Genomic DNA, 55,345 nt, shown 5'->3' on the forward strand with positions numbered 1-55,345 from the left:
AGCGCGGCCACGGTGTCACCCCTGGCGGCCACCGTCTTGAGACTGCGCACCCCGCCGGGCACGTCGAGGTCGCGCGCCTGCACCGGGGTCCAGCTCCGCCCGTCGGCCGAGGTCCAGGCGGCGGCCCGCTGGTTGCCGTCCGCGGGGACGGTGGCGCCGACCGCGACGAACCCGGAGGAGGTCCGGGCCAGATCCATGATGCGATCCCCCGCCTTGAAGGTCGACCCGCCGGGCTCCACCTCGATCCAGGTCAGGCCGTCGGTGCTGGTCCACAGGCCCGGAGGGCCCGCCAGCTCGTAGCCCACGGCCACCCAGCGGCCGTCGCCGCCGGCCACCAGGCTGACGGTGGTCGGACCGCCCTCACGCACCGGTCCGGCCAGCTCGCCCAGCCGCCACGTCGCGCCGCCGTCCGGGGACACCAGGAACAGCGGCCGGGGAAGCGGGCTGGTGGTGTCGGTGCCGACCGCGACCACGGTGGAGCCGTCCGAGGCGATGGAGTTGAGCACCTGGCTGGAGCCGTCGCCGCCGCCGGCGGGGGGCACGAAGGCCTGGTCCCCCGAGCTGAAGTCGTCGCCGACCAGGCGCAGGCCCGAGGCGAACGGGCTGCTCATCCATCCCCACAGCACCAGGCCCCCGCCGACCGCGGCGGTCAGCACGAGGACCATCAGGAAGGGGATCACCAGGCTCCGGCCGCGCCTGCTCCGTATCGGGCTGGAGCGGCGCACGGCCGAGGGGGCGGCGGCGGATCGGTGGTGCCGTCCGCCGTTGGGGCCCCGCCTGCGCGGCGGCCCCTGGGCCACCAGGAGATCCGGCCGCGCCGGACGCCCGCCGGGAGGCTTGCCGACCCGGCGCACCGGCTCGAAGTCGTCGTGGCCTTCCGGTTCGGGACGGGAGTCCTGCCGGGTCTCCCCCTGCGGCTCCCGAGCCGGAGTCACCTGCTCCGGCTCGTGGATCCGCGCTGTCCGTTCGGGCTCGGGGACCGGTCCCGTCTGTTCCGGCTCGTGGACTCGCGCTGGCTGTCCCGGCTCACGGGCCGGTACGGCCCGCTCCGATCCTCGGGCCGGTGCGGCCCGATCCGGTTCCCGGGCCCGAGCCGCCTGTTCCGGTGCCGTCCGTTCCGGTCCATGGGCCGGCGCGGCCCGATCCGGTTCCGGCGGAACAGCGGGCGCCACCGGGGCATCCCCGTCCCGGGCGGCCCGGGTGTCCCTGGGCGGTCCCGAGGCGACCAGCAGATCCGGACGGGTCACCATCCTGCGGCGCGGCCCCGCCGCAGGCGCCGGTTCCCCGGGCTCTCGTCCGGGTTCGGGCTCCGGCCGCCGCTCAGGTGCGGCCCCCTCGTGCCCGCGCTCGGATCCCGGCTCACCCGCGGGCGGGTGAGCGCTTCCCCAGCCGGGCGCGGGGCCGGGATCGTGGGGGCTCGGCTGGTCCGAGGACCCGGGCTGACCCGAGGGACCGGGCTGGCCGGAAGGGCTCGGCTGGTCCGGGGGTGAGGGCTGGTCGGAGGGGCGGGAGGCGGGGGCGTAGGGGCGGGCGTAGGGACGGCGGCGCTCGCCGGGAGGGCGGGGAGGCTCGGCGTCCTCGGGGGCGGGGGCCGAGAAGGGCGGCGACATCCACGGGGAGGACAGCGGGAGGCCGCGGGTGCGGTCGTCGGAGGGACCGGGTGGGGAGTGCTGGATCGTCGGCGGGAACCGGTTGGACTCGCGGGTCCCGGACGCGTTCGCCGTGTCGTCGGACACGCCGTCGTCCGGCGGCCGTTGTCTCGAGCGCGGGTCGTGAGAGCCCGAGGCCACGCTCAGCACCTCCTCGCAGGAAGCCTATCTGTCCGGTTTTTATCGATTACCGGACCGTTCCAGTCGTCTCCATGACACTTAACCGCAATTCCCTACAGGAAGGGCAAATCGCACGTGACCATAGTCCTACCCACCATCCCCGAAACGATCACCTCGCCCTCCGGGCCGTCTCGCGCCGCGCCGTACACCATCCAGAGCAGCATGCCGCGACGGCTATGGCGATACCTCTCTAGTGAGATTCACCATCTCTGCGCCCGTTTTGTCACTCATTAAAGAGATAAATCCGAGTTCATTAGTCCACAGAGCCCCGGAAGGGAACGCGTGAACCTTCCGCCCCGGGCAGGACGACCGGACTCCGCGGACGACTTCGGGCACCCGTCCGCGACCGCCGCCTCCGTGGGAGATCGCACATCTGCGGATTACTTCACAGACACCCTCGCCGGTGGGACCTTTTCATAGGGGCCAGGAAAACCCCAACCCCAGGGAGCGAACTATGAAACGGCTGGGGCCCGTTCTCACGCTGGCGTCCGGCGCGGTCATCGCCGTCGCGCTCGGAGCGCTCAGCGCCACCACCTCACCGACGATTCAGAACGCAAACGCGCAGGGCCAGGAGGCTCCGGCGGTCGAGGCCACCTCCGAGGCCTCCGCCGCGCCCAAGCCCGTCAAGACCGCCAAGCCGGTTCCGGCCAGGGCCGACTACGCCGGCCGGGTCAAGGGCAACGGCGGGCTCATCGCCATCTCCATCCGCAACGGCAAGGCCGTCGGCTACTTCTGCGACGGCAGGGTCGAGGCCTGGCTCAAGGGCAAGGCCGCCGACGGCAAGATCACGCTGACCGGTGCCCGCAACGCCTCCCTCGAGGCGAACCTGGGCGGCGGCCGGGCCTCGGGGACGCTGGAGTTCGGCGCCAAGTCGTGGGAGTTCACCGCGCCCACGGTCAAGAAGCCCTCCGGCCTCTACCGGGCCAGCGCCGTCGTCCGCGGCGCGCAGGTCAAAGCCGGCTGGATCTACCTGCCCGACGGCAGCCGGGTCGGTCTGCTCTCCGTCGACGACGAGCCCGTCGACGTCGCGATCCCCGAGCCCGGCGAGAACGCGACCGTCAACGGCGAAGAGGTCGACCCCAAGGACGTCGACGAGTTCATAGGGGAGTTCTGATGCACGAGAACACGCAGGTCTCTCGGCTTCCGCAGCCGCAGAGCCTCGCCCCGCTGCTCGTCCCGCTCGTCGTCGGCGGCCTCGTGGCGGTCGCGCTGGGCGTGTACGGACGCCTGCACACGCCCACCGGCTACGCGGTCGGCCCGGCCGGGTTCTCCGGCCCGCTGGCGATGAAGGCCTGGCTCACCACCGGCGCGTTCCTGCTGGTGCTGGTCCAGCTGTTCTCCGCGCTGGTGATGTGGGGCAGGATCAAGATGGACGCCCCGTGGGCCCCCGCTCTGCACCGCTGGTCGGGCCGGCTGGCGTTCGTCCTGACGATCCCGGTGGCGTTCCACTGCCTGTACGCCCTGGGCGCCCAGTTCGACGTGCCGCGCGTGATGATCCACTCACTGCTGGGCTGCTTCTTCTACGGTGTCTTCACCGCGAAGATGCTCGCCCTGCCCAAGCGCGGGCTGCCCGGTTGGACCCTCCCGGTGCTGGGCGGGCTGACGTTCACCGCGCTGACCGGGCTCTGGCTGACCTCGTCGTTCTGGTTCTTCACCACCATCGGGATCAAGTTCTAGTCTCCGGCGGGGTGAAGGCGGTGGTCCGGGGGAGCCCTGCCGCGCGCCCCTTGGCCGCCACCACCAGCGCCATCTTCCGGGACGCCTCGTCGATCATCTCGTCGCCGAGCATGACCGCGCCGCGCTTCTCCACCGTCGTGTAGTACTCGTACGCGTCGAGGATGAGCTCGGCGTGGTCGTAGTCCTCCTGCGACGGCGAGAACACCTCGTTGGCCGCCTCCACCTGCGTGGGGTGGAGCACCCACTTGCCGTCGAACCCCAGCGCCGCCGCGCGCCCGGCCACCCGGCGGTAGCCGTCCAGGTCCTTGATCGCGAGATACGGTCCGTCGACGGCCTGCAGGTCGTTGGCGCGGGCGGCCATCAGGATGCGCATCAGGATGTAGTGGTAGGCGTCGCCCTCGGTGTAACCGGGCGGCTGCTCGCCCACCACCAGGGTCCGCATGTTGATCGAGGCCATGAAGTCGGCGGGGCCGAAGACCAGCGTCTCCAGGCGGGGCGAGGCCCCGGCGATGGCGTCCACGTTGACCAGGCCGCGGGCGTTCTCGATCTGCGCCTCGATGCCGATCCGGCCGACCGGCAGCCCGTTGGCCTTCTCGATCTGGCCGAGCAGCGTGTCCAGCCAGATCACCTGGGTGGCGTCCTCGACCTTGGGCAGCATCAGGCAGTCGAGGAACTCCCCCGCGCCCTCGACGACCTCGATGACGTCGCGGTAGGTCCACTGCGTGCCGACGTCGTTGACCCGCACCACCCGGACCTTGCCCGACCAGTCGCCCTCGCGCAGAGCGGCCACGATGTTCTTGCGGGCCCCCTCCTTGGCCAGCGGCGCGACGGAGTCCTCCAGATCGAGGAAGACCTCGTCGGCGGACAGTCCCTGCGCCTTCTCCAGGAACCGGGGGTTGCTGCCGGGGACCGCGAGGCACGAACGACGGGAGCGCATGGCCACACCGTAGCGGCCGCCCGCCCGGCCGCGGCAGACCGGTCCGGCCTATGGCGGTCATACAAAGTCTCGGCCCCGTTCTTGGAGCCACCCCCGTGCAGGTCTCCAGTGCGATGTCCGAATAATGGGCACGACGCCTCGGTAAAGGGAGACATACACGATGGCAAACGCTTCCTCGGTGGCCCGGCCCGCCGTACTGTCCGACCTCATCCCCGGCACCCGGGTCCGCGACGTCGCGCTCGTCGTCGGCGGCGCCGCGCTGACCGGCCTGGCCGCGCAGCTCAGCTTCCCGATGTGGCCGGTCCCGGTCACCGGCCAGACCTTCGCCGTACTGCTGGTCGGCGCGACCCTCGGCATGGGCCGCGCGGCGCTGAGCATGGCGCTCTACATGGCCGTGGGCATCGCGGGCGTGCCGTGGTTCGCGGAGGGCGCCTCGGGCTTCGGCGGCCCCACCTTCGGCTACGTCGTCGGCTTCATCGCCGCCGCCGCCGTGGTCGGCAAGCTCGCCGAGCGCGGCGGCGACCGCACCGTCGCCCGCACGGTCGGCACGATGGTCCTGGGCAACCTGGTCATCTACGCCTTCGGCCTGCCGGTCCTCATGGCCACCCTGGGCCTGGGCCTGGGCAAGGCGCTCGCGGTGGGTGTGATCCCCTTCCTCGTCGGCGACGCGATCAAGATCGCCGTCGCGGCCGGTCTGCTCCCGGCGGCCTGGAAGCTCGCCCGCCGCTGATCTCACGATCCTGTACGGCCTGCGCCCCGGAATCCGCGGGGCGCAGGCCGTACAGTCGTTTCATGAGCGTGATCGAAGAGGGCGCCAAGAAGTCGAGCGTCCTGTGGCTCTCGCTGGACCGGCCCCGGCTGGCCTGGCACACCTGGCACGAGGGCGCGATCTACCTGGTCACCGGGGGCGGCGAGCAGGAGCTGCCCGGCCTGACCGGCTCCGGCCGGGTCGAGGTGACGCTGCGCAGCAAGGACAACGGCGGGCGGCTGGTCGTCTTCGACGCCTCCGTCGAGGTGGTCGACCAGGCCGCGCACGCCGAGGCGGTCGCGGCCCTGGCCAAGGACCGGCTCAACGCCGCCGACGGTGCGACCATGACCGACCGCTGGGCCGCCGAGTCCCAGGTCGTACGGCTCACGCCGCGGGAGGCCGCCCCCCTGAGCGCACCCGCGTGAGCCCGGGCCCGTCCCCGGGGGCGCCGGCCCGTCGCGCGGGCCCTGCCCGTCCTGTGCGCGCGGGCCCGCCGGTCACCCGACCGGCACCGGCTCCCCGGACTCCCGGACGGCGACGGGCAGGTCGGCCGTGGCCCGCTGGGCGAGATAGGCCCCGGTCAGCACGATCAGGCCACCGATGATCTGGAAGACGCCCAGCGCCTCCCCGACCAGCACCCAGGCGATCACCGCCCCGGCGATGACCTCCAGTGAGGCGACCGTGGAGCCGACCGCGGCCGACAGCCTGCGGACCGCGGTGACGCCGAGGATGTAGGCGACGACCGTGGCGATCACGATCATCCACAGCACCGCCCCCAGCACCGGGACGGCGTACCCGCCCTCGGGTGCGGCGGTCAGCGTGAGGGCCTGCCACGGGATGTCCCACGGCCGGGAGATCGGCACCAGCACGACGGCCGCGCCGGCCAGGCCCCAGGCGATCAGCCCCAGCGGGTCCACGTCGTCGCCGAAGCCGTCGCTGAGCAGGAAGTACCCGGCGCAGCACGCCGCGGCGCCGAAGGCCAGCAGCAGGCCGAACGGGTCCAGGCTCAGGCCCGACCAGGCCTCCACCACGATGCCCAGGCCGACGACCGCCACCACGGCCCCGGTGAAGGCCGCACGCGGCAGCCGTACCCGGCGCACGAAGCGCACCCACAGCACGACGAGCACCGGCGAGGTGAACTCGATCAGCAGGGTGACGCCCACCGGCAGCCGTGTGATCGCCGCGAAGTAGAGCGCCTGCACGCCGGCCACCGCGACCACCGCGTAGGCCAGGAAGAACGGCAGGCGCGAGCGCGGGATGCGCAGGGCGCGGGGCCTGACCGCCGCCAGGATGCCGAGCAGCAGCAGCCCGGCCCCGGCCATCCGCACCCAGACCGCCTCCAGCGGCGTCAGCCCGGCGGCCCCGAGGTATTTGGCCATCGGTCCGGAGAAGGCGAAGCACCAGGAGGACGCGAACGCGATCAGCAGGCCTGCACGCCTCATACAGCACCATCCATGTAACTACCGTCTTAGTCTTTTGATGCTGTCACGGTGTGACGGGTGGGGGCAAGTGGCATCCGGTATATGGGCGTGCCATGGGACTGTGTCCGGGGATACGGCCTACGCTTCAAATGTGAGGATCTTCATCGCCCGGCTCGCCGGCACCCCGATCTTCGACCCGGCCGGTGACCAGATCGGCCGGGTGCGCGACGTGGTGGTGACGGTGCCGGGGGCCGCGCCGCCGCACGTGCACGGCCTGGTGGTGGAGGTGCAGCCGCGCCGCCGGATCTTCGTGCCGATCACCCGGGTGCTCGGCATCGAGGCCGGCGCGATCGTCTTCAGCGGACGGGTCAACATGCGCAGGTTCGAGCAGCGGGCCTCGGAGACCCTGGTGATCGCCGAGATGCTCGACCGGACCGTGGAGGCCGGCGGCCGGAAGATGACCGTACTGGACCTGTCCATGGAGAAGACCAGGGCGGCGGAGTGGCTGATCACCAAGGTCGCGCTGGTCAAGAGCGGTTCCGTGCTCGGCCTTCGGCGGCGGGGCGCCAGCGTGATCGTGGACTGGGACGAGGTCACCGGCTTCGACACGGTGCAGGACGACCAGGGCGCCGCGGCGCTGCTGGCCGCCTTCGAGAGCGAGCGCGCCGCCGACCTGGCCAGCGCCCTGCACACGCTGTCCGACAAGCGGCGGGTCGAGGTCGCCGCCGCCCTGGACGACGCGCGGCTCGCCGAGGTGCTGGAGGAGCTCCCCGAGCCCGACCAGATCGGCATCCTCAGCCGGCTGGCCCCCGAGCGCGCCGCCGACGTGCTGGAGGAGATGGACCCCGACGACGCGGCCGACCTGCTCCAGGACCTGCCCCTCGACCAGGCCGAGGCGCTGATGGCGCTGATGGAGCCCGAGGAGGCCGCGCCGGTCCGGCGGCTGCTGATCTATCCGGAGAACACCGCGGGCGGCATCATGACGTCCGAGCCGATCATCCTGCCGCCCAGCGCCACCGTCGCCGAGGCGCTGGCCCACATCCGCCAGAGGGACCACATCCCGGCCGTGGCCACCCAGGTCTACGTGACCCGCCCGCCCGTCGAGACGCCGACCGGCCGGTATCTCGGCCTGGCCCACTTCCAGCGCCTGCTCCGCGAGCCCCCGTCCACCCTGATCGGCACCGTGATGGACGACTCCCTGGACCCGATCAGACCCGACTTCACCCTGAAGCAGGTGACCTCCTACCTGGCCACCTACGACCTGGTGGCCGTACCGGTGGTGGACGAGGCGGGCCTGCTGGTCGGCGCGGTCACCGTCGACGACGTGCTCGACCATCTGCTCCCCGGCGACTGGCGGGAGCACGAGGACCACGGAGGAGCGTGAGCATGACCGACCGGCTCGACCAGCCCAGGGAACTGGGCCTGCGCCTGCGCCCGCACTACGACCCGGAGACCTTCGGACGGCTGTCGGAGCGCATCGCCCGGTTCCTCGGCACCGCCAGGTTCCTCGTCTACATGACCGGCTTCGTCGCGGTCTGGATCCTGTGGAACATCTTCGCCCCCGAGGCCTGGCGGTTCGACCCCTACCCGTTCATCTTCCTCACGCTCATGCTGTCGTTGCAGGCCTCCTACGCCGCCCCGCTGATCCTGCTGGCCCAGAACCGGCAGGACGACCGGGACCGCATCCAGAACGAGCACGACCGCCGGGCCGCCGCGCGCAACCAGGCCGACGTCGAGTATCTGACCCGCGAGATCGCGGCCCTGCGCATCGCGCTCGGCGAGGTGGCCACCCGCGACTACATCCGCTCGGAGCTCCAGCGTCTCCAGGAGGATCTCCGGGAGTCCTCCGAGGCGGCCCTCCCCCGCTCCAACGTGGTCCGGTGAGCCGCCGCCCGGGCCCGGCCGCCGGCGGCCGGGCTCACCGCTCAGTGCTCGGCGGCGTCGGGGAACAGCTTGGTGAGCATGGCCGCGCACTGGCGCAGCTCGTCGGCGTCGAGCACGTCGAGGAAGCGGGTCCGGATGCCGCGCAGGTAGGTGGGGGTGGCCTCGGCCAGACGCAGGGCGCCGGCGTCGGTGAGGACCGCGAACAGGCCGCGCGCGTCACTGGCGCAGGCCTCCCGCTGGACCAGGCCGTCGCGCTGGAGCCGGTCGATGAGCCGGGTCAGCCCGCTGCGCGAGAGCAGGACCCGCTCCGCCAGGTCGTTCATCCGCAGCCGCCGCTCGGGCGCCTCCGACAGCTGGCTCAGCACGTCGTAGGAGGCCAGCGCCAGGTCGTGCTCGACCAGCAGATCCGTCTCCAGCAGCCGGGTGATGCGCACCTGGGCCCGCTGGAGCATGCGCCAGACCACCAGCTCCTCGGAACTGATCTCCCCGGGGCCGATGGCGTCTCTTGACTCGCTCGCCGTCACGGTCACGGAGTAACCTTAGAACGTTGCATGCGCATCTACATAGCGAATTGTCCGGATCGGTTCAGCGTGCCCACCCCCGGAGTTCTTCGCAGTCCCGCTGGGTTCATACCATGGACCCGGCCCCTGAACGTCTGGACGACACACGACAAGGAGGGACGGCATCCCCCGTCGCCCTCAAGGTGGCGGTCTCTTGCCTACACTTTCGATGGCACCTACCCCGGAACTCGTGACGGCCGCCCTCGCGACCGTCAACGACCCTGAGATCCGTCGGCCGATCACCGAGCTCGACATGGTCAAGAGCGTCGACATCTCCCCCGAAGGGGTGGTGCGCGTCGGCGTCTTCCTCACGGTGGCGGGCTGTCCCATGCGCGACACCATCACCCGCGACGTCACCGCCGCGGTCTCCAAGGTCGAGGGTGTGACCGGCGTCCAGGTCGAGATGGACGTGATGAGCACCGAGCAGCGCAAGACGCTGCAGACCAAGCTGCGCGGCGACCGCGGTCCCGAGAAGGAGATCCCGTTCGCCAAGCCCGGCTCGCTGACCCGCGTGTTCGCGGTCGCCTCGGGCAAGGGCGGAGTCGGCAAGTCCTCCGTCACGGTGAACCTGGCCGCCGCCATGGCCTCCAACGGCCTGAAGGTCGGCGTCGTGGACGCCGACATCTACGGCCACAGCGTGCCCCGCATGCTCGGCGTCTCCGAGCGGCCCACCAAGGTCGAGGACATGATCATGCCGCCGGTGGCGCATGACATCAAGGTCATCTCGGTCGGCATGTTCAAGCCCGAGGGCAACACCCCGGTCGTGTGGCGCGGCCCCATGCTCGACCGCGCGCTGCACCAGTTCCTGGCGGACGTCTACTGGGGCGACCTCGACGTCCTGCTGATGGACCTGCCCCCGGGCACCGGCGACATCGCGATCTCGGTGGCGCAGCGTATGCCGTCCGCGGAGATCCTGGTGGTGACCACCCCGCAGCAGGCCGCCGCCGAGGTCGCCGAGCGCGCCGGCTCCATCGCCGCGCAGACCCACCAGCAGATCGCCGGCGTCATCGAGAACATGGCGTGGCTGCCCTGCCCGCACTGCGACGAGAAGATCTCGGTCTTCGGCGAGGGCGGCGGCCAGACCGTGGCCGACGCGCTCACCCGCACGCTCGGTTCCCGCGTGCCGCTGCTGGGCCAGGTGCCCATCGACATGCGGCTGCGCGAGGGCGGCGACGAGGGCAAGCCGCTCGTGCTCACCGACCCCGACGCGCCGGCCGCGGCCGAACTGCACCGCATCGCGGCGGGCCTGAGCAAGAAGTCGAGCAGCATCAAGGGCCTGCAGCTGGGCATCTCCCCCACCCGGGGCCGTTAGCCGCAGAACGACAGGAGGCGCTCCCCGAGGGGGGCGCCTCCTGTCGTTCTGTCGTTCGTCGCGTGCCGTACCGGCGGCTCAGGTGGCCTCCGGATCGGCACGGACAGCGCGGACGGGATCTCGCCGTACCGGCGGCTCAGGTGGCCTCCGGATCATACGGCGGGATCTCGCCGTAGCCGAGCTCCGCGGCCGGCTCGGCCGCGTAGGAGGTGGCGGCGACGGGTACGGCGGCCGCGGTGCCGGAGGCGTTCCAGTCGTCCTCGAGGTCGGCGGTGAGGTGCTTGCGGACGAAGTTCTTCGGGTTGAGGTCCGCGGGGTCGAAGTCGGCGAACTCGGGCCCGAGTCCCGTCTGCAGGTCCTCCTTGGCGTTGTTGGCCATCCGGCGCAGGTTGCGCAGGGTCCTGCCGGCCTGGGCGGCGGCCTGCGGCAGCTTCTCCGGGCCGAAGACCAGCAGGGCGATGACCACCAGCGCCGCGATCTCAGGCCAGCCGAGTCCGAACACTGTGATCTCCTACGGGCTCAACGAGGTCGCTCTCCGGGACGGATCCCGGAGAGCTTCCAGACTAATGCTCCCGACCTCAAGCATGCACCCGCACGGGCCGCCGGTCAGGAGGGAGCGGGCGTGGGGGTGGCCACATCCGCCTGCACGATCACGGTGGCGGCCTTCTCCTGGCCGCCGCGCAGGTACTTGACCTCCAGCTTGTCGCCCGGCGCCTTGCCCCGCACCAGGGCGATCAGCTCGTTGCCGTCCTGCAGGACCAGGCCGTTGACCTCGAGGATGACGTCGCCCGGCTTGAGACCGGCCTTGTCGGCGGCCCCGCCCGGCGTGACCGGCGCGCTGCCCTCCACCGCCTCGCTCGCGATCCGCACGCCGGTCCCCTCGTACCGGGGGTCGATCATCACGCCGATCCGGGACTTGCTCGCCTTGCCGGTGGTGACCAGCTCCTCGGCGACCCTGCGCGCGTGGTTGACCGGGATGGCGAAGCCGAGGCCGATGCTGCCGCCCTGCTCGCCCATCTGCCGGCCCAGGGTGGCGATGGCCGAGTTGACGCCGATGACCTCGCCGTTGGCGTTGACCAGCGGGCCGCCGGAGTTGCCGGGGTTGATCGCGGCGTCGGTCTGGATGGCGCTGAACCAGGTGGTGTCGGAGCTGTTCTCCTCGCCCGCCTGGACCGGGCGGTTGAGGGAGCTGACGATGCCGGTGGTGACCGTGCCGGTCAGTCCGAGGGGGGAGCCGATCGCGATGACCGGGTCGCCCACCACCACGTTGTCGGAGTTGCCGAGGGTGATCTCCGGCATGCCGAAGGTCTCCTCGGGCTTGACCACGGCGAGGTCGGACTCGGGATCGCGGCCGATGATCCGGGCCGAGGTGGACTTGCGGTTGTTGAACTGGATCTGGATCTGCCCGCCGCCGGCGGCGGCCGCGACCACATGGTTGTTGGTGACCACGTAGCCGCCCTTGATCAGGAAGCCGGAGCCGGTGCCCGAGCTCCCCCCGCCCTCGACGGCCAGCGAGACCACGCTGGGCAGCACCTTGGTCGCCACGCCCGCCACGGACTCCGGCGGCCTCGGGTTGGAGGCGCCGGAGCCGGCCGCGGGAAGGTTGTAGGAGGGGTCCACGCCCGAGCCCGACGTGCGGGTGAGCAGGTAGGTGCCGACGCTGCCGAGCGCCGAGGCGAGCAGGGCGATGACCACGGCGAGCGCGACGAAGGTGCCGATGCCCATGCCCCGCCTGACGGGGGCTCCGACGGGCGCGACGGTCGCGCCGGAGGCGGGCGGCGGCGCCCAGCCCGGCCCCATGCCGAACGCCTGGGAGGGCGGGGGCGGCGGGTTGCCGAAGACCCCGGTGTCGTTGCGGGGCGGCGCGGGCGGCCCCGGAGCCGCGATCATGGTCGCGGTGTCCGAACGCGGGCGGCCAGAGGGGTCGCCCCAGCCGGTGTCCTGTGTGGATCCGGCCCGGCCCTGTTGCGGCGCGGGCTGGTCCCAGCGGTCCCGTGCGGGCGGCCCGCCCAGCTGGCTCCAGCCGTCACCGGGACGCTCGCCGCCGGGCTCCTCGGCGGGCGCGGCGCCCTCGGCGGGCAGGAACTCCGGCCGGGAGGGCTCCGGGGACCGGACCGGCGCGTCGGCGAGATCCGACGGCGCGCGCCCCTCGGCATCGTTCCCCTGGTGGGTGCGGGGGTCGTCGGTCATCGACTACTCACTACTCCTCGCCTCGTATGAGACCGCTCGCCGGCAGCAGGCCACGCCATTTTCCCTGGAACGGCATACGAGAGACATAAAGCACGCCTCATCCGGAGGGATCGTCCCAGGCGGGGGCGGCCCCGCCCGGATCCCGATCGTATGCCCGTGACGCCGTCGTACATGCCCGCACCGGGGCACTCGCCGGGCGCATGGGGTCCCGGAGAAACAGACATCACAGCCATACGATCTGAATTCATCAGATACCAGTATCGCGGAGAGACGTCGTGCACGGGATGACCGCCCCGTCGCACGGCACGGGACGCGCCCCTGCGCGGGGGCGCGTCACCGGGCGAGCGGCCCCGTCACGGGCTGGGAGACAGCGGCGTGGGCAGCGGGGTCGGCGTCGCCGTACGGCTGTTGGACGGCGCGATGTCCCCGTGCTGGTTGGCGAACATGTCGGCCGGCGGGCGCGGGCCGGACTCGGCCCCTCCTACGACGAACAGCGTGCCCAGCGCCACGGCCGCCGAGGCGAAGCCCACCGCGACGTAACCCGCCCGGCGCGACCGGCGGGGTCCGGCGGCGCGTCCTCGGGGCCGGTTGTCCGGCGGCGCGATGCTGTGCATGCTCGGAATCGGCGCCCCGCCGAAGGTCCTGGGCGCCGGAAAAGGCCGCTCCCGCGGCGGCAGCGGGCCACCGGGCTCGGCCATCCGCAACAGCGACACGGTCAGGTCCGCCGGCATCGACGGCCCGTCCAGGGACCGCAGGCGGCTCTTCAGCGCGCGCATGGTGTCGACCTCGGCCCGGCAGCCTGCGCAGAAGGTCAGGTGGGCCAGGGCGCGGTCGCGCTCGTGGTGGTTCAGCTCTCCGTCGACGAGGGCCGAAACCCGTTCTCCAAGATGACTCATGCCGACTCCTTGCCAAGCAACTCGTCGTGACATTCGCCCTTGACGGTGGTGCTCATTTCGGGCCTTCGCTGGTTCGTCATGCCAACTCCTCCCCGCGAGTGACACTCGGGGGGAACTGCTCGTCTCGCGGCGCACGGTGCTCCAGCGCGTCACGCAACTGGGCCCGGCCGCGGTGGATGCGGCTGCGGACGGTGCCGAGCTTCACCCCGAGCGTCGCGGCGATCTCCTCGTAGGACAGTCCCTCGATGTCGCACAGGACGACGGCCGCGCGGAACTCCGGGGCGAGCGCGTCGAGCGCCGCCTGGATGTCGGGCTCCAGATGGTTGTCGTCGTAGGCCTGGGCCGGGGACGGCTCGCGCCCGCGCAGCCGTTCGGCCGCGTCGTCGGCGAGCCCCTCGAACCTGATGCGCTGCTTGCGCCGCGCCATGTCGAGGAACAGGTTGGTCGTGATGCGGTGCAGCCAGCCCTCGAAGGTGCCCGGCGTGTAGTTCGACAGGGATCTGAAGACCCGGACGAAGACCTCCTGGGTGAGGTCCTCGGCGTCGTGGACGTTCCCGGTCAGCCGATAGGCCAGCCGGTAGACACGGGCCGAATGGGTCCGGACCACCTCCTCCCAGGTGGGAGGCGTCCAGTCAGACACGGGAGCATCCGCCTGGTGGTCGGATCCGTCCACCGGCACTCCTCTCTCCGGGACCACCGCTATCGCCATAGTGCCTGGTTTCGTCCCTTCATGCGTACTCACTACCTTCAGGACCGGCAAAGGCCGCTTAAACCGTGCAACGCACCGGGCGTGACATGAGTTCCCGATCGGGCCTGACTCCCCTAGGCTGCGACCCAGTCCTATATGACTGTGTACGGAGAAAGCGGGAGGAGAGGCCGATGGCAGAGACGCCGACAAGTCCGTTGGAGGCCACTCTGGCCTATGCCGAGGACTTCCATCCCGAGGATGAGATCCTGCGCACCGCACGCCTGCGGGGCGCGGAGGTGGGCGCGCCCCCGATCGCCCCCAGCGGCGGCGCCGCCCTGTGCTTCCTGGCCACGGCCATCAACGCCCGCGCCGTCGTGGAGATCGGCACCGGCTGCGGCGTCTCCGGCCTGTGGCTGCTCCGTGGCATGCGTCAGGACGGCACCCTCACCAGCGTGGACGTCGAGCCCGAGCACCAGCGCCTGGCCCGCCAGAGCTTCGCCCAGGCGGGGTTCTCCGGCGGCCGGGTCAGGCTGATCACCGGCCGCGCCCTCGACGTGCTGCCCCGCCTGTCCGACGGCGGCTACGACATGGTCTTCTGCGACGGCGCCAAGCAGGAGTACGGCGACTATCTGGCCGAGGCCGTCCGGCTGCTCCGGGTGGGCGGCATCGTGGTGTTCGACAACGCCCTGTGGCACCACCGGGTCGCCGACCCGACCCAGCGCGACCCGGACACCGTCGCCGTACGGGAGCTGGGCAAGCTGGTGCGCGCCGACGAACGGCTCCGCCCGCTCCTGCTCCCGCTCGGCGACGGCATCCTCGCCGCGCTCAAGCTCACCGCCTAGCGCTCAGTCTCACCGGCCGGGGCGGCCGGTCAGCCACTCCAGCAGCAGGCGGACGCCGAACCCGGTCGCGCCCTTGGTGAGCAGGCCCTCGTCGGCCGTGCTGCGGCCGACCCCGGCGATGTCCAGGTGGGCCCACGGCCGCCCGCCGGTGAACTCCCGCAGGAACAGCGCCGCGGTGATCGACCCCGCGCCGTAGGCGGACCCGGCCTCGATGTTGGCCAGGTCGGCGACCGCGGACTCCAGAGCCGGGACGTAGTCGTCGATCAGCGGCATTCGCCACAGTCGCTCGCCGCTGGCCTCCCCCGCCTCGTCCAGGCTCGCGGCCAGCCCGTCGTCGGAGGCGAACAGGGCGCCCAGGCCCTTGCCGAGCGCGATGCCGATCGCCCCGGTCAGGGTGGCGATGTCCACCATGAGGTCCGGGTCGAGCTCGGCGTCGGCGTAGGCCAGCGCGTCGGCCATCACCAGGCGGCCCTCGGCGTCGGTGTTGAGCACCTCGACGGTCCGCCCGCCGTACTGCGTGATCACGTCTCCGGGCCGCTGGGCGGAGCCGGAGAAGGAGTTCTCGGCGGCGGCGATCAGGCCCGTGACGCGGACCGGCGCCCCGAGCCCGGCCAGCGCGCCGAGCACCGCGATGACGACCGCTCCGCCCGCCATGTCGGTCTTCATGAACTTCATGTTCTCGGTGGGCTTGAGCGACAGGCCGCCGGTGTCGTAGGTGATGCCCTTGCCGACCAGGACGTAGTGCTCGATCCGCTCGCCCCGGGCGCGGCGCTCCGGCGCGTCGGCGGGCTCGTAGGACAGCTGGATCAGCCGGGGCGGGCTCACCGAGCCCTGGCCGACGGCCAGGATGCCGCCGAAGCCGCCCGACCGCAGCGCGTCCTCGTCCCACACCCGGGCGCTGGTGCGCCCCTGCGGGCCGTCCTCGGCCAGCTGCTCCAGGGCCCGCTCGGCGAGCCACTCGGGGTTCTTCTCCGACGACGGCGTGTTGGCCAGGTCCCTGGCGAGCGCGACCGCCCCGGCGATCGCCCGCCCCCTGGCCACCTCGGCCTCGGCGTCCTCGCCCGCGAACTCGATCGCGGCGACCGCGCCGGAGCCGTTCTCGCCGATCCGGAAGGTGTAGGCGGCCAGCAGCGCGCCCTCGACGAACGCGGCCCGCGCCCCGTCGGGCAGCACCACGCTGAGCGCGTCACGGCCCTTGGCCCGGCGCGCGACCGCCGCCCCCGCCTTGCGCAGCGCGGCGGCCGAGCCGTCGCCGACGCCGTACAGCAGCACGCGCCCGACGGCGTCACCGCGGACGACCGGCACCTCGACGATCTCGCCCGCCTCGCCTTTGGCCTGGTAGTGCTCCAGCAGTGGGGTGACGGGGACGGGGAGCTCGACCCGGGGGGCGAGATCCTCCCCGAAGGGGACGGCGAGCAGGGCGGCGTCCGCCGGCGCCTGCGCGACCGTGGTGATCGAGGTCTGTATGGGCACGTGACAACTCCAGATCGTGAACCGGGAAACACCACGGCCCTGGCGCGAGCCACCATGGAGGCGGTCCAGCGGCCAGGGCCGTGTCGTCGGTCGCGGTCGGACGGGCCATCGTCGGTGTCATGCTTCTCGGAGCACGTAGGTCGGCGCCCGTCACACCCCGCCGGAGATCAGGCCGGACTCAGCCGACGACCTTCTTCAGCTCCTCGCCGAGGGCCCCTGCCTCGTCAGCCGAGAGCTCGACGACGAGCCGGCCGCCGCCCTCCAGGGGAACCCGCATGACGATGCCCCTGCCTTCCTTGACGACCTCCAGCGGACCATCGCCGGTCCTCGGCTTCATCGCCGCCATGCGTGTATCCCTTCCTGCTTCGGGCTCCGGATCTCCGACTGACCCGAGGGTGGCCGACGCATTCACGTCTTCTGTGATGTCCTATTATCCCGCCTCCGCACTCGGATTGGGAACGATCAGGTTCCGCATCTCGCCATCAAGCGCTCAATACCGTTGTCCGCAGCCCCTCCGGACGACCAAACTTGTCTTCGTGAACGCCCGCGCCGCGCTGTTCGACCTGTACGGGGACCACCTGCGGTCCCGGGGCGGCCGTGCGTCCGTGGCCGCGCTGGTCCGGCTGCTCGCCCCCCTGGAGATCGCGGCTCCCGCCGTGCGCACGGCCATCTCGCGGATGGTCCGGCAGGGCTGGCTCACCCCCGTCCGCCTGCCCAGCGGTCCCGGCTACGAGGTCACCCCCAAGTGCGTGCGCCGCCTCGACGAGGCCGCACTGAGAATTTACCGGGCCGGAACGATCGCCTGGTCGGGCCGCTGGCACCTGGTCGTGCTCCCGCCGATGCGTGAGCGCCCGCGGCGCGAGCGGGTCAGGGCCGACCTGTCCTTCCTCGGATACGCGCCGCTGTCGGAGACGACCTGGATCGGCCCGCGCTCCTCCCCCGAGCTCGACTCCCTGCTCGCGGGCGAGAACGCCGTGGCCGAGCGGTTCGAGGCCGTGCTCGACGGCGACCCGCAGGCCATGGTCGCCAGGACCTGGGACCTGGAGGCCATCGGGACGGCCTACGAGGAGTGGCTGTCCCAGGCGATGGAGCTGATCGGCGCCCTGCCGGACGGCTCCCCCGACGACCGCGTCTTCGCCACCCGCAGCAGGCTGCTGCACGGGTGGCGCAACTTCCTCTTCCGCGATCCCGGGCTCCCGGCCTGCCTGCTGCCGGACGGCTGGCCCGGGGAGAAGGCCAGAGCCTACTTCGAGCAGGAGGCCGCCCGGCTGCTCCCCGCGGCCGCGGCGTTCGTCGACAGTCAGCTGACCGAACAGTGAAGGGGTCTTTCCGTTGAACGATGTCCTCTACTCCGTGGACGACGGGGTCGCCACCGTCACGCTGGACCGCCCCGAGGCGATGAACTCGCTCACCGTCCGGATGAAGACCGAGCTGCTTGAGGCGCTGACCCGGGCCTCCCAGGCCTTCGCCGTGCGCGCGGTGCTGCTGACGGGGTCGGGCCGGGCGTTCTGCGCCGGACAGGACCTCAACGAGCACGCCGCGAACCTGGAGGCCGGTCGCGGCCTGAACGACACGGTGCGCGCGCACTACAACCCGATCGTCCGCACGATCGCCGAGATGGGCAAGCCGGTGATCGCCGCGGTGAACGGCGTGGCGGCGGGTGCGGGCGCCTCCCTGGCCTTCGCCTGCGACCTGCGGATCGCCTCGGAGAAGGCCAAGTTCGCGATGGCCTTCACCGGGATCGGCCTGGCCCCCGACTCCGGCGCCTCCTGGACCCTGCAGCGCCTGGTCGGCCCGGCTCGCGCGGCCGAGCTCCTGCTGCTGGGCGAGCCGCTGGACGCCACCCGCGCGATGGAGCTCGGCGTCGTCTCCAAGGTCGTCCCGGCCGAGGAGCTGGACGCCGCGGCCCGGGCTCTCGCCGTACGGCTGGCGCAGGGCCCCACCGCCGCCTACGCCGCCACCAAGCGGGCGCTGGCCTTCGCGGCGGACAGCGGCCTGGGCGAGGCGCTGGAGCTGGAGGCCGACCTGCAGGACGCCTGCGCCAAGACCGACGACCACCTGAACGCCACCCGGGCCTTCCTCAAGAAGGAGCGACCGGTCTTCGAGGGTCACTAGGTCCTCCCCGCCCCTCCACCGGGGCCTTTCCCGGATCTTTGCCGGGATCGGGCCCGAGGGGGTGACGCGCCGGGCAGGGGACTCCGGGAAACGCGTCTCCGGCACCGGAGCGCGTCCCGGCCCGGCGGTCCCTCCTGGAGGAGCACAGGTGTCCAGCCCTCAGCCCGCCTCCGGGCGTCGCCTCACCCCCGAGGAGCGCACCGCCCTGTACGAGACGTCCCGGCGCACCAGGCTGCGGGTGCTGATCCTCGCCCCGGCGGTGATCGCGCTGTTCGTCCTGCTGATGGTGGTCGTCCCTCCCGCCGCGACGAAACCGGCGGCGTTCCTGGGCACCCTCCTCGGCATCGGGGTCGTCGTGCTCCAGGGGAGGGCGCTGCACAACCTGCACACCCGGCTGGGGATCACCGGCGAGGAGGGCAAGGCGATCGTCGCCGAGGAACAGGCCCGTCGCCGGGGGTGAGGGCCGTGCCCCGGTCAGGGGACCGAGACCGCGTCCCTGACCCAGCAGTCGGCGACGTGGTCGTTGACCAGGCCGATGGCCTGCATCAGCGCGTAGGCGGTGGTGGGGCCGACGAAGCGGAAGCCGTGCCTGCGCAGCTCCTTGGCCAGCGCCTTGGAGCCGGGGGTCTGGGCGGGCACGTCGGCGTCGGTGGCCGGCACCGGAGATCCGGGGTCGGCGTGGCGCCAGACCAGGTCGGAGAGGCCGACGTCGAGCGCGACCCGCGCGTTGGCGACGGCCGCCTCGATCTTGGCCCGGTTGCGGACGATGCCCGGGTCGGCGAGCAACCGGTCCACGTCCGACCGGTCGAACGCGGCCACGGCCGGGATGGAGAACCCGGCGAAGGCGGCGCGGAAGTTCTCCCGCTTGCGCAGGATCGTGATCCAGGACAGGCCCGACTGGAAGGCCTCCAGCGTGAGCCGCTCGAACACCCGGTCGTCGCCCTCGACCCTGCGGCCCCACTCGTCGTCGTGGTAGGCGATGTACTCGGGGGCGGAGGTCACCCACCCGCAGCGCACGGACCCGTTCTGCCGCCCGGTCACCGGGACTCCTCCGCCTCCGCCCGCCCGGCGGACGCGGTCTCGGCCCGATCGGCCGGCGCGGCCTCCGCCTGGTCGTCGGGCGCCTCCTCGGGCTGCCCGGCGTTCGCCGTACCGGTATGACCGGCCGCCTCCTCGGGTTGGCCGGCGCGCGCCGTACCGGTGCGACCGGCCGCCTCCGCGTGCTCGGCGGGCGCCCCGCCGTTCTCCGACGACGGGCCCTCCCAGCCGCCGAAGGACCCGGCGGCGTCCCCGGACACCTCGGCGGGCTCCTCGCGCGGGATCTCGGGCTTGTGCTGGGTGATCGGCCCGTACGCCGGGGCCGCGTGGACCTCCTGGCGCGCCTGGAGCCTGCTGGCGAGCAGCTCGGAGACCCGCTGCTCCAGCACCGCGATCCTGGTGTCGCGCTCGCTCAGCGCGTTGGCGACGCGCTGCAGCGCCTCGTCGACGCTCTGCGTGTGATAGCCGACCAGGCTCACCGGCAGCTGCAGCGCCATGAAGTCCACGGCGTTGAGCTGCCCGGCCTCGGGCAGGGCGAGCGGGGGGACGTCGGGGGCGAACTCGGTGAGCTCGCCGCCTTTCCCCATGGCGACCATCACCACACCGGCGAGGATGGCGAGGGCGGCGAGGGCGAGTACGACCAGCAGCACACTACGAATCGTGCCACAACTCTCCCGCCTTAGGATCGTGGCATGGCGGCGCTCATGGTGATCGGACCGGATGACGGCGGCGAGGCCGGCTGGGTCGAGGCCCGCTCGGTCGCGGAGATCGAACGGCTCGTCCGGGCCGGGCACACCGTCGTCGTCACCCCCGGGGAGCTGGCCGGGGCGCAGGACGGGAGGTCCCCGGACGACGAGGAGGCCGCCGAACTGGCCGCGGCCTCGGTCTGCGCCTGGCTGGGCGCCCGGGTCTTCCGCACCTCACGGCCCGGTCAGGTACGGCTCGCGGTCGAGATGACCGAGTCCCTGGCCGGCCGCAGGCCCCCCGCCCTGGCCCGCCGCGGCCTCGCCTGAGGCGCCGCCTGATCCGTCCGGTCTTGACAGCTCTGAGGAGCTTGCATAGGCGTGGGACGGAAGGTGGTCATGACGGAGCAGGCGACGACCGGGCGCGACGACGCAGCCGCCGCGCAGGAGAAGCGGGACCCCCTTTACCCGACATGCCGGTGGATCGCCGCGGTGATCCTGCTGCAGTACGGCCGGCGCCGCCCCGGCCGGCCATCCGAGGGGTGACCGGCCGGGTACGGCGGGCGGCGCGTCAGGCCGGGCTGGCCTCGCCCAGTTCCTCCGGGCTGGGGACCAGGTGCCGGGGCGTCTTCTCCAGGAGTTCGAAGGCCTCCTCGGCCGTGGTGGTCCAGGAGATCGCGTCGAAGACGTTCGGGCGGGTGAAACCGGCCTCGTGCATGCCCTCGACGAGCTCGCGCAGCGGTGCGTACAGACCCCAGGGGTCCAGGATCACCAGCGGCTTGTCGTGCAGCCCCAGCGTCCGCGCCGTCCAGATCTCGAACAGCTCCTCCAGCGTGCCGATGCCGCCGGGCAGCACCAGGAAGGCGTCGGAGCGGGCGTCCATGATCCCCTTGCGCTCGCGCATGTCGGCGGTGACGACGAGCTCGTCGGACTCCTCGTCGGCGATCTCGACGTCCACCAGGGCCTGCGGGATCACCCCGACCGTACGGCCGCCGGCGGCGCGGGCCGCCCGCGCCACCGCCCCCATGCACGACACCGTGGCGCCTCCGCTGACCAGAGTGTGCCCGCGTCCGGCGAGCTCCCGGCCCACCTCCTCCGCCAGGGCCAGGTACTTCCGGTCGATCTTCTGGCTCGACGCCAGGAATACGCAGATAAACACGGATCAACCCTATTGGGCGTCGCCCACCGTGTTCTCGACCGCCTGCGCCTCCTCCTCGCGCAGCCTGGACCTGTTGCGATCCGCGTCGACGATGATCCGCACCGCCTCGTCCGGATCGTCGGTCACGTGGATGAGGTCGAGGTCCTGCGGGGAGATCTTCCCCGTGGCCGCGAGGGTGGACTTGATCCAGTCGATCATCCCGCCCCAGAACTCCGTGCCCATCAGCACCACGGGGAAGGAGGTCACCTTGCGGGTCTGGACGAGCGTCAGCGCCTCGAACAGCTCGTCCAGGGTGCCGAACCCGCCGGGAAGCGTGACGAACCCGCAGGAGTACTTCACGAACATGGTCTTGCGGACGAAGAAGTAGCGGAACTCGATGCCGAGGTCCACGTACTCGTTCATCTGCTGCTCGAAGGGCAGCTCGATGCCGAGCCCGACCGAGACGCCGTCCGCCTCGACGGCCCCCCTGTTGGCCGCCTCCATGCAGCCCGGACCGCCACCGGTGATCACGGCGTAGCCCGCCTCGGAGAGCTTGCGGCCGAGCTCGACGCCCAGCGCGTACTCGGGGGAGTCCTCGGGCGTGCGGGCGGAGCCGAAGACGGTCACCGCCTGGGGCAGTTCGGCGAGCTGGCCGAAGCCCTCCACGAACTCCGCCTGGATGCGCAGGACCCGCCACGGATCCATGTGCAGCCAGTCCGCCGGCCCCCGGCGATCGAGGAGCCGCTGGTCGTAGGTGGAATCGGGGACGAAGTCGCCGCGGACCACAGCGGATCCCTGACGGCGCTCCGGACGTGTCTTCTTCATGCCGATCACGCTAGCGCCACCCCACAAAAAATCTTGAAATTCTCTCCGGAGACACGGAACCGGATTTCCAGGAGGCTGCGTCTAACTGCCGAGGGTGCTGCTCGGGACTGAAAGTGGCTTTCCCCGCCAAATGGCCGGCGAGGAAAGCCACTTTCTTTTGTATGGCCGTGCTGCGCACGGCGGCTCGGGGGCTCCTTGATCCGGCTCCTGCCCTCGCTGTGTTGACGGCGACGCTGACGCGTCGCAGGCTCGGGGGCTCCGCGATCCGGCTCCCGCCCTCGTCACGTCCTCGCTTCGCTGCGGGCGTTCCTCGGTTGCTTCACCGGCGCCTCCTCACGGGCTGCGGGCGTTCCTCGGTTGGTTCCCCGGCGCCCCCTCGCGGGAGGCCGTGACCACGGGAGGCTTCCTGGGGCCGGGGGGATGGAAGGTCCTCAGGTGAGCCAGGTGAGCATGCGGTGTTCGCAGTCGGCGATCTTGGACAGGGAGACGTGCTCGTCGCGCTGGTGGGCGAGGTTGGGGTCGCCGGGGCCGTAGTTGACGGCCGGGACGCCGAGGGTGGAGAACAGGGAGACGTCGGTCCAGCCGAGCTTGGCCCTCGGGACGCCGCCCACGGCCGTCACGAAGGCGGCCGCCACGGGGTGGGTCAGGCCGGGGCGGGCGGCGGGGGCGCCGTCGGTGAAGCGGACCTCGAAGCCGTCGAACACCTCGGTCACGTGCTCGCGCGCCGCCTCCAGGGACAGGTCGGGGGCGAAGCGGTAGTTGACCGTCACCGCGCACTCGTCGGGGATCACGTTGCCCGCGACCCCGCCGGAGACGCCCACCGCGTTCAGGCCCTCGTGGTACTCCAGCCCGTCGACGACCGGCAGCCTCGCCTCGTAGGCCTCCAGGATCTCCAGCACCGGCCGGGCGGCGTGGATCGCGTTGACCCCGAGCCAGGAGCGGGCGCTGTGGGCACGCTTGCCCCGGGTGACGACCTGGGCCCGCAGGGTCCCCTGGCAGCCGCCCTCGATGGTCCCGTCGGTGGGCTCCATGAGCACCGCGAAGTCGCCGGCCAGCCAGTCCGGGCGGTTGCGGCTGAGCCGCAGCAGCCCGTTGCGCTCGGCTTCGATCTCCTCGCAGTCGTAGAAGACGTAGGTCACGTCCCGGCTCGGCGCCTCCAGCGCGGCGGCCAGCCTCAGCGCGACCGCGACCCCGCTCTTCATGTCGGAGGTGCCGCAGCCGTACAGCAGGTCGCCCTCGACCCGGCTGGGCAGGTTGCCGGCGACCGGGACGGTGTCGATGTGCCCGGCGATCACCACCCGCTCGCCGCGGCCGAGCCGGGTGCGGGCCACGACCGCCTCCCCGTCGCGGTCCACGCTCAGGTGCGGCAGGGCCCGCAGGGACTCCTCCACCGCGTCGGCGAGCGTCTTCTCGCCGCCGCTGACCGACTCGATGTCGACGATGCGCGCGGTGAGCGCTCCGACGTCCTGTGTGAGATCCAGCCGCGTACTCATGTCCGCGACCTTATCGCCGCCCGCGGGTTCCGCCGGAGCGCGGGTTTCGCCGGAACGTGGGTTTTACTGGAAGACGTGTTGCGCATCGGGGAGCTCGCCGCCCTGGCCGGGGTCAGCGTCGGAACGGTCCGCCGCTACCACCGGATGGGCCTGCTGCCCGGCCCGCCGGACGCGAAGGGGCGGCGGCTGTACGGCACGGCCGACGTGGTCCGCCTGATCAGGATCCGGCGGCTGGTGGCCCTCGGGGTGGACCTGCCCGACATCGGCCGGGTGCTGGGCACCGGCCCCGGGCCCGACGGGGATCTGCGCAGGGCCCTGGCCGGCCTGGACGCCGACCTGGCCGTCCAGGAGGAGGCGGTACGGCGGCAGCGGGCGATGCTGGCCGAGCTGCGGCACACCGGGCCCGACCCGGCCCCGACCCCGGAGCTGGCCCAGATCGTCGGCGAGCTGGAGCGCGTCGTCCCGGCCCACCCGCTGCTGGAGCGGGCGAGGGAGACGATCACCCTGCTGGGCGCCGCGGTGCCGGGGCTGGCCGGGGCGCTCGCCGGCGCCTACCGGGCGTCGATCGGCGACGAGGGGCTCAGGCGCCGGCTGTGGGACGTCGGCCTGCGCTTCGAGGAGCTCAGGGACACCCCGCCGGAGGCCCCCGAGGTCGCGGTCCTGGCCGAGGATCTCGGCCGCCTGCTGCGGCCCTTCTTCGACACCCGTCCCAGCGGGGCCGTGCGGGGTGGCAGGATCGGCGAGCTGTCCCCCGCGCAGCGGCACGTCGTCCGGTTGCTCGGCCGGTGATCTGCCCTTACTGAGCGCAATCTCCTGTCCGACAGGGTTTGCCGGACCGCACACCAGTCGTGGGCATGTAGGTTCTTCTCCGTGCGGCGGCGGTTATCCAATGGAGTCATCGCGATCATGGTGATCGTGACCGTGCTCGCGGTGGCCATCACCGTGGGCGTCTTCATCCTGATCAACCGGTTCGACACTCTGACCGTCGCACGCGAGGGCTGCCGGGTGACCACCCCGCGGGGAAGCCTCGACCTGGACATCGAGCAGGCCCAGGTGGCGGCGGCGATCGCCGGTGTGGCCCACCGCCGCAAGCTGCCCGAGCGCGCCGTGGTGATCGCCTACGCCACCGGCATCCAGGAGTCCAAGCTGCTCAACCTGACCTTCGGCGACCGCGACTCGCTCGGGGTCTTCCAGCAGCGGCCCTCGCAGGGCTGGGGACCGCCCGACAAGCTCGTCGACCCGGTCTACGCCAGCGGCAAGTTCTTCGCCGCCCTGGTCAAGGTGAAGAACTACCGGAAGATCCCGCTGCACGAGGCCGCCCAGGAGGTGCAGCGCTCGGCCGACGGCTCGCTGTACGCCCAGCACGAGGAGAACGCCAAGATCCTGGCCGCGGCGTTCACCGGCCGGGTGCCCAAGGCGGTGCACTGCTGGTTCCCTCCCGGCGGCGAGGAGACTCCCGCGCCCTCCCCCTCACCGGACGGGGCGGAGCAGGAGCTGGCCCGCACGCTCGGCGCGGGGACCACCCTGGAGGCCGGTTCGCGCAGGCGGGGCTGGCTGATCGCCACCTGGTCGCTCGCCCACGCCCAGAAGTACGGCCTGCGCCGGATCAGCTACGACGGTCAGGCCTGGAGCGTGACAACGGGCGAGAAGGGCGACTGGAAGCCCGACGCCGGCGCCTCCCGGGAGCGGGTCCAGATCTCCTGAGGTCGGCGGGTCCCCGGATCGGGGCCCCTCAGACCTTCCTGTCGATCATGATCGAGCCCGGCGGGAGCGACTGGGCGTAGGAGGAGTTCCACGCTCCGCCCTGGACCCGCTCGAAGGAGAGCAGGCGGCCGTCGGCCGCGTGGTAGTCGGCGAAGTCCAGCAGACCCCGGTCGGGCATGCCGGTGTAGCCCTCGGCGCGGAAGGAGGCGGTGCCCCGGTCCGCCGGGAAGAACTCGGCTCCCTCGACGATGATCATCCGCTTGGCGGGGACCATCCCCTGTGTGGGCACCGGTGTCCACAGCAGCACTTCGAGGTGGGGGGCGTCGCCCGGAGTGTTCCCCGAGCGCGTCTCGACCGACAGCCACCGGTGGTGGCGGCTGCCGTCGTCGAGCATGTACTCGGTCCACTGGACGCCCTGGCACGACAGGTAGACCGCCCCGAGGACCCGGGAGCGCGCTCCCTGGCACTCGATCGTGTCGCCCACCTTGATCGTGCGGGGGTCGGGATAGTCGATGCCGACATGGCCCGTGTCCTGCACAGGCCCGCGCGGAGGCGACCGCTCGGCTTCGACCGGCGGCGGCAGGGGGGTCTCGCCGGAGAACCCGTCCCCGGGCGTCCTGCGGTCCTGGCGGGTGGTCGCGTAGAACGCGCCCAGCAGCAGGACCACAGTGATCACGCCGAGTCCGAGCATCACGGCGACCGCAGGGGTCATGCCGCGGGATCCTACTGGAGCCGGCGCACCGCCGCATCGACGCGTTCGTCACCGGCGGTCACGGCGATCCGGACATGACGGTCGCCGGCCGCCCCGTAGAAGTCACCCGGAGCGACGAGAACGCCCTTCTCCGCCAGGGTCCGCACCTGGTCCCAGCAGTTCTCGCCGTTGGACGCCCACAGGTACAGGCCCGCGGCGGAGTGCTCGATCCGCCAGCCCGCCGCCTCCAGGGCGGGGCGCAGCGCCGCCCGCCGCGCGGCGTAGCGGGCCCGCTGCTCCTCGGCGTGCGCGTCGTCGTCCAGCGCCGCGGTCATCGCCGCCTGGACCGGGGCCGGAACGATCATGCCCGCGTGCTTGCGCACCTCCAGCAGTCGCCGGATCAGCGCGGGGTCCCCGGCCACGAAGCCGGCCCGGTAGCCCGCCAGGTTGGAGCGCTTGGACAGCGAGTGCACCGCGAGCAGTCCCTCGTGCGAGCCGCCGCACACGTCGGGGTGCAGGACCGAGATCGGCCGCTCCTCCCAGCCCAGCTCGATGTAGCACTCGTCGGAGGCCACGATCGCGCCGTGCTCGCGCGCCCAGGAGACGACCTTGCGCAGGTGCTCGGCGGGCAGGACCTTGCCGGTCGGGTTGGAGGGGGAGTTCACCCACACCAGCGGCACCCGCTCGGGCCCGAGCGCGAGCAGCCCGTCGGTGGCGTACGGCTGCGCGCCGGCCAGGCGGGCGCCCACGTCGTAGGTGGGGTAGGCCAGCTCGGGGAAGATCACCCGCTGGCCGGAGCCGATGCCGAGCAGCGTCGGCAGCCAGGCCACGAACTCCTTGGAGCCGATCAGCGGCAGCACGTCCGCCTGGTCGAGGACGACCCCGTGCCTGCGCCGGAGCCATCCGGCCGCGGCGGCGCGCAGCCGCTCGGTGCCGTAGGTCAGCGGGTAGCCGGGGCTGTCGGAGGCGTCGGCCAGCGCCCGCCGTACGACGTCGGGAACGGGGTCCACGGGGGTGCCCACCGACAGGTCGACGATCCCGTCCTCGTGCCCCTGCGCCAGTTCCTTGTACGGCGTGAGCCGATCCCATGGAAAGTCCGGCAGCCCGATCACAGCTCTCCCCGCTGGCATGCCCCCACCCGGGCGGGGAGGGGGGAAGGTCGTCGATGGAACCCGTGCGCGGGGGCGGCGCGACGCGCCGCCCCCGCGCACACGGGCTTTCTAGTGCTCCTCGGCCTGCGGGGGCAGGGCCGCCACGACCGGGTGGTCCTTCTCGATCTTGCCGACCTTGGAGGCGCCGCCGGGCGACCCCAGGTCCTCGAAGAAGTCCACGTTGGCCTTGTAGAAGTCCTTCCACTGCTCGGGAAGGTCATCTTCGTAGAAGATCGCCTCAACGGGGCAGACGGGCTCGCACGCACCGCAGTCCACGCACTCGTCGGGGTGGATGTAGAGCATGCGCTCGCCCTCGTAGATGCAATCGACGGGGCACTCCTCGATGCACGCCTTGTCCAGGACGTCCACGCAAGGCTGCGCGATGACGTAGGTCACCTCGGGCTCCTTCTTCTTTACGCACCTAGGCACGACTTCGACCGCGGGTTGCTACGCCCTAGTATTGCCGTGCCCGCCATATGTCTGGAACAGGAGGGGGGCCTCTGCGGTGTCCCCCGCATTCGGCGCTCGGCTGAATATCACCATAACCCCAGCTGACGTGGGCGAAAGGGTGACCGTCCGGCGACGGGTCCCCGAGGGCTTCCGCGACGCCGTGGGCCTGCTGGAGTTCTGGCGGGACGGCGTGCTGGGCGTGCGCAAGCGTGACGGCACCCTCGTCGAGATCCCCGAGGACACCCTCGCCGCGGCCAAGGTTGTCGTGAGCCGGGCGTAAGCCGTTCACCAAGAACGCTCGCGCCTCCTCGACCGCCCCGGTGGGACCCGAGAAGGATCCGGCGGGTGACCGTACGCAGCATCGCCGCCGCCGTGATCCTCGTCTCCGTGATCACCGGATGCAGCTCCGCCGTCCCCGCTCCCGAGCAGGGGCCGCTCCCCCCGGTGAAGCTCCAGGCCGCCTCCCTCCAGGAGGGCTTCACGAGCATGGAGCGCCTCGTGGAGGAGGCCAGGAAAGAGGGATCGCTCAACGTCATCGGCCTGGCACGCGACTGGGCGAACTACGGCGAGATCATCGACGTCTTCTCCGACGAGTACGGCATCAAGGTCAACGAGCTCGAACCGGGCGCCAGCAGCGCGCAGGAGATCGAGGCCGTCCCGCGGCTCAAGCCCGACGTGTTCGACCTGAGCCTGGAGGTGGCGGTGGCCAACGCCGGCTCCTTCGCCCCCTACAAGGTGCGCGGCTGGCAGGACCTGCCCGACGACCTCAAGGACTACGACGGCGCCTGGTACGCCGCCTACGGCGGCTACATGTCCATCGGGTACGACGCGGCCAAGGTGCCCGCCCCGGCCTCCTACGAGGACCTGCTCAAGCCCGGCTACAGCCTCTGGCTCCCCGGCGACCCCCGCGACAGCGCGGCCGCCTTCGGCGGCGTGATGGCGACCGCCTTCGGGCGGGGCGGCGCGGAGGGCCCCGGCAGGCCCGACGCGCGGCGCGGGGTGGAGTTCTTCGGCCGCCTGAAGGAGGCCGGCAACCTCGCCGAGCCCGGCGCCACGCCCACGGCCGTCCTCGACTGGGACTTCCTCAACGCCGGGCGCGTGGCGAGCCGGAAGGGCTGGAAGGTCGTCATCCCCGGCGGCGGCGTGCTCGGCTCCTACTACGTGCAGGCCATCGGCAGGGACGCCCCGCACCCGGCCGCCGCCCGGCTCTGGCAGGAGTTCCTCTTCTCCGACCGGGGCCAGAACCTGTTGCTGAAGGGCTACGCCCGCCCGGCCCGCATGGAGGCCATGCGGATGCGCGGGACGCTCGACGCGGAACTCGCCCGCAGGCTCCCGGAGACCGCGGCGCGGCCGGTGGTGCTCACCGTCCCGGAGACCGACGCCGCCAGGGCGTACATCCGAAGTGAGTGGGCCGTGGCGGTTGAGTGACACTGATGCCGGTGGGACTGATATGTCGCGACATGCCTGAGGCTCTAAAGTGTCAGGAGAGTACCGGCACGAGGCCGCGTCTTCTCAGAATGTGAGCTGATCATCTTGCGATTCGATACACCGAGCATGATCAGGTGGAACGCTCGCACCTATGACAGCAGCTTCGGTTACGTCTCGGCGCACGGCGCCCCCCTGGTCGACCTCCTCGACCCCCAGCCCGGGGAGCGCATCGTGGACCTGGGCTGCGGCACCGGAGTGCTGACGGCCGAGATCGCCTCCCGGGGCGCCCACGTCCTGGGCATCGACGGATCACAGGCGATGATCGAGAAGGCGCTGGCCCAGTACCCCGGGCTGGACTTCATCGTCGGCGACGGTCACGACTTCGTGCTCGCCCAGCCGTACGACGCGGTCTTCTCCAACGCGGCTCTGCACTGGATGGGCCGGCAGCCGGACGCGGTGATCGCCAGCGTCCGCGAGGCCCTGGCCCCGGGCGGGCGGTTCGTGGCCGAGATGGGCGGCGCGGGCAACTGCGCCGCGCTGACCGCCGCGGTCTCCACGGCCTGGCGCGAGCACGGTCTGCACGAGCCCGATCTGCCGTGGTACTTCCCGACCCCGGCCGAGTACGCCACGCGCCTGGAGAAGGGCGGGTTCACCGTCCGAATTCTGGAGTACTTCGACCGGCCGACTCCACTTGACGAATGCCCCAACGGTGCGGCGGACTGGGTGCGGATGTTCGCCGGTTCGCTGCTGCGAGGAGTCCCGGTGAACCTGGTCGAATCCCTGCTGCGCCGGGTGAATGAGCTGGCAGCGCCCGCTTTGCGGCGGGAGACCGGGTGGGTGGCCGACTACGTGCGGCTGAGGTTCGCCGCCGTACGCCGTTGACCAGACTCGTGCGCTGGGGTGATTTGCCAGACTAAGGTCTGTTCCATGAGTCTCGTTCTCCAGCGGCGAGGAGTGGAACAGGCGGCTTGAGGGGCTGGTGAAGGGAACGGATGAACTTCTGTCTGAGTGACCTCGTGCCGCCGTTGCGCTGGAGCGACGCGGCCGCGATCCCGCTTCTGCGCGACCGGCCGGCCCTTCCGGACGCCTGGTGGCGGAGCCTGCCGCTGGCGCGGGTGCTCGCCGTGGTGCCGCCCCAGGAACTGGCCGAACTGCTCGCGGAGATCGCCCTGGAGCACTGGCCCGCGGCGGCCGTGGGCGACGTGCTGCCGGCCCTGTACGTCCTGGACCCGGAAGAGGCCGACGAGCCCTGCACGTCCATCGCCCTCGACCGGGCCGGCTCGTGGCCCGGCCTGCTCTCCCTGACCGGTCACGACCTGCGCGACCAGCCCTTCATCCAGGCCCGCCCCGTGCTGCACGCCCTGTTCGGCGCGGTCTTCGCCCACCTGGCCCCCGCGCCCCCCGCCGCGCAGGCGCCGCCCGTACACGTGCCCGCGGCGCAGAGCGGTACGGCCGAGACCCCCCTCGCGTCGGAGTTCATCGAGGCCGAGTTCATCGGGGCCACGCCCGTGGACGCGGCCGGAGTCGACGAAGTGGACGAGGCGGCCGAAACGGCCGAAGCCGGTGTGGACGAGGAAGCCGCCGAGCACGTCCCGGTCGCATCCGCGAGCGTGAGCGGGGAGACCGCCGTGCCCGTGGACGCCGAGCACGACGGCGCCGTGGCCGCGGACGGAGAAGCCGTCACGCCCGCGGACACGGATGAAGAAGCCGTCACGCCCGCAAATGCGGACGAAGACCTACCCGAGCCTGCAAACCCGGACGAAGACCTCGTCGCACCCGTGAACGCCGGGCACCGCGCAGCCGTATCCCCGGACGTGGGGGTGGACGAGCCGCGCGATCTGCTTGCTCTGGTGGACGGCGTCTTCGCCGGGCTGGAGGACACGAGCTGGGCCGTCGCCCAGAACCGGGTGTTCAGCGACGAGCCCGCGACCGTGGAGGCGCTGGCCAAGCTCTTCGCGGTCTCGCCCGAGAGCATCGGCGAGATCGAGGCCGGGCTGCGGCGCCGGCTGGCCGGCTGGCTCGGCTCGGAGGAGGCGGCGCCGTACCGGGAGCACCTCGCGGAGATCAGGACGGCCCTCGGCAAGGCCGCCCCGCGCAACCGGCTGATCGGCGCGGCCGGCTGGCACACGCGCGAGCTGCGCTCGCTCGACGTGCCCGCCTGGCAGTTCGTGCTGGCGACGCTGACCGACTACTACGTGGTCGACGGCTGGCTGGTGGACGGCGACATCGCCGAGCTCCAGCACCGCACCCGCGACCTGATCGGCGGAGCCGAGCGCCCGCCCACCGTCAGCCGGGCCCTCGAACTGGTCTCCACCCTCGGCATCCACCCCGAGGTGGCCGAGGAGTGGCTGGAGAACGTCCCCCAGCTGCGCATCCTCGGCGGGGGCGATCCCGCGGCCCAGCGCTCCAACGGCGCCATCCCGGTCCAGGCGTCCGGCCCGCCTCCCGCACCGCACGCCGACCCGCTCTCCGCGCCGTACGCCGGGCCGATCTCCGACCCGTACGCCGGACATCCGGAGGACGAACCCGCCCAGGGGCCGCCGCAGAACCCCGCCTGGGCCAAGGCCCCGTTCCGGCCCCTCAAGGACGTCGCGCTCACCCGGCGCTGCTTCCGGCAGCCCGACGGCCGATGGTGGCTGAGGATCGACGTCACCGCCGAGCACCTCGAAGGCGCGGAGTGCCCGCTGCCCAGCGGGTTCGCCGCCTACCTGGGCATGGCGCCCGGCGACAGCCGCACGGTCGGCAGCGTGGTCGGCGAGCTGGTCGTCAGCTGGCACGACCGGCCGGTCCTGGAGTCCCTGAGCACCCTCCTGCGGGACGCGGGCGCCAAGGAGGGAAGCCACCTGTTCCTGACGCTGTCCGACGAGGGGGTCCTGCGCGCCAGGCACCTGCCGGCCGCCGGGACGGGCATGGAGCCGGTGGTGCGGGCCCTGCGCCTGGTGGGCTACACCGCGCCGTGCGAGACCGTCGAGCACGCCGCGCGGGTGATCGGCACCAGGGTCGGGATGTCCGGGCCGGTGAGCCTGCCCGAGCTGCTGACCCGCCTGCGTGAGCGCGGGGACCGCGACCTCCAGTCCCTGCTGGCGTAGCCCATGCCCCGACTAGCGCTCTCCCCCGAGTTCCCCGCGGAGCTCAGCGCCCTGGCCCAGCCGGTGCGCCGGGACGCGGTGGTCGCCGTACGCCGGTTCCTGCAGAACGTGTCGGGGGCCCCGCACCCGGAGCGGGTCAGGGGGGCGCGGGACGAGCGGGTGGCGACGCTGCGCCTGGCCGACCGATACCGCGGCGTCGTGGTCAGGCAGCGGGACGTCTACTGGCTGCTGACCGTCCTGCCCGAGCCCGAGGCGTGGGCCTGCGCCCAGCGTCACCGCTTCGCGGTCAACTCCGCCCTGGGCGTGGTCGAGATGTGGGACGCCGCGGCGCTGGAGCGGGCCGAGTCGGCGATCCGCCGGGCGGCGCGCTCGTCCCGGGCCCGCCTGTTCGCCGAATTCTGCGACACCGACCTGGCCGAGCTGGGCGTCGGCCACCGGTTCCTGCCGCTGGTGCGGCAGATCACCGACGAGCTGACCCTGGAGGCGCTGGAGCCGCTGCTGCCCCCCACGCAGTACGCGCCGCTGGCCGCGCTGGCCCGGGGGGAGTCGATGACCGGGGCCTGGCGGGAGCTGGAGAACCGGCGGTGCGTCCCGGCCCCCTTCGAGCCCGCCGGCGGCGCCGAGCTGGAGGACCTCGCCGCCGCACTCCTGCGCAGCCCCGACCGCGCCGTCTTCGTCGAGGGCCCGCGCGAGCTGAACCACGTGCTGGACGCCCCCGGCTGGTGCGTGTTCCTGCACCCGCCGCAGTACCGGCTGTCGCACTGGGAGTCCTACGAGCGGCCCGTGCTGGTCACCGGCGGCGCGGGCACCGGCAAGACCCTCACCGCCCTGCACCGCGCGGCCCACCTGGCCGGGAACGGGCGCGGGCCGATCCTGCTGGTCACCTTCTCCCAGGGGCTGAGCGCCGAGCTGTCGGCCAAGCTCGACCTGCTGATCGAGGACGAGGTGGTGCGCAAGCGGGTCGAGGTCGGCAACGTGGACCGGCTGGCCCACCGCATCGTCTCCCAGGCCGAGGGACGCCCGCCCACTCTGGTCGGCGCGGCCGAGCTGACCGCGCTCTGGCGGGAGGCGGAGAGCGAGCACGGCCCGGCGTTCCTGCTGCGCGAGTGGGAGCAGGTGATCCTGGCGCAGAACCTCCAGACCCTGGAGGAGTATCTCGCCGCCCCGCGCCCCGGCCGCGGGGTGGGACTGTCCGCCGAGGAGCGGACCGGCGTCTGGAAGGCCGTCGGGCACGTCACCGGCCGGCTGGCCGAGCGCGGCAAGCGCACCCTGCTCCAGCTCGCCGCCGAGGCGGCCACCCTGCTCGGCCAGAGCACCGGGGACCTGCTGGAGGAGGACGAGCCGCGGCGGGAGCCGTACCGGCACATCGTCGTGGACGAGGCGCAGGACCTGCACCCCACGCAGTGGCGGCTGCTGCGCGCCGCGGTGCCGTACGCGCCCGACGACCTGTTCATCGTCGGCGACCCGCACCAGCGCATCTTCGACACCCGGGTGGCGCTGGGCGCGGTGGGCATCGACGCGATCCAGCAGCTCCTGCAGGTCTCGCACCGGCTCCCCCAGGAGATCCTCTCGTGGGGGGTACGGCTGCGCGGGGGCGGACCGGCCGACGGGCTGGTGGCCGGAGTCCAGGAGTTGTACGGTTTCCGCGCCACGCGGCACGGCCCGCGCCCCATGGTGCGTGCCTACGATTCACCGGAGGAAGAGCTGAGCGGACTGGTCGCGCACGTCTCGCAGTGGATGGAGGACGGCGTCGCCCCCGGCGAGATCGGTGTGGCCGCCAGGACCCCGGCCCTGGTCCGGGACGCCAGAGCCCTCCTGCGGGAGTCCGGGGTGCGGGTGACCACGCTGCACGGCATGAAGGGGCTGGAGTTCCGGCGGGTCGCCGTGATCGGCGTGGCCGACGGGATCGTGCCGGCCCCCGAGTCGCTCACCCCGGCCGAGGAGGACCCCGCGGCCCGGGCGCACGACCTCCAGCGTGAGCGCGGTCTGCTCTACGTGGCCTGCACCCGGGCCAGGGAGGTGCTGTACGTGTCCTACTCCGGACGGGCAAGCCCATTCCTACCCACCTGACCACATACTCTGAACTGCGGATACATTCCCCTTTGCCGGTTGGACCCCAATGAACCTCAGCCTGAGCGACATCGCGCCACCCCTGCGCTGGACCTCTCCCGGCCAGGTAGCGCCGATCGCAAACGACACCCGTCTTCCCGAGGCGTGGTGGCAGGCAATCCCGCTGGAGCGGGCCTGCTCCGCCATCGGGACCTCCGAGGTCGCCGGCCGGCTGGCCGATCTCGCCCTGGCGTGCTGGGGACATCTGGCGCTCGGCGACGTCCTGCCCCTGCTCAGGTTCGCCGACCCGGCCGCGAGTGTGAGCACCCCCGAGGGGCTCGGCCGCGAAGCGGTGCACAAGCTGTTCATCGGGGTCCTGGAGAGGCTGCTCGAACCGGTCAGCGAGGACACCGTCGCCCCGGCGCGCCCCTCCCGCCCCGACCGCCCGCTGCCCGAGCTGATCGACGAGGTCTTCTCCTCACTGGACGACCGCCAGCGGGCCATCGCCAGGGACCGGCTCTACGCCTCCCAGCGGGTCACGCTGGACGAGCTGGCCCAGCGGTTCTCGGTGACGCGTGAGCGCATCCGGCAGATCGAGCGCGACCTGCGCGACCACGTCGAGGCCTGGTTGTCCTCCCCGGACGCGGCCCCGCTGGTGGCGCACGTGTCCTGGCTGCGCGGCCGGCTGGGCTCCGCCGTACCGGCCGACGACCTGGCCGCCGCGGTGCCGTGGCACCGCGGCGACCTGGCCACGCTGAACATCCCGGCCTGGCGGTTCGTGCGCACCCTGCTGACGGGCTACGAGCAGGTGGACGGGTGGCTGGTCGCCGGGGGCGCCGACGAGCTGCGCGAGAAGACCCGGCAGCTGTTCACCGACGGGCCGCGCCCGCTGGCCGAGGCCATCACGCTGGTCAGCCAGCTCGGCATCCGCGAGGACGTGGCCGAGCGCTGGCTCATCTCCGTGCCGCAGCTGCGGGTGCTGGAGGAGCACGTGGTGCCCTGGCCGCGCAGCGTCAACGACAAGGCGGAGGCCGTGCTCGCGGTGGCGGGCAACGCGCTGACCCCCGAGGAGATCCAGGAGCGCATCGGCGAGGACTACAGCCTGGTGGGCATCCGCAACCAGCTCACCGCCGACGACCGGTTCCTGCGCCTCGACCGCAACAAGTACGGCCTGACCCGCTGGGGCGGCGAGCAGTACCTCGGCATCCGCGAGATGATCGTCCGGGAGATCGAGCGGGCCGGGGGCGAGGCCTCGGTCAACACGATCGTGGCCAACCTCACCGGCCGCTACGACGTGAGCGAGAGCTCGGTGCGCGCCTACGCGGGCGGGCCCGGCTTCGAGCGCACCCAGCGCGGGTGGATCCGGGTGGCCGGCACCGAGCCGGCCGACTACCAGCCGCGCCGGGACGTCTCGGCCACCCGCCGATGCTTCCGCAGCCGCGACGGCCGCTGGTGGCACCGGGTGGACGTCAACGCCGAGCACCTGCGCGGCTCGGGCTCCCCGCTGCCCACCGGCTTCGCCGCCTACCTCGGCATGGCCCCGGGCGGCCAGCTCACCGCCTCCACCCCCTCGGGCGACGTGGTGATCAGCTGGCACAACCAGCCGACCATGGGCTCCATCCGCCCGGTGCTGGTCACCGCCAACGCCTCCGAGGGCGACCACGTCTTCCTGACGGTCTCCGACGGAGGCGAGCTGCTCACCCGCTATCTGCCCGCGGCGATGCCCGGCATCCCGGCGCTGAACCGGGCGCTCCACCTGATCGGCTACACCGCTCCGGTGGCCTCGGAGACCGAGGGCCTGCGCCTGATCGGCGCCCGCATCGGCCTGCCCGAGGGCGCCGGCCGCGACGACGTGCTGGGCCGCCTGCGCGAGCGGGGCGACCGCGACATCCTCGCCTACCTGGAGGGCGGCGTCTGAACTAGTCTCGGTTCATGCTGCGGCTCTATGACACGCGGAATCGCGAGGTCCAGCCGGTCGTGCCGGACGGCGCCCGCTCCCTGCGGATGTACACCTGCGGCCCGACCGTCTACCGTCACGCCCACGTCGGCAACCTCCGGTCCTACCTGCTGTCGGACCTGATCAGGCGGATCGCCGAGCGGCAACGGCTCCGGGTGACCGTCTGCCGCAACATCACCGACGTCGGGCACCTGGTGGACGACACCGAGATCGACCCGACCGGCGAGGACAAGGTGCTCGCCCAGGCTCGGGCCGAGGGCCGGGCCTGGCAGGAGATCGCCCGCTTCTACGAGGAGGCCTTCACGGCCGACACCGCGGCGCTGAACATGCGCCCGCCGGAGCACTCGCCCCGGGCGAGCGAGACGATCGACCTGATGATCGAGATGATCGCCGAGCTGATCGAGAAGGGGCACGCCTACGCGACGCCCGACGGCTCGGTCTTCTTCGACGCGGCCTCCTTCCCGTCCTACGGCGAGATCTCCGGCAACCGGCTCGACCGGCTCAAGCCCGGCCACCGGGAGGCCGTCGACCCGCGCAAGCGCTTCCACGCCGACTGGGCCCTGTGGAAGTCCTCGGACCGGGAGGCCACCTGGGAGACCCCGTGGGGCCGCGGGTTCCCGGGCTGGCACATCGAGTGCTCGGCCATGTCGCTGCGCCTGCTCGGCGAGCACATCGACGTCCACACCGGCGGCATCGACCTGCGCTTCCCGCACCACGAGGACGAGCGGGCCCAGTCCGACGCGACCGCGGGGCACGAGGTGGTCCGGCACTGGGTGCACGGCGAGCACCTGCTGTTCGACGGGCGCAAGATGGCCAAGTCGACCGGGAACGTCGTGCTCCTGCGGGATGTGGCCGAGCAGGGCCTCGACCCGCTCGCCGTACGGCTGGCGCTGATGGAGCACCGCTACCGCCAGCAGATGAACCTCACCTGGGACACCCTGCGGGCCGCCGACCGGACCCTGCGGCGCTGGCGCTCCCGCGTCGCCGAGTGGTCGGAGTCGCCGAGCGCCCCGATGCCCGCCGAGCCGGTCGCCCGGATCGAGGCGGCCCTGGACGACGACCTGGACACCCCGCTGGCCCTGCGGCTGCTGCGCGAGCTCGACCGGGACGAGTCGATCGCCCCCGGCTCCCGGTTCGAGGCCTTCCTCCACCTGGACCAGATCCTCGGCCTGGACCTGCCGGCGGACATCGGCAAGGTCAGGGTGCTGCCGCCGGGCGCGGCCGAGCTGCTGGAGCAGCGCGGGCGGGCCCGGGCCGCCAGGGACTGGGCGGCCGCCGACCGCCTGCGCGACGAGCTGGCCGACCTGGGGGTGAAGGTCTCCGACACTCCCGAGGGCCAGACCTGGAGCTGAGCGACCGAAATGTCGGCCCCGGTCGATAGCGTCACGATCATGACTGAGACCGGTGTGGAAGTACGGCCCGCGAGGGCGGAGGATCTGGACGGCGTCGTGGCCTGCAGCGCGGCGCTGTTCGCCGAGGACGCGGGGACCCGCGACCCGGCCGTGAACGTGAACTGGCCGAAGGAGTACGGCGCGGCGAAGTTCGCCGACGCGCTGCACGACCCCGACCGCCTGGTACTGGTGGCCGACGACGACGGCCGGATCGTCGGCCACCTGACCGGCGCGCTGTCGGGGCCGACCCCGATGCGCCCGGTGACGGTGGCCACCCTCGGCAGCATGTACGTCCGGCCCGCCTACCGCGGCCGCAAGATCGGCACCCGGCTGGTGGAGGAGTTCCGCGACTGGGCCCGCCTGCACGGTGCGCAGTACGCCGGGGTGACCGCCTACACCGGCAACGAGGGGGCCGGGCGCTTCTTCGAACGCAACGGTTTCGCGATGCACTCCACCGTCAGGGAGGCCACCCTCTAGCCGGAGTCCTGCCAGACTTGCTGAGACATGTCGCTCAGGAGGTCTGTGTTGAGGTTCCGGCCGTATGCCTGGATGCCCCGGCCGCTGCGGTGGCCCGCGCGGGTGCTCACCGTGCTGGTGGTGCTCGGGCTGGCCCTGGGCGGGGTGGTCGTGTGGAACGTGCGCGCGTCCTTCCCCCAGCTGTCGGGCGAGCTCAAGGTGGACGGCCTGACCGGCAAGGTCACCGTATATCGCGACAAGACAGGCATCCCGCACATCTACGCGGACTCTCCGGAGGACCTGTTCCTCGCCCAGGGATACGTCCACGCGCAGGACCGGTTCTTCGAGATGGACTTCCGGCGGCACGTGACCGCCGGGCGGCTGTCGGAGATGTTCGGCTCCGCGACGCTCACCGAGGACAAGGTCATCCGGACCATGGGCTGGCGCAGGGTGGCCGAGGAGGAGCTGCCGACGCTCGCCGAGAGCACCCGGCGCCACCTCGACGCCTACGCCAAGGGCGTGAACTCCTGGATGGAGCGGCACCGGGGGGCCTCCGAGCGGAGCCTGGAGTACGGCGTGCTCAAGCTGACCAACTCCTCCTACGAGCCCGAGCCGTGGACCCCGGCCGACTCCCTGGCCTGGCTCAAGGCCATGGCCTGGGACCTGCGCTCCAACATGTCCGACGAGATCGGCCGGGCCCTGGCCGCCACGAAGCTGCCGCCCGAGCGGGTGGAGCAGCTGTGGCCGGACTATCCGTTCGACGACCACCAGCCGATCGTGAACCGGGGCACGGTGGTCCGGGGGAAGTTCGACCAGGACGGGGAGCCGTCCCGGGACACCGCGACGACGGACACCGTGGCGACCGGCGCGCTGACCCGGGCCGCGCTGGCGATGCGGGCGGTGCCGAGCCTGATGGGCGACCCCGCCGGCGGCAACGGCATCGGCTCCAACTCCTGGGTGGTGGACGGGCGGCACACCGTCTCCGGCAAACCGCTGCTGGCCAACGACCCGCACCTGTCGGCCGCCATGCCCTCGGTCTGGTACCAGGCGGGGCTGCACTGCCGTACGAAGAGCGCCGCCTGCCCCTTCGACGTCACGGGGTTCACCTTCTCCGGCGTACCCGGCGTGATCATCGGTCACAACGACAAGATCGCGTGGGGCTTCACGAACCTCGGCCCGGACGTGGCCGACCTCTACATGGAGAAGGTCAAGGACGGCTCCTACCTGTTCATGGGCCAGTGGCGGCCGCTGGCCGTCAGGACCGAGACGATCAAGGTCGCGGGCGGGGCCCCGGTCCGGCTCGACGTCCGGGACACCATGCACGGGCCGATCATCTCCGACGTCATGGAGAACGTGGCGGACGCCCTGCCCGGCGCCGCCGGGGCCGCCGGGCAGGAGGCCGACGCGGTCGCGCTGAAGTGGACCGCGCTGGAGCCCGGCAAGAGCGCCGACGCGATCTTCGCGATCGGCTCGGCGCAGAACTGGCAGGAGTTCCGCGCGGCGGCGGCCCTGTTCGACGTGCCCGCGCAGAACCTGGTCTACGCCGACGTCGAGGGCAACATCGGCTACCAGGCGCCCGGCCGGATCCCGGTCAGGACCCTCGGCGACGGCACCTGGCCGGTGCCCGGCTGGAGCGGCGAGTACGCCTGGAAGGGCACGATCCCCTTCGACGAGCTGCCCTCCCTGTACAACCCGCCGGAGGGCTACATCGTGACCGCCAACAACGCGGTCGCCGACCCCGGTCGCTATCCGCACATGCTCACCGTGGACTGGGCGTACGGCTACCGCTCCCAGCGCATCCTGGACCTGCTCCGCGCCGAACTGGAGGAGGGCTCCGGCAAGGGCAGGCTGGACGTGGCGACGATGGGCCGCCTGCAGCAGGACACCCACAACGGCCTCGCCCGCTTCCTGGTGCCCCCGCTGATGGAGCTCGACGTCGCCGGGCCCGCCGAGCAGGCCCGCGCCCTGCTGCGCGGCTGGGACGGCTCGCAGGGGGCCGGCTCCGCCCCCGCGATGTACTTCAACGCCGTCTGGCGCCACCTGCTGATCGAGACCTTCAACGACGACCTGCCCGAGGGCGCGCGGCCGGGCGGCGGCGACCGCTGGTTCGAGGTGGTGCGCGTCATGCTGGAGCGGGCCGACGACCCGTTCTGGGACGACGCCGGGACGGAGCTCACCGAGACCAGGGACGACATGCTGCGCCGGGCCCTGGGCCGGGCCTACGACGAGCTGAGCGCCCGCCTGGGCCCGGACCCCGGGCAGTGGCGCTGGGGCGACCTGCACTCCCTCACCCTGGTCCACCAGTCCCTGGGCGCCTCGGGGATCAGCCCGATCGAGTGGCTGTTCAACCGGGGGCCGTTCCCCCTGGGCGGCAACGACGACGCGGTCAACGCCATCGGCTGGGACGTCCAGGACGGCTACGAGGTGGGCTGGCTGCCGTCCATGCGGATGGTCGTCGACCTGGCCGACTTCGACCGGTCGCAGTGGATCAACCTGACCGGCGCCTCCGGCCACGCCTTCCACGACAACTACGCCGACCAGGCGCCCCTGTGGGCGGGCGGCCGGACGGTCCCGATGCTCGCCGGGCAGGAGGCGGTCAGGAAGGCGGCGGCGAACACGCTGACGCTGACGCCCGCCGCGTAGGCCGGTCCGTCAGGGCGTCTTCGAGCGGATCCACCAGGGCGATCTGCGGGGATAGTTGCCGTCCTCCAGGTTGGCCAGGCGCTCGAAGACGTTCCAGGAGGCCTGGTTCCCGCAGATCAGCATCGAGACGAGCACCGCCACCACGTAGAGCGGGAGCATGAACACCCCGGCGCAGGCCACGTACTGCGAGGCGTGCCGGTCCTCGTGGCGGAGCAGGTGGCCGGTCAGGCGGCCCTCCTCGTGCCGGGTCAGCACCACGTTCCCGAGGGTGAAGGCCCCCGCCACCGGGAACGGGATGCGGTAGCCGTACGCCAGCAGCAGGCCGTCGGGCCCGGGGGTCACCCGCGCGCGGCCCAGGCGCGCCACCAGCAGCCCCAGAGGCGTGGAGAGGTTCACGTAGTTGACGACCCGCCGCACCCGATGCCACCGCCGCATATCGGTGATTGTCCGCTATTCGGCCAGCCGGCGGTAGCGACCTTCGTGATACAGCAGGGGGGAGCCGTCGGCCGGGGTCGTCACCGTGACCACCTCGCCGACCACGATGGAGTGGTCGCCGCCGTCGTGGACCGCGGCGGTGCGGCACTCGAGGGTGGCCAGGGCCTCGTCGAACAGCGCGACGCCGAGCCGGCCGTGGTGGTGCGGGTGCGCGTCGAGCTGGCCGGCGAGCGGGCGGCCGCGGTGGGCGAAGAAGCGGGAGACGTCCTCGGCGGAGTCCGGCAGGATCGACACGCCCCACACCCCGGCCGAGAGCACCGCGTCGTGGAAGCGGGCGATCTTCTCCACGCAGAACAGCGCGAGCAGCGGATCGAGGGAGACCGAGGCCAGGGAGTTGATCGTCATCGCGTAGTCGGCGTCGTCGCGGCGGGTGGTGACGACGGCGACACCGGTCGCGAACCGGCCTACCGCCCTGCGGTAGGAGTCCCGATCCGCCCGATCATCTGTCTGCACGCAGGCCACCTTATGCAATCAGGACGGATCGGGCCTGACCGGGGCGGGGCCGTACGGATGCGGGGTGAGCAGCCAGGACCCGCCGCCCCTCGACGGGACGAGCAGGACGCCCGCCATGACGGCGAACACGCCCCCGTACAGGTAGACGTAGCCCGACAGGTCGTTGGCCACCACCAGGTCGCCCTCGGCGCGCTCGCCCAGCCAGAGCATCGTGACCAGGATCCAGCCCACCGCGGGCGCCAGGGCGGCGGCCTTGCCGCCGATCCCCCGGCCGGCGCCGTAGCAGACCGCGAACAGCGCCACGACCCAGGCGATGGCCGCGACCGGGACGGGCCGCAGGTACCACGAGTGGTGGAACCCGCCCAGCACGCCCAGGAGAAGACCGGGCACGGTGAGCGCGGCGTACGTCGCCACGGCGGCCGCACCCCTCCACGACGGCCTCGTGCCCGCCGGGACCTGCTCCATCACAACCATCGAGGCTATCCGATGCCCGCGAAGAGATCGTTCTCGCGGTCGTACGGCTCGCCGATCCCGCCCGCCTCGACCGGCGCGCCCGGCCCGGCCGGGCCCGGGACGCCGGCGCGCAGGATGAAGTGCTCGACCCCGAGCGCCTCCTGGCCGATCCCGTTGGACAGGGCGAACCAGGGCGCGTCCACGCTGATCTGGGTGGCGTGCGCGCGCATCGCCTCCAGCTTGGCGCCGACGTACGCGCGGGCGTCGATCTCGGTGGTGACGTCCCGGTCGGCGCAGCCGAACGGCAGGTCGTCCACGGACTCCTCCGGGAGGAAGCCGATGCCCGCCTCGCGCATCGCCTCGGCGGAGCGCCGCATGACCGAGCGGGGCAGGGCGGTGAGATAGAACTTGGCGATCCGCCACGGCTCGCCCTCGCCGAAGCCCGGGTCGGCCGCCAGGTCGAAGGCCCGCAGGGAGACGCGGTGGGCCTGGATGTGGTCGGGGTGGCCGTAGAAGCCGTTCTCGTCGTAGGTGACCAGGACCTGGGGCCGTACCTCGCGGATCACCTTGACCAGCTCGCCGGCCGCCTCGTCCTGGTCCGCCTGCCAGAAGGCGTTCGCGCGGTGGTTGGAGGCCACGCCCATCATCCCGGAGTCGCGCCAGCGGCCGGGGGCGCCCAGGAAGCGGTGGTCGGTGACGCCCAGCGCCTTGCAGGCCGCGGCGAGCTCGCCGATGCGGTGTCCGCCCAGGGTGTCGTCGCGGTCGGCGGCCAGGCGGGCCAGCTCGGGCGGGATGACCTCGCCCTCCTCGCCGAGGGTGCAGGTGACGAGGGTGACGTGGGCGCCCTCGGCGGCGTACTTGGCCATGGTGGCCCCGGTGCCGATCGTCTCGTCGTCGGGGTGGGCGTGCACGAGCAGCAGGCGCCGGTCATTCATGCCCTGAGCGTATCGGGGACCGGAGGCGGCGGATCCGCCGGGCGGCTCCGGCCTCCCCCGCCCCCGCCATGACAGGCGTCACGCGGGCACCGGCCCCCGCCGGGCGCGCACGCGCTGCGCGCCTGGGATGCCCGGCGAAGCTGGCAGGATGGGCGGTATGAGTGAGAGCTTTCCTCGTCTGCACGCCAGGACCCGCCGTTTCAGCCTCGGTGTGCCGCGCGGCTTCACCGTCGCGCCCGACGGCTCGCGGGTCGTCTTCCTGCGGACGAAGAGCGGCTCCGACCCCGTCACCTGCCTGTGGGAGTTCGACGTCGCCGCCGGCACCGAACGGCTGATCGTCGACCCCCGCACGCTGGACGCCGACGACAGGGACCTCCCTCCCGAGGAGCGCGCCCGCCGCGAGCGCAGCCGTGAGCAGGCCGGCGGCATCGTCGGCTACGGCACCGACACCGCGGTGACCACGGCCGCCTTCGCCCTCGCCGGCGGCCTCTACGTCGCAGACCTGCGCAGCGGGGGCGTGCGCCGCCTGCCGACCCCCGGCCCCGTGATCGATCCGCGCCTGTCCCCCACCGGCGGCCACGTCGGCTACGTGACCGGCGGCGCCTTCCACGTCCAGGACCTGGAGCAGGGGACGGACCACGCGCTGGCCCGCCCCGAGGGGCCCGAGGTGACCTACGGCCTGGCGGAGTTCGTCGCGGCCGAGGAGATGGACCGCATGCGGGGCTTCTGGTGGTCGCCCGCCGGTGACGCGGTGCTGGTCGAGCGCGCCGACGAGTCGCCGGTGCACAAGTGGTTCATCGCCGACCCGGCCAACCCCTCCCGCCCGGCCGTCGAGCAGCGCTATCCCGCCGCGGGCACGCCGAACGCCGAGGTCGAGCTCTTCGTCCTCGGCCTGGACGGCTCACGCGTCCGGGTCCCCTTCACCGACGAATACCTCGTCACGGCCGCCTGGGACGCCCACGATCTGGTGATCGTCACCATGTCCCGCGACCAGCGGTCGATGAGCGTGTTCTCGGTGGACCCCGTGACCGGGGCCACGACCCTCCTGCGCCGTGACACCGACGACGCCTGGGTGGAGATCGTCACCGGCGTGCCCGGGCACCTCTCCGACGGCACCCTCGTCTGGGTCGCCGACTCCGACGGCGGGCGGCGGCTGGTCATCGGCGACGCGCCGGCCACGCCCCCCACCCTCCAGGTCCGGCAGGTCCTCGACGTCGAGGGCGACACCGTGCTCTTCCGGGCCAGCGGCGGCGACCCCGCCGAGATCGCCGTGTGGGCCTACCGCGACGGCCGGATCACCCTGGTCAGCCCCTCCGAGGCCGGCGTCTACAGCGGGCACCTGGCGGGCGGCACCCTGGTGATCACCGGCCACACGCTCGACAGCGAGGGCCCGGTGACCCAGGTCCTCCACCACCACAAGCCGCGCGGCCACATCACCTCCCACATCGAGCGGCACGGCCTGGACCTGCGGGTCTCCCTCATCAGGACCGGCGAGCGCGAGCTGTCCACCGCCGTGATCCTGCCCGCGGGGCACGTGCCCGGGTCCGCGAGGCTGCCGGTCCTGATGGACCCGTACGGCGGGCCGCACGCCCAGCGCGTCCTGTCCGCCTCCGGGTCCTACCTCACCAGCCAGTGGTTCGCCGACCAGGGCTTCGCCGTGGTCGTGGCCGACGGCCGGGGCACCCCGGGCCGCGGTCCCGCCTTCGAGCGGGCCATCCTGCACGACCTGGCCGGGCCGGTCCTCCAGGACCAGGTGGACGCCCTGCACGGGGCCGCCGCCCAGTATCCCGACGACCTCGACCTGTCCAGGGTCGGGATCCGCGGCTGGTCCTTCGGCGGCTTCCTGTCGGCCCTGGCCGTGATGCGCCGCCCCGACGTGTTCCACGCGGCCGTCGCCGGGGCGCCGGTGACCGACTGGAGTCTCTACGACACCTGCTACACCGAGCGCTATCTCGGCCACCCGGAGGAGGGCCACTACGACGCCTCGTCCCTGTTCGGCGACGCCGGCAAGCTCGACCGCCCGCTCCTGCTGATCCACGGCCTGGCCGACGACAACGTGGTCGCCGCGCACACGCTGCGGCTGTCCTCCGCGCTGCTGGCGGCGGGCCGCCAGCACAGCGTGCTGCCGCTGTCGGGGGTCACCCACATGACCCCGCAGGAGGTCGTGGCCGAGAACCTGCTCCTGCTCCAGGTGGAGTTCCTCAAGAAGGCCCTCGGCGTGGGGTGACCCCGGCGCCCGCCGGTCAGCGGCGGGCGCCGGAGGAGGCCCCCTCGGGGGCGCCGTGCCAGCTGCTCCACAGGGCGGCGTAGGACCCTCCGGCGGCGACGAGCTCCTCGTGGGAGCCCAGCTCGCTGATCCGGCCGTCCTCGATCACCGCGACCCGGTCGGCGTCGTGCGCCGTGTAGAGGCGGTGCGCGATGGCGATCACCGTACGGCCGTCGAGGACCGCCGCCAGCGACCGTTCCAGGTCGCGGGCCGCCCTGGGGTCGATCAGCGAGGTGGCCTCGTCCAGGACGAGGGTGTGCGGGTCGGCCAGGACCAGGCGCGCGAGCGCGAGCTGCTGCGCCTGGGCCGGCGAGAGCCGCTCGCCGCCCGAGCCCACCACGGTGTCCAGCCCGGCGGGCAGGGCCTGGACCCACTCCCAGGCGTCGACGGCCTCCAGGCACGCGCGGACGCGCCCGTCGCCCGCGTCGGGGCGGGCGATCAGCACGTTGTCGCGCAGCGTGCCGCGGAACACGTGGTGCTCCTGGGTGACCAGGGCGACGTGGCCGCGCAGGTCGTCCAGCGGCAGCCCGACGAGCGGGGTGCCGCCGACCGTGACCGCGCCCTCGCGCGGGCCGTGGATGCCCGCCAGCAGGCGGCCGAGCGTGGACTTGCCCGCGCCGGACGGGCCGACCATGGCCAGCCGCTCCCCCGGCCGGACCGTCAGGTCGATGCCGTGCAGCACGTCGTGGCCCCGGCGGTAGGCGTAGCGCACGCCGTCGGCCCGCAGCTCCTCGCCGTCGGGGACGCCGGAGCCCGCCTCACGGTCGTCGGGCACCTCGGCCACGCCCAGCAGGCGGGCCATGGAGGCCCCGCCGACCTGGAGCTCGTCGATCCACATGAGCAGCCGGTCGATCGGGTCGGCGAGCTGCTGGACGTAGAGCACGACCATCGTGACCTGGGCCAGCGAGACCCATCCCTCGATGTAGAGCGTGCCGCCGACGACCAGCGTGACGGCGATGGGGATCACGTAGCTGAAGTCCACCGCCGGGAACCAGACCGTGCGCAGGCCGAGCGTGTAGCGCTCGGCCGCCCAGGAGCGGGCGATGTCGGTGTCGGTGCGCCGGTGGCGGCGCTCCTGCAGGCCCAGCGCCTCGACCGTGCGGGCGCCGTTGACCGTCTCGGCCAGGCCGTCGGTCATGTCGGCGTACGCGGCGCTCTCGCGGAGGTAGCCGTCCCTGGCCCGCTTGAGGTACCACCGGGTGGTGAACCACAGCAGCGGGACCGACGAGAGCGCGAGCAGCGTCAGCAGCGGGCCCGCCAGCAGGAGCGCGCCGACGCTGATCGTGATGGTGACCAGCGCGATCAGCGTCTCGGGCACGGCGTACCGCACGGTTCGCGACAGCGCGTCCACGTCCCGCGAGGTCCGGCTGATCAGGTCGCCGGACCCGGCGCGCTCGACCGTGGACAACGGCAGGCCGAGCACCCGGCCGACGAACTCCTCGCGCAGCTCGGCGAGGACCTTCTCGCCCAGCCGGGAGGAGGTCAGGACGGCGAACCTGACCAGCAGGGCCTGGACGGTCAGGAACCCCGCGACGGCCAGCGCGATCGCCGTGACGTCGACCTCCGCGCCCTTCTCGATGTCCCCGACGAGACCGCCCAGCAGCCACGGCACCGCCAGGCCCGCGACGGCGGCCAGGCCGTGCAGGGTCAGCGTCGCCGTCAGCTCCCGCGGATACTTCAGCGTGAGCCGCCGGGCGTAGGCCCGGACCTGTGCCTGGTCGGCGACCGGCAGGATCTCCCTGCTCATCCGGTTCAGCCCTCCTCTCGGGTGACGGTGGCGGCGTAGGCGGGCGCGGTGGCCAGCAGCTCGCGGTGGGTGCCCTGGGCCTGCACGACGCCCTCCTCTACGTAGATCACATGGTCGGCCCGGTCGAGCACCAGCGGGCTGGTGGTGCAGACCAGCGTGGTCCGGCCGGACCGGGCCTTGGTCAGCCGGTCGGCGATGCGGGCCTCGCTGTGGGCGTCGACGGCGCTGGTGGGTTCGACCAGGATGAGCACCTCCGGATCGGCCGTCAGGGCGCGGACGAGCCGGAGCCGCTGCTGCTGGCCGCCGGAGAACTCCCGGCCCGCCTCGGCGACCTCGCTGTCCAGGCCGTCCGGGAGGGCGTCGATGATGTCCTCGGCGCACGCGGCGTGCAGCGCGGCGGCGAGGTCCTCCTCCGACGCCGTCCCGGTGGTGTCCAGCTCCTGCCGGAGACTCCCGGCGAACAGAGCGGCGCCGTTGTCGGCCACCAGGATCCGGCGGCGGACCTCGGCCAGCGGCAGCGTGTCCAGCGGCACGTCGCCGAAGTCCACGTCGCCGCCGGTGTAGCGGCCGAGCCGGTCGGCGATCGCGATGGACTCCTCGGGGGTGGCCGCCGCGACGGCGGTGAAGATCCCGGGACGGATCGCGACCCCGGAGGCCACGTCACGCAGCAGGCCCCCCGGGTGGGCGGCGCCGGAGTGACCGGTCCCGCCGGTCACCTCGGGCTCCAGGTTCAGGATCCGCACCACCCGGCCGGCGGCGACGTGGCCCTTGGCCAGCTTGTCGGCCGCCTCGGTGAGGGTCCGCATCGGGGCGATCAGGAAGACGGCGGCGCCGTAGAAGGCGACGAGGTCACCGGGGGTCATCTCGTCCCGGATGGCGAAGGTCGCGCCCAGCCAGGTCACTCCGGCGATCAGCAGGCCGGGGAGCAGGATCTGCGCGCCCTCCAGCATCGACTGGACCGAGGCCACCCGCACGCCCGCATGCCGTACCTGCTGCGACTCCGCGGCGTAGCGGTCGGCGAAGACCTGCTCGCCGCCGACGCCGCGCAGCACCCGGAGACCGGCGACGATGTCGGCGGCCCGGGTGGACAGCTCGCCCTGCAGGTCGCGGTGCGCGTGCTGGCGCCGGTGGAGCGGGCGCAGCAACGGCGCGACGGCGACCGTCATGATCGGCACGCCGACCAGGACCGTCAGGCCCAGCGGCACGGAGGTCCTGATCAGGACGACGGTCACCGTGACGATGGCGAAGATCGAACCGGTGGCGCGGAGCAGGATGTCGATCGCGTTGCCGATGTGCGCGATGTCGGAGTTGCCGACGCTGACCACCTCGCCGGTGGACACGCGCCTGGGCAGCGTCGCGCCCAGCCGGGTCGCCTGCCTGACGGTGACCTGGACGGTCCGGTAGGCGGCGCTCAGCCAGTTGAAGACGGCCATCCGGTGCCGCATGGTGCCCGCCACCACCTGCACGACGCCCAGGCCGAGCACCACCGCGCCGCAGGTCAGCAGCGCCGAGGTGTCCTTGGCCCGGATGGCGTCGATCCCCGCGCCGACCGCGATGGGCACCAGCGCCAGCGCGATCCACCACACGATGGCGTAGGCGATGCCGACGGTCAGGGCACCCGCCTGGCGGCGGGCGACCCAGTACAGGTAGCGGATCGGCGAACGGGCGTCGGGGATGCCGGGATCATCGGCTGGCAAGGAGCGCATAACCGTTACAGGCTGGCAAGATCCGCCCCGGCCGGGCAAACCATTTTCCCTTGACCGTCAACCATTGTTGACACGACGGCGTTGTCAACGTAAATTGACACCATGAGCGATACGGCACAACTGGCCTCCGACGCCGGCAGCCGCGATCCCTCCGTCGGCCTGCGGGCCGTACGGGCCCTGCGGATGCTGGTCGAGCGGCTGGAGGCCCTCCAGGTGGAGAACGCGCGCGCGCAGGGATGGTCCTGGCAGGAGATCGCCCACTGCCTGGAGGTGTCCCGGCAGGCGGTGCACAAGAAGTACGCGGGGGGCCGGGGGCTCCTGAGAAGGGAGAAGTGACCATGTTCGAGCGCTTCCGGCAAGAGGCCCGCCAGGCGGTCGTCCTCGCCCAGGAGAACGCCCGGCAGCTCAAGCACCACTACATCGGCACCGAGCACATCCTGCTGGGCCTGCTCGCCCAGCCGCAGAGCCTGTCGGCCCGGGTGCTGGACCGGCACGGCATCGACCACGCCCGCGCCGTGCAGGCCGTCGCCACACTCGTGCCGCCCCAGGGCGGCGACATCGACGCCGAGGCCCTGGAGGCGATCGGCATCGACCTGTCGGCCATCAGGGAGAAGGTCGAGGCGGCCTTCGGCCCCGGCGCCCTGGACCGCCCCCCGCGCCCCGGCCGCAAGGGCCGCCCCTTCGGCGGCCGCCACATCCCCTTCACCCCGCGGGCCAAGAAGACCCTGGAGCTGTCCCTGCGCGAGGCGATCCACCTGAGGCACAACCACATCGCCGACGGCCACGTCCTGCTCGGCGTCCTGCGCGAGGGCGAGGGCCTCGGCGCCCGCATCCTCGCCGAGGCCGACATCGACTTCGCGACCCTCCGCCGGGAGATCGTCACCGAACTCGGCTGACACCGTCTCGCCCCGCAGCGGGACGGCGGCCGTTCCCTGACGTGCGGTCCGGCGGGGCGTACGGCGCGCGGGACGATGGGCGGGAAAAGGGATTGAATCTCCAGCCACTGGAGGGTTGAGGCTCGTCTCGTGAACGACCGCACCGAGCTGTTCACCATCGGGCAGCTCTCCGACCGCACCGGCCTGTCGGTGCGCACCATCCGTTTCTGGTCCGACACCGGACTCCTGCCGCCGACACGCCGCTCCGCCGGCGGGCACCGGCTCTACGACGCCGAGGCGGTGGCCCGCCTGGACCTGGTCCGGACCCTGCGCGAGCTGGGGCTGGGCCTCGACACGGTCCAGCGGGTGCTGTGCGGGCAGGCCACGGTGACCGACGTCGCCAGGACGCACGCGGACGCCCTGGACGCGGAGATCCGCGTCCTGCGGCTGCGCCGTGCGGTGCTGCGGTCGATCGCCCAGCGTGGGAGCACGACCGAGGAGATCGGCATCATGCACGAGATGGCCCGGCTGTCCGCACAGGAGCGGCAGCGCCTCATCGACGACTTCGTCGACCGCGCCTTCGAGGGCGTCGCCCCCGGCGCGCCGGGAGCCCACATCGCGGAGGCGATGCGGAGACTCCCCGCCGAACTGCCCGACGAACCCGCCCCCGAGCAGGTGGACGCCTGGATCGAGCTCACCGGCCTGGTCGCCGACGAGGGCTTCCGGCGGCGCGTGCGCCAGATAGTGGTGGCCGGCGCGCAGGCCGCGCAGGAGCAGCGGCAGCCGTACGACACCGCACTGATCATGGAGCACGCCGGAGGCGCCGTGGAGGCGGGCGTCGCCCCGGACAGCGCCGAGGGCGGGGCGATCCTGGAACGCATCCTCGCCCCGGGCACCCCGGCCGGGGAGCGCGCCCGGCTGGCCGAGGAGATCGAGACGTTCACCGACCGGCGGGTGGAGCGCTATTGGCAGCTGATGGGCATCCTCAACGGCTGCTCGCCGGTCCCGACCGCCACCCCCGCCTTCGAATGGTTCGCCGCCGCCCTGCGCGCCCACCCCTGAACCGGCGCGAACCCCCGGGAGGGCACGGCCCGCGGCGGATCAGGCCCCTCCGGGAGCGCGCAGGCCGTCGAAGACGACCTGGAAGGTACGGCTGCGCACGTCGGGGGGTGCGGCCTCGGTGGCCTTGGACATGCCGACCATCAGGGAGACGAGTTCGGGGACGCCGACGTCGGCGGCCGCGACCAGGGCGTCGGCCTCGTCGGCGAGGCGGCGCATGAGCTCGGTGAAGACGGCCTCGATCAGGGACTCCTTGGCCGGGAAGTGCCGGAAGACCGTGCCGATCCCCACACCCGCCCGGCGGGCCCGCCGACGCCGTGACGGCCGGAGAACATGCCGGCCGGAGAACATGCCGGCCGGGACCCGTGACCGGCCGGAAAAACGGGACCGCGGGTCGCACCTCCCCACGAAGGTACGGCCCGCGGTCCGGAAGCCATGTTCCCTTACCGGGTCACAACTTTCACATTCTTCACATCCGTGACTACTTCGAGGCCTTGAGATAGTCGCGGTTCATCTGGGCGATGGTGTCCAGCGGGATGCCCTTGGGGCAGACCGCCGTGCACTCGCCGGTGTTGGTGCAGCCGCCGAAGCCCTCGGCGTCCATCTGCTCGACCATGGCCTTGGCGCGGGAGGCGCGCTCGGGCTGGCCCTGGGGGAGCAGGGACAGGTGGGTGATCTTGGCGGCGGTGAAGAGGGAGGCCGAGCCGTTGGGGCAGGCGGCGACGCAGGCGCCGCAGCCGATGCAGGTGGCCGCGTCGAACGCCGCGTCGGCGTCGACCTTCTTCACCGGGACGCTGTGCGCGTCAGGGGCCGAACCGGCCGGGACGGAGATGAAGCCGCCCGCCTGGATGATCCGGTCGAACGCCGAGCGGTCCACGACCAGGTCCTTGACCACCGGGAACGGCGCGGCGCGCCACGGCTCGATGGTGATGACCGCGTTGTCCTCGAAGTGCCGCATGTGCAGCTGGCAGGTGGTGGTGGCCACCTGCTCGCCGTGCGCGACACCGTTGATGACCATGCCGCACATGCCGCAGATGCCCTCGCGGCAGTCGTGGTCGAAGGCGATCGGGTCGTCGCCCTCCAGGATGAGCCGCTCGTTGAGCACGTCCAGCATCTCCAGGAAGGACATGTCCGGGGACACGTCCTCGACCCGGTAGGTGACCATCCGGCCCTTGTCCTGGGGGCCGTTCTGGCGCCAGACCTTGAGAGTGAGGTTCATACCCTTGGCTCGCTCGCTCACTTGTAGCTCCGCTGGCTCATCTTGACGTACTCGTAGTCCAGCGCTTCCTTGTGCAGGATCGGCCCCTGCTCGCCGTACTCCCAGGCCGCGACGTAGGCGAAGTTCTCGTCGTCGCGCAGGGCCTCGCCGTCGGCGTCCTGCGACTCGGCGCGGAAGTGGCCGCCGCACGACTCGGTGCGGTGCAGGGCGTCGATGCACATCAGCTCGGCCAGGTCGAAGAAGTCCGCGACCCGCCCGGCCCGCTCCAGCGCCTGGTTCAGCTCCTCGGCCTGGCCGGACACCTTCACGTTCCGCCAGAACTCCTCGCGGAGCTCGGGGATCCGCTCCAGGGCCTTGCGCAGCGACTCCTCGGTGCGCTCCATGCCGCAGTAGTCCCACATGATCCTGCCGAGCTCGCGGTGGTAGGAGTCGGCGGTGCGGGTGCCGTTCACCGAGAGCAGCTTCTCGATCTTGTTGCGGACCGCGATCTCGGCCTCGGCCACGGCCTCCTCGTCCACCTCCCCGTAGGGACCGTTCGCGAGATAGTCGCCGATCGTGGTCGGCAGCACGAAGTAGCCGTCGGCCAGGCCCTGCATCAGCGCGGAGGCGCCCAGGCGGTTGGCGCCGTGGTCGGAGAAGTTGGCCTCGCCGATCACGAACAGGCCGGGGATCGTGGACTGCAGGTCGTAGTCCACCCACAGGCCGCCCATCGTGTAGTGCACGGCCGGGTAGATGCGCATCGGCTGGGTGTAGGGGTCCTCGCCGGTGATGCGCTCGTACATCTCGAAGAGGTTGCCGTACTTCTTCTCCACCGCGTCCCGGCCGAGACGGCTGATCGCGTCGGCGAAGTCGAGGTAGACGCCCAGGCCGCCGGGGCCGACGCCGCGGCCCTCGTCGCAGACGTTCTTGGCGGCGCGGGAGGCGATGTCACGCGGGACCAGGTTGCCGAAGGCCGGGTAGATGCGCTCCAGGTAGTAGTCGCGCTCCTCCTCCGGGATCTCCGAGGCGGGACGGGTGTCGCCGGCCTTGACCGGCACCCAGACGCGGCCGTCGTTGCGCAGCGACTCCGACATCAGGGTCAGCTTGGACTGGTAGTCGCCGCTGACCGGGATGCAGGTCGGGTGGATCTGCGTGTAGCAGGGGTTGGCGAACATCGCGCCGCGCCGGTGCGCCCGCCAGATCGCCGTGGTGTTGCAGCCCTTGGCGTTGGTGGACAGGAAGAACACGTTGCCGTAGCCGCCGGTGGCCAGCACGACCGCGTCGGCGGTGTGCCGCTCGATCTCGCCGGTGACCATGTCGCGGACGATGACGCCGCGCGCCCGGCCGTCGCTCACGATCAGTTCGAGCATCTCGTGGCGGGTGTTCATCTTCACGGTCCCGGCCGCGATCTGCCGCTCCAGCGCCTGGTAGGCGCCGAGCAGCAGCTGCTGGCCCGTCTGGCCGCGGGCGTAGAAGGTACGGGAGACCTGGGCGCCGCCGAAGGAGCGGGTGTCGAGCAGGCCGCCGTACTCCCGGGCGAACGGCACGCCCTGGGCCACGGCCTGGTCGATGATGTTCACGCTGACCTGGGCCAGGCGGTAGACGTTCGACTCGCGGGCGCGGAAGTCGCCGCCCTTGACGGTGTCGTAGAACAGCCGGTAGATCGAGTCGCCGTCACCGCGGTAGTTCTTGGCCGCGTTGATGCCGCCCTGCGCGGCGATGGAGTGCGCGCGCCGGGGCGAGTCCTGATAGCAGAACGAGGTGACGTTGTAGCCCAGCTCGCCCAGGGTCGCGGCGGCCGAACCGCCCGCGAGACCGGTGCCGACCACGATGACGTGCAGCTTGCGCTTGTTGGCCGGGTTGACCAGCTTGGCGCCGAACTTCCGCTTCTCCCAGCGGTCCTCGATCGGGCCCTCGGGAGCCTTGGCGTCCCGGATGGGCTCGCCCTCGGTGTACAGCTCGTTCACTTGATCACTCCGATCATGACCGCCACGGGGACCGTGAGGAAGCCCAGGACCAGCACCGCGGAGATCGCGGCGGCGGTGAGCTTCAGCGGGCGGTAGCTGCGGCCGCTCGCCAGGCCGAGGGTCTGGAAGGCGCTCCACAGGCCGTGGCGCAGGTGCAGGCCGACCATGATGACGGCGACCACGTAGAAGAGGGTGACCCACCAGCGCTCGGGGGCGAAGCCCGCCACCAGGCGCTCGTACGGCGTGCCGTCCCAGCCGGCCGGGTTGACCGTGCCGAAGGTCAGGTCGAGCAGGTGGTAGATCACGAACAGCAGGATGACGACGCCGCCGTAGCGCATGGTGTGGACGGCGTAGCCGTTCGCCTGGGACTTCCGCCTGGCCGCGTACTTGACCGGACGGGCCTTGCCCGCCCGGCGGGCCAGCGAGATCGCCGACCACATGTGCAGGACGATGCAGACGCCCAGCACGACCTCCACGAGGGTCAGCGCGACCCGGTAGGTGAGCAGCGGCTCGCCCATCGTGCGCAGGAAGCTCGCGTACTCGTTGAACGAGTCGGCGCCGAGGAACGCCTTGAGGTTGCCGACCATGTGGCCGACGAGGAAGAGCACCAGTACGGCGCCCGTGACGGCCATCACGGCCTTCCTCCCGTTGGAGGATCCCAGGAACCCGCCGCGACGCCCGCGCGTTGTCGGCCTGGTGCTCCCCGGGGGAGTCGCTTGCTTCGCGGGGGTCGGCGTGGGGGGCTCAACCGGCGCGGTGGAACTTCCGCGCTCAATCATGGCAGTCACGACCCCGAAGGTAGGAAAAGGACTTTAGTCCCGTCCAAGTCATCGTGGATGTGGTTTCCATAGCCTGCAGCTATGGCTTCTGTTTACGCACCTCTTACATCCCCTGGTCAACGAAGTAAGTGCGACTAAACTCACAGTGTCTACGGCCGTGCTGAGCCCGGCGGCTCGGGGCGGCCGGGGACGGAAGTCGGGACGTCCGTACGCTAGGGAAACGTGCAGCTCCAGCAACTGGCCTACTTCGTCGCGGTCGCCGAGACCCGGCACTTCACCCAGGCCGCCGAGCGGATGCGCGTCGCCCAGCCGTCGCTGAGCAAGCAGATCAAGACCCTGGAGGCCGAGCTCGGCGCGCCGCTGTTCAGCCGTGCCCGGGGGAACGTCACCCTCACCCCGGCCGGGGAGGCCCTGCTGCCGCTGGCCCGCCGCATGCTGGCCGACGCCGACACCGCCCGGCGGGAGGTCGCGGAGCTGGCGGGGCTGCGGCGGGGGCGGGTACGGCTGGGCGCGACCCCCTCGCTCTGCGCGGGGCTGATGGCCGACGCCCTGGCCCGCTTCCACCGGGCCTACCCCGGCATCGAGCTGCTGGTGGAGGAGGGCGGCTCCCGCGACCTGGTCCGCGCCCTGGCCCGCGGCCAGCTCGACCTGGCG

At 72.3% G+C, this 55,345-nt stretch carries 57 protein-coding genes and 1 pseudogene (2 of these 58 only partly in view); 30 read left to right on the forward strand and 28 right to left on the reverse strand.

The genetic code is table 11. The annotated features are described in order from the left end of the window. A protein-coding gene (locus tag Pta02_RS04545; protein ID WP_203873382.1) for a sialidase/neuraminidase family protein crosses the window boundary here: on the reverse strand, positions 1 to 935 show its 5' portion. Its footprint begins 1,588 nt before the window's first position; only the first 935 of its 2,523 coding nucleotides appear in the window; the start codon lies at positions 933 to 935; its stop codon lies beyond the left edge, outside the window. Positions 936 to 2,283: 1,348 nt separating this feature from the next. Between Pta02_RS04545 and Pta02_RS04550 the strand changes: the two genes are divergently transcribed. Both Pta02_RS04550 and Pta02_RS04555 read left to right on the forward strand, forming a co-directional pair. After that, a complete protein-coding gene (locus Pta02_RS04550; RefSeq protein WP_203873383.1) occupies positions 2,284 to 2,943 on the forward strand; it encodes a hypothetical protein in 660 nt (219 codons plus the stop codon). After that, on the forward strand, positions 2,943 to 3,506 hold the full coding sequence (locus Pta02_RS04555) for a DUF6529 family protein (RefSeq protein ID WP_203873384.1): 564 nt from the start codon (positions 2,943 to 2,945) through the stop codon (positions 3,504 to 3,506). Before Pta02_RS04550 ends, Pta02_RS04555 begins: the two co-directional genes overlap by 1 nt. Here Pta02_RS04555 and Pta02_RS04560 read toward each other — a convergent pair. Beyond that, a complete protein-coding gene (locus Pta02_RS04560) occupies positions 3,496 to 4,443 on the reverse strand; it encodes an HpcH/HpaI aldolase/citrate lyase family protein (RefSeq protein ID WP_203873385.1) in 948 nt (315 codons plus the stop codon). The two genes, Pta02_RS04555 and Pta02_RS04560, sit on opposite strands and share 11 nt — an antisense overlap. A gap of 160 nt (positions 4,444 to 4,603) precedes the next feature. Between Pta02_RS04560 and Pta02_RS04565 the strand changes: the two genes are divergently transcribed. Then, positions 4,604 to 5,173, forward strand: coding sequence for a biotin transporter BioY (locus Pta02_RS04565; RefSeq protein WP_203873386.1), 570 nt, complete (start codon positions 4,604 to 4,606; stop codon positions 5,171 to 5,173). Positions 5,174 to 5,235: 62 nt separating this feature from the next. Beyond that, positions 5,236 to 5,616 (forward strand): hypothetical protein, encoded by a 381-nt coding sequence (locus Pta02_RS04570; protein WP_203873387.1) that lies wholly within the window; start codon positions 5,236 to 5,238, stop codon positions 5,614 to 5,616. Between the two features lie 72 nt (positions 5,617 to 5,688). On the opposite strand, the gene Pta02_RS04575 is transcribed toward Pta02_RS04570, so the two are convergent. Then, on the reverse strand, positions 5,689 to 6,633 hold the full coding sequence (locus Pta02_RS04575; RefSeq protein ID WP_203873388.1) for an EamA family transporter: 945 nt from the start codon (positions 6,631 to 6,633) through the stop codon (positions 5,689 to 5,691). Between the two features lie 130 nt (positions 6,634 to 6,763). Here Pta02_RS04575 and Pta02_RS04580 point away from each other — a divergent pair, with 130 nt between their 5' ends. Next, positions 6,764 to 7,996: a magnesium transporter MgtE N-terminal domain-containing protein gene (locus Pta02_RS04580; protein ID WP_239129555.1), complete on the forward strand. Its 1,233-nt coding sequence runs from the start codon at positions 6,764 to 6,766 to the stop codon at positions 7,994 to 7,996. A 2-nt stretch (positions 7,997 to 7,998) separates the two neighbouring features. Continuing rightward, entirely contained in the window at positions 7,999 to 8,496 is a 498-nt protein-coding gene (locus Pta02_RS04585; RefSeq protein WP_203873390.1) for a DUF1003 domain-containing protein, read from the forward strand. Between the two features lie 41 nt (positions 8,497 to 8,537). Here the strand turns inward: Pta02_RS04585 and Pta02_RS04590 are convergent, their stop codons facing one another. Next, complete coding sequence (locus Pta02_RS04590) at positions 8,538 to 9,026, reverse strand: MarR family winged helix-turn-helix transcriptional regulator (protein ID WP_239129571.1); 489 nt, start codon at positions 9,024 to 9,026, stop codon at positions 8,538 to 8,540. 199 nt (positions 9,027 to 9,225) lie between these two features. Here Pta02_RS04590 and Pta02_RS04595 point away from each other — a divergent pair, with 199 nt between their 5' ends. After that, on the forward strand, positions 9,226 to 10,368 hold the full coding sequence (locus Pta02_RS04595; RefSeq protein WP_203873391.1) for an Mrp/NBP35 family ATP-binding protein: 1,143 nt from the start codon (positions 9,226 to 9,228) through the stop codon (positions 10,366 to 10,368). A 136-nt stretch (positions 10,369 to 10,504) separates the two neighbouring features. Here Pta02_RS04595 and Pta02_RS04600 read toward each other — a convergent pair whose 3' ends face one another. The 4 genes from Pta02_RS04600 to sigE form a co-directional block, all read right to left on the reverse strand. Next, positions 10,505 to 10,870 (reverse strand): sec-independent translocase, encoded by a 366-nt coding sequence (locus Pta02_RS04600; protein ID WP_203873392.1) that lies wholly within the window; start codon positions 10,868 to 10,870, stop codon positions 10,505 to 10,507. A gap of 104 nt (positions 10,871 to 10,974) precedes the next feature. Further along, positions 10,975 to 12,558 carry a S1C family serine protease gene (locus Pta02_RS04605; protein WP_239129574.1) on the reverse strand — a complete coding sequence of 528 codons (1,584 nt, stop codon included), beginning with the start codon at positions 12,556 to 12,558 and terminating at the stop codon, positions 10,975 to 10,977. 353 nt (positions 12,559 to 12,911) lie between these two features. Further along, positions 12,912 to 13,454 (reverse strand): anti-sigma factor family protein, encoded by a 543-nt coding sequence (locus tag Pta02_RS04610; protein WP_203873393.1) that lies wholly within the window; start codon positions 13,452 to 13,454, stop codon positions 12,912 to 12,914. Positions 13,455 to 13,530: 76 nt separating this feature from the next. Beyond that, positions 13,531 to 14,163: an RNA polymerase sigma factor SigE gene (gene sigE, locus Pta02_RS04615; RefSeq protein ID WP_203873394.1), complete on the reverse strand. Its 633-nt coding sequence runs from the start codon at positions 14,161 to 14,163 to the stop codon at positions 13,531 to 13,533. 170 nt (positions 14,164 to 14,333) lie between these two features. Here sigE and Pta02_RS04620 point away from each other — a divergent pair, with 170 nt between their 5' ends. After that, positions 14,334 to 14,984, forward strand: coding sequence for an O-methyltransferase (locus Pta02_RS04620; protein ID WP_203873395.1), 651 nt, complete (start codon positions 14,334 to 14,336; stop codon positions 14,982 to 14,984). 9 nt (positions 14,985 to 14,993) lie between these two features. On the opposite strand, the gene Pta02_RS04625 is transcribed toward Pta02_RS04620, so the two are convergent. Then, on the reverse strand, positions 14,994 to 16,457 hold the full coding sequence (locus Pta02_RS04625; protein ID WP_203873396.1) for a leucyl aminopeptidase family protein: 1,464 nt from the start codon (positions 16,455 to 16,457) through the stop codon (positions 14,994 to 14,996). 178 nt (positions 16,458 to 16,635) lie between these two features. Continuing rightward, on the reverse strand, positions 16,636 to 16,803 hold the full coding sequence (locus tag Pta02_RS04630) for a DUF3117 domain-containing protein (protein ID WP_068901342.1): 168 nt from the start codon (positions 16,801 to 16,803) through the stop codon (positions 16,636 to 16,638). A gap of 190 nt (positions 16,804 to 16,993) precedes the next feature. Between Pta02_RS04630 and Pta02_RS04635 the strand changes: the two genes are divergently transcribed. The 3 genes from Pta02_RS04635 (at position 16,994) to Pta02_RS04645 (ending at position 19,032) form a co-directional block, all read left to right on the forward strand. Beyond that, positions 16,994 to 17,776, forward strand: a complete 783-nt coding sequence (locus Pta02_RS04635; protein ID WP_203873397.1) for a PaaX family transcriptional regulator — start codon at positions 16,994 to 16,996, stop codon at positions 17,774 to 17,776. Between the two features lie 13 nt (positions 17,777 to 17,789). Then, positions 17,790 to 18,572 carry an enoyl-CoA hydratase-related protein gene (locus Pta02_RS04640; protein WP_203873398.1) on the forward strand — a complete coding sequence of 261 codons (783 nt, stop codon included), beginning with the start codon at positions 17,790 to 17,792 and terminating at the stop codon, positions 18,570 to 18,572. 148 nt (positions 18,573 to 18,720) lie between these two features. Continuing rightward, entirely contained in the window at positions 18,721 to 19,032 is a 312-nt protein-coding gene (locus tag Pta02_RS04645; protein WP_203873399.1) for a hypothetical protein, read from the forward strand. Positions 19,033 to 19,046: 14 nt separating this feature from the next. Here Pta02_RS04645 and Pta02_RS04650 read toward each other — a convergent pair whose 3' ends face one another. Together Pta02_RS04650 and Pta02_RS04655 are read right to left on the reverse strand one after the other, a co-directional pair. Further along, positions 19,047 to 19,613: a DNA-3-methyladenine glycosylase I gene (locus tag Pta02_RS04650; protein ID WP_203873400.1), complete on the reverse strand. Its 567-nt coding sequence runs from the start codon at positions 19,611 to 19,613 to the stop codon at positions 19,047 to 19,049. Continuing rightward, entirely contained in the window at positions 19,610 to 20,260 is a 651-nt protein-coding gene (locus tag Pta02_RS04655; protein WP_203873401.1) for a hypothetical protein, read from the reverse strand. Before Pta02_RS04655 ends, Pta02_RS04650 begins: the two co-directional genes overlap by 4 nt. A 42-nt stretch (positions 20,261 to 20,302) precedes the next feature. Between Pta02_RS04655 and Pta02_RS04660 the strand changes: the two genes are divergently transcribed. Together Pta02_RS04660 and Pta02_RS04665 are read left to right on the forward strand one after the other, a co-directional pair. After that, positions 20,303 to 20,623: a hypothetical protein gene (locus Pta02_RS04660; protein ID WP_203873402.1), complete on the forward strand. Its 321-nt coding sequence runs from the start codon at positions 20,303 to 20,305 to the stop codon at positions 20,621 to 20,623. Positions 20,624 to 20,674: 51 nt separating this feature from the next. After that, on the forward strand, positions 20,675 to 20,839 hold the full coding sequence (locus Pta02_RS04665; RefSeq protein WP_203873403.1) for a hypothetical protein: 165 nt from the start codon (positions 20,675 to 20,677) through the stop codon (positions 20,837 to 20,839). 25 nt (positions 20,840 to 20,864) lie between these two features. Here Pta02_RS04665 and Pta02_RS04670 read toward each other — a convergent pair whose 3' ends face one another. The 3 genes from Pta02_RS04670 to dapE form a co-directional block, all read right to left on the reverse strand. Further along, complete coding sequence (locus tag Pta02_RS04670; RefSeq protein ID WP_203873404.1) at positions 20,865 to 21,452, reverse strand: LOG family protein; 588 nt, start codon at positions 21,450 to 21,452, stop codon at positions 20,865 to 20,867. A 9-nt stretch (positions 21,453 to 21,461) separates the two neighbouring features. Then, the gene (locus Pta02_RS04675; RefSeq protein ID WP_203873405.1) at positions 21,462 to 22,256 is read right to left on the reverse strand and encodes an LOG family protein; all 795 of its coding nucleotides are present in this window, start codon (positions 22,254 to 22,256) and stop codon (positions 21,462 to 21,464) included. 431 nt (positions 22,257 to 22,687) lie between these two features. Further along, positions 22,688 to 23,749, reverse strand: coding sequence for a succinyl-diaminopimelate desuccinylase (gene dapE / locus Pta02_RS04680; protein WP_203873406.1), 1,062 nt, complete (start codon positions 23,747 to 23,749; stop codon positions 22,688 to 22,690). A 75-nt stretch (positions 23,750 to 23,824) separates the two neighbouring features. Between dapE and Pta02_RS04685 the strand changes: the two genes are divergently transcribed. Then, complete coding sequence (locus Pta02_RS04685) at positions 23,825 to 24,538, forward strand: MerR family transcriptional regulator (protein ID WP_203873407.1); 714 nt, start codon at positions 23,825 to 23,827, stop codon at positions 24,536 to 24,538. Between the two features lie 117 nt (positions 24,539 to 24,655). Next, on the forward strand, positions 24,656 to 25,453 hold the full coding sequence (locus Pta02_RS04690) for a hypothetical protein (protein ID WP_239129576.1): 798 nt from the start codon (positions 24,656 to 24,658) through the stop codon (positions 25,451 to 25,453). A 28-nt stretch (positions 25,454 to 25,481) separates the two neighbouring features. On the opposite strand, the gene Pta02_RS04695 is transcribed toward Pta02_RS04690, so the two are convergent. The 3 genes from Pta02_RS04695 to fdxA all read right to left on the reverse strand — a co-directional run bounded on the left by Pta02_RS04695 (position 25,482) and on the right by fdxA (position 27,691). Beyond that, a complete protein-coding gene (locus tag Pta02_RS04695; RefSeq protein WP_203873409.1) occupies positions 25,482 to 26,165 on the reverse strand; it encodes a DUF4178 domain-containing protein in 684 nt (227 codons plus the stop codon). Between the two features lie 11 nt (positions 26,166 to 26,176). After that, positions 26,177 to 27,256: a succinyldiaminopimelate transaminase gene (dapC, locus tag Pta02_RS04700; RefSeq protein ID WP_203873410.1), complete on the reverse strand. Its 1,080-nt coding sequence runs from the start codon at positions 27,254 to 27,256 to the stop codon at positions 26,177 to 26,179. A gap of 108 nt (positions 27,257 to 27,364) precedes the next feature. Then, positions 27,365 to 27,691, reverse strand: a complete 327-nt coding sequence (fdxA, locus tag Pta02_RS04705) for a ferredoxin (protein WP_068901325.1) — start codon at positions 27,689 to 27,691, stop codon at positions 27,365 to 27,367. Positions 27,692 to 27,851: 160 nt separating this feature from the next. Here fdxA and Pta02_RS04710 point away from each other — a divergent pair, with 160 nt between their 5' ends. From Pta02_RS04710 to Pta02_RS04750, 9 genes are all read left to right on the forward strand, one after another. After that, complete coding sequence (locus tag Pta02_RS04710; RefSeq protein WP_239129578.1) at positions 27,852 to 28,025, forward strand: putative acetyltransferase; 174 nt, start codon at positions 27,852 to 27,854, stop codon at positions 28,023 to 28,025. A 65-nt stretch (positions 28,026 to 28,090) separates the two neighbouring features. Then, positions 28,091 to 29,173: an ABC transporter substrate-binding protein gene (locus Pta02_RS04715; RefSeq protein WP_203873412.1), complete on the forward strand. Its 1,083-nt coding sequence runs from the start codon at positions 28,091 to 28,093 to the stop codon at positions 29,171 to 29,173. A gap of 126 nt (positions 29,174 to 29,299) precedes the next feature. Then, positions 29,300 to 30,055, forward strand: a complete 756-nt coding sequence (locus Pta02_RS04720; protein ID WP_203873413.1) for a class I SAM-dependent methyltransferase — start codon at positions 29,300 to 29,302, stop codon at positions 30,053 to 30,055. A 110-nt stretch (positions 30,056 to 30,165) separates the two neighbouring features. Then, on the forward strand, positions 30,166 to 32,262 hold the full coding sequence (locus Pta02_RS04725) for a hypothetical protein (protein ID WP_203873414.1): 2,097 nt from the start codon (positions 30,166 to 30,168) through the stop codon (positions 32,260 to 32,262). A 3-nt stretch (positions 32,263 to 32,265) separates the two neighbouring features. After that, a complete protein-coding gene (locus Pta02_RS04730) occupies positions 32,266 to 34,332 on the forward strand; it encodes a UvrD-helicase domain-containing protein (RefSeq protein WP_203873415.1) in 2,067 nt (688 codons plus the stop codon). Between the two features lie 49 nt (positions 34,333 to 34,381). Next, positions 34,382 to 36,229, forward strand: coding sequence for a sigma factor-like helix-turn-helix DNA-binding protein (locus tag Pta02_RS04735; RefSeq protein ID WP_203873416.1), 1,848 nt, complete (start codon positions 34,382 to 34,384; stop codon positions 36,227 to 36,229). A gap of 14 nt (positions 36,230 to 36,243) precedes the next feature. After that, positions 36,244 to 37,620 carry a cysteine--tRNA ligase gene (cysS, locus tag Pta02_RS04740; RefSeq protein WP_203873417.1) on the forward strand — a complete coding sequence of 459 codons (1,377 nt, stop codon included), beginning with the start codon at positions 36,244 to 36,246 and terminating at the stop codon, positions 37,618 to 37,620. Positions 37,621 to 37,659: 39 nt separating this feature from the next. Beyond that, positions 37,660 to 38,136 (forward strand): GNAT family N-acetyltransferase, encoded by a 477-nt coding sequence (locus Pta02_RS04745; RefSeq protein ID WP_203873418.1) that lies wholly within the window; start codon positions 37,660 to 37,662, stop codon positions 38,134 to 38,136. A 72-nt stretch (positions 38,137 to 38,208) separates the two neighbouring features. Beyond that, a complete protein-coding gene (locus tag Pta02_RS04750; RefSeq protein WP_239129691.1) occupies positions 38,209 to 40,758 on the forward strand; it encodes a penicillin acylase family protein in 2,550 nt (849 codons plus the stop codon). Positions 40,759 to 40,767: 9 nt separating this feature from the next. Here the strand turns inward: Pta02_RS04750 and Pta02_RS04755 are convergent, their stop codons facing one another. The 4 genes from Pta02_RS04755 to mshB are packed head-to-tail and all read right to left on the reverse strand — an operon-like array spanning position 40,768 to position 43,094. Beyond that, positions 40,768 to 41,193 (reverse strand): hypothetical protein, encoded by a 426-nt coding sequence (locus Pta02_RS04755; protein ID WP_203873420.1) that lies wholly within the window; start codon positions 41,191 to 41,193, stop codon positions 40,768 to 40,770. A 15-nt stretch (positions 41,194 to 41,208) separates the two neighbouring features. Then, complete coding sequence (locus Pta02_RS04760) at positions 41,209 to 41,706, reverse strand: flavin reductase family protein (protein WP_239129580.1); 498 nt, start codon at positions 41,704 to 41,706, stop codon at positions 41,209 to 41,211. Between the two features lie 18 nt (positions 41,707 to 41,724). After that, entirely contained in the window at positions 41,725 to 42,180 is a 456-nt protein-coding gene (locus Pta02_RS04765) for a DUF6113 family protein (RefSeq protein WP_203873422.1), read from the reverse strand. A gap of 5 nt (positions 42,181 to 42,185) precedes the next feature. Beyond that, positions 42,186 to 43,094: an N-acetyl-1-D-myo-inositol-2-amino-2-deoxy-alpha-D-glucopyranoside deacetylase gene (gene mshB / locus Pta02_RS04770; RefSeq protein WP_203873423.1), complete on the reverse strand. Its 909-nt coding sequence runs from the start codon at positions 43,092 to 43,094 to the stop codon at positions 42,186 to 42,188. A 157-nt stretch (positions 43,095 to 43,251) separates the two neighbouring features. Here mshB and Pta02_RS04775 point away from each other — a divergent pair, with 157 nt between their 5' ends. Next, a complete protein-coding gene (locus Pta02_RS04775) occupies positions 43,252 to 45,321 on the forward strand; it encodes a S9 family peptidase (RefSeq protein ID WP_203873424.1) in 2,070 nt (689 codons plus the stop codon). A gap of 16 nt (positions 45,322 to 45,337) precedes the next feature. Here the strand turns inward: Pta02_RS04775 and Pta02_RS04780 are convergent, their stop codons facing one another. Continuing rightward, a complete protein-coding gene (locus Pta02_RS04780) occupies positions 45,338 to 47,107 on the reverse strand; it encodes an ABC transporter ATP-binding protein (protein ID WP_203873425.1) in 1,770 nt (589 codons plus the stop codon). 5 nt (positions 47,108 to 47,112) lie between these two features. Next, on the reverse strand, positions 47,113 to 48,813 hold the full coding sequence (locus Pta02_RS04785) for an ABC transporter transmembrane domain-containing protein (protein WP_203873426.1): 1,701 nt from the start codon (positions 48,811 to 48,813) through the stop codon (positions 47,113 to 47,115). Positions 48,814 to 48,915: 102 nt separating this feature from the next. Here Pta02_RS04785 and Pta02_RS04790 point away from each other — a divergent pair, with 102 nt between their 5' ends. The 4 genes and pseudogenes from Pta02_RS04790 to Pta02_RS04800 all read left to right on the forward strand — a co-directional run bounded on the left by Pta02_RS04790 (position 48,916) and on the right by Pta02_RS04800 (position 50,750). Then, entirely contained in the window at positions 48,916 to 49,149 is a 234-nt protein-coding gene (locus tag Pta02_RS04790) for an RNA polymerase subunit sigma-70 (protein ID WP_203873427.1), read from the forward strand. A gap of 2 nt (positions 49,150 to 49,151) precedes the next feature. Beyond that, a pseudogene (locus Pta02_RS42435) lies at positions 49,152 to 49,340 on the forward strand (Clp protease N-terminal domain-containing protein); the annotation flags it as partial. Between the two features lie 9 nt (positions 49,341 to 49,349). Next, entirely contained in the window at positions 49,350 to 49,709 is a 360-nt protein-coding gene (locus tag Pta02_RS42440) for a Clp protease N-terminal domain-containing protein (RefSeq protein ID WP_444980744.1), read from the forward strand. A 129-nt stretch (positions 49,710 to 49,838) separates the two neighbouring features. Then, on the forward strand, positions 49,839 to 50,750 hold the full coding sequence (locus Pta02_RS04800; protein WP_203873429.1) for a helix-turn-helix domain-containing protein: 912 nt from the start codon (positions 49,839 to 49,841) through the stop codon (positions 50,748 to 50,750). Between the two features lie 39 nt (positions 50,751 to 50,789). Here the strand turns inward: Pta02_RS04800 and Pta02_RS04805 are convergent, their stop codons facing one another. The 4 genes from Pta02_RS04805 to Pta02_RS04820 form a co-directional block, all read right to left on the reverse strand. Continuing rightward, complete coding sequence (locus tag Pta02_RS04805; RefSeq protein WP_203873430.1) at positions 50,790 to 51,098, reverse strand: SbtR family transcriptional regulator; 309 nt, start codon at positions 51,096 to 51,098, stop codon at positions 50,790 to 50,792. A gap of 130 nt (positions 51,099 to 51,228) precedes the next feature. Continuing rightward, on the reverse strand, positions 51,229 to 51,966 hold the full coding sequence (locus tag Pta02_RS04810) for a succinate dehydrogenase/fumarate reductase iron-sulfur subunit (protein ID WP_203873600.1): 738 nt from the start codon (positions 51,964 to 51,966) through the stop codon (positions 51,229 to 51,231). A gap of 17 nt (positions 51,967 to 51,983) precedes the next feature. Further along, complete coding sequence (locus tag Pta02_RS04815) at positions 51,984 to 53,912, reverse strand: fumarate reductase/succinate dehydrogenase flavoprotein subunit (RefSeq protein WP_203873431.1); 1,929 nt, start codon at positions 53,910 to 53,912, stop codon at positions 51,984 to 51,986. Then, a complete protein-coding gene (locus Pta02_RS04820; protein WP_203873601.1) occupies positions 53,909 to 54,691 on the reverse strand; it encodes a succinate dehydrogenase cytochrome b subunit in 783 nt (260 codons plus the stop codon). Before Pta02_RS04820 ends, Pta02_RS04815 begins: the two co-directional genes overlap by 4 nt. Before the next feature lie 222 nt (positions 54,692 to 54,913). On the opposite strand from Pta02_RS04820, the gene Pta02_RS04825 reads away from it, so the two are divergent. Next, positions 54,914 to 55,345, forward strand: the beginning of a protein-coding gene (locus Pta02_RS04825; RefSeq protein ID WP_203873432.1) for a LysR family transcriptional regulator. Its footprint extends 516 nt past the window's final position; only the first 432 of its 948 coding nucleotides appear in the window; it begins with the start codon at positions 54,914 to 54,916; its stop codon lies off the right edge, out of view.

Origin of the sequence: Paraplanobispora takensis, assembly GCF_016863195.1 — a bacterium.
In the GTDB taxonomy this organism is placed as follows: Bacteria; Actinomycetota; Actinomycetes; order Streptosporangiales; family Streptosporangiaceae; genus Planobispora; species Planobispora takensis.

Bases quoted from the DNA above. Each gene is read 5' to 3' on its own strand.
- Pta02_RS04560 (WP_203873385.1), bottom strand. From the start codon at position 4,443: ATGCGCTCCCGTCGTTCGTGCCTCGCGGTCCCCGGCAGCAACCCCCGG.
- Pta02_RS04750 (WP_239129691.1), top strand. From the start codon at position 38,209: ATGCCCCGGCCGCTGCGGTGGCCCGCGCGGGTGCTCACCGTGCTGGTG.
- sigE (WP_203873394.1), bottom strand. From the start codon at position 14,163: ATGGCGATAGCGGTGGTCCCGGAGAGAGGAGTGCCGGTGGACGGATCC.
- Pta02_RS04780 (WP_203873425.1), bottom strand. From the start codon at position 47,107: ATGAGCAGGGAGATCCTGCCGGTCGCCGACCAGGCACAGGTCCGGGCC.
- Pta02_RS04785 (WP_203873426.1), bottom strand. From the start codon at position 48,813: ATGCGCTCCTTGCCAGCCGATGATCCCGGCATCCCCGACGCCCGTTCG.
- Pta02_RS04575 (WP_203873388.1), bottom strand. From the start codon at position 6,633: ATGAGGCGTGCAGGCCTGCTGATCGCGTTCGCGTCCTCCTGGTGCTTC.
- Pta02_RS04555 (WP_203873384.1), top strand. From the start codon at position 2,943: ATGCACGAGAACACGCAGGTCTCTCGGCTTCCGCAGCCGCAGAGCCTC.
- Pta02_RS04725 (WP_203873414.1), top strand. From the start codon at position 30,166: ATGAACTTCTGTCTGAGTGACCTCGTGCCGCCGTTGCGCTGGAGCGAC.
- Pta02_RS04620 (WP_203873395.1), top strand. From the start codon at position 14,334: ATGGCAGAGACGCCGACAAGTCCGTTGGAGGCCACTCTGGCCTATGCC.
- Pta02_RS04605 (WP_239129574.1), bottom strand. From the start codon at position 12,558: ATGACCGACGACCCCCGCACCCACCAGGGGAACGATGCCGAGGGGCGC.
- dapE (WP_203873406.1), bottom strand. From the start codon at position 23,749: ATGAGTACGCGGCTGGATCTCACACAGGACGTCGGAGCGCTCACCGCG.
- Pta02_RS04765 (WP_203873422.1), bottom strand. From the start codon at position 42,180: ATGGTTGTGATGGAGCAGGTCCCGGCGGGCACGAGGCCGTCGTGGAGG.
- Pta02_RS04690 (WP_239129576.1), top strand. From the start codon at position 24,656: ATGGTGATCGTGACCGTGCTCGCGGTGGCCATCACCGTGGGCGTCTTC.
- Pta02_RS04730 (WP_203873415.1), top strand. From the start codon at position 32,266: ATGCCCCGACTAGCGCTCTCCCCCGAGTTCCCCGCGGAGCTCAGCGCC.
- Pta02_RS04610 (WP_203873393.1), bottom strand. From the start codon at position 13,454: ATGAGTCATCTTGGAGAACGGGTTTCGGCCCTCGTCGACGGAGAGCTG.
- Pta02_RS04805 (WP_203873430.1), bottom strand. From the start codon at position 51,098: ATGTTCTCCGGCCGGCATGTTCTCCGGCCGTCACGGCGTCGGCGGGCC.
- Pta02_RS04595 (WP_203873391.1), top strand. From the start codon at position 9,226: ATGGCACCTACCCCGGAACTCGTGACGGCCGCCCTCGCGACCGTCAAC.
- Pta02_RS04660 (WP_203873402.1), top strand. From the start codon at position 20,303: ATGGCGGCGCTCATGGTGATCGGACCGGATGACGGCGGCGAGGCCGGC.
- mshB (WP_203873423.1), bottom strand. From the start codon at position 43,094: ATGAATGACCGGCGCCTGCTGCTCGTGCACGCCCACCCCGACGACGAG.
- Pta02_RS04720 (WP_203873413.1), top strand. From the start codon at position 29,300: ATGATCAGGTGGAACGCTCGCACCTATGACAGCAGCTTCGGTTACGTC.
- Pta02_RS04585 (WP_203873390.1), top strand. From the start codon at position 7,999: ATGACCGACCGGCTCGACCAGCCCAGGGAACTGGGCCTGCGCCTGCGC.
- Pta02_RS04735 (WP_203873416.1), top strand. From the start codon at position 34,382: ATGAACCTCAGCCTGAGCGACATCGCGCCACCCCTGCGCTGGACCTCT.
- Pta02_RS04565 (WP_203873386.1), top strand. From the start codon at position 4,604: ATGGCAAACGCTTCCTCGGTGGCCCGGCCCGCCGTACTGTCCGACCTC.
- Pta02_RS04675 (WP_203873405.1), bottom strand. From the start codon at position 22,256: ATGAAGAAGACACGTCCGGAGCGCCGTCAGGGATCCGCTGTGGTCCGC.
- Pta02_RS04810 (WP_203873600.1), bottom strand. From the start codon at position 51,966: ATGAACCTCACTCTCAAGGTCTGGCGCCAGAACGGCCCCCAGGACAAG.
- Pta02_RS04790 (WP_203873427.1), top strand. From the start codon at position 48,916: ATGAGCGATACGGCACAACTGGCCTCCGACGCCGGCAGCCGCGATCCC.
- Pta02_RS04630 (WP_068901342.1), bottom strand. From the start codon at position 16,803: ATGGCGGCGATGAAGCCGAGGACCGGCGATGGTCCGCTGGAGGTCGTC.
- Pta02_RS04755 (WP_203873420.1), bottom strand. From the start codon at position 41,193: ATGCGGCGGTGGCATCGGGTGCGGCGGGTCGTCAACTACGTGAACCTC.
- Pta02_RS04570 (WP_203873387.1), top strand. From the start codon at position 5,236: ATGAGCGTGATCGAAGAGGGCGCCAAGAAGTCGAGCGTCCTGTGGCTC.
- Pta02_RS04820 (WP_203873601.1), bottom strand. From the start codon at position 54,691: ATGATTGAGCGCGGAAGTTCCACCGCGCCGGTTGAGCCCCCCACGCCG.
- Pta02_RS04775 (WP_203873424.1), top strand. From the start codon at position 43,252: ATGAGTGAGAGCTTTCCTCGTCTGCACGCCAGGACCCGCCGTTTCAGC.
- Pta02_RS04745 (WP_203873418.1), top strand. From the start codon at position 37,660: ATGACTGAGACCGGTGTGGAAGTACGGCCCGCGAGGGCGGAGGATCTG.
- Pta02_RS04550 (WP_203873383.1), top strand. From the start codon at position 2,284: ATGAAACGGCTGGGGCCCGTTCTCACGCTGGCGTCCGGCGCGGTCATC.
- Pta02_RS04695 (WP_203873409.1), bottom strand. From the start codon at position 26,165: ATGACCCCTGCGGTCGCCGTGATGCTCGGACTCGGCGTGATCACTGTG.
- cysS (WP_203873417.1), top strand. From the start codon at position 36,244: ATGCTGCGGCTCTATGACACGCGGAATCGCGAGGTCCAGCCGGTCGTG.